This window comes from Corynebacterium sp. HMSC036D02, assembly GCF_001836165.1.
Taxonomy (GTDB): Bacteria; Actinomycetota; Actinomycetes; order Mycobacteriales; family Mycobacteriaceae; genus Corynebacterium.
Window position 1 is genome coordinate 115,344 of sequence record NZ_KV827706.1, and the last position, 46,315, is coordinate 161,658.

Sequence of the window (46,315 nt, forward strand, 5' to 3'; positions counted from 1 at the left end):
GATTACCAACATTGACCCCATCGAGCACGGCCTGCTCTTCGAGCGATTCTTGAACCCGGAGCGTCCGTCCGCACCTGATATCGATATCGACTTCGATGATCGCCGCCGTGGCGAGATGATTACTTACGCCGCCGAGCGGTGGGGCGAGGACAAGGTTGCCCAGGTGATCACCTTCGGCACCGTGAAGACCAAGCAGGCCATTAAGGACTCCGCCAAGGTGCACTTTGGCCAGCCGGGCTTCCAGATGGCGGACCGCATCAACGGCGCCCTCCCGCCCGCCATCATGGCCAAGGACATCCCGCTCGCCGGCATCATGGACCCAGAGCACGAGCGCTACTCTGAGGCGGCCGAGGTCCGGCAGATGATTGAGACTGACCCGGACGTCAGGAAGATCTACGAGACCGCCCGCGGCCTCGAGGGCGTGGTCCGTCAGGCCGGCGTGCATGCCTGCGCGGTGATTATGGCCTCGGTCCGGCTCATGGACCACATCCCGATGTGGAAGCGCCCAGCCGACGGCGCCTACATCACCGGCTGGGACTACCCGGCCTGTGAGGCCATCGGCCTGCTGAAGATGGACTTTTTGGGCCTGCGCAACCTCACCGTGATTGGTGACTGCCTGGAAAACATCAAGAAGAACCGCGGCGAGGAAGTCCACCTAGAAGACCTCCATGCCGACGACCCGAATGCCTCAAAGGTCTATGACCTGCTCTCGCGCGGCGATACTCTGGGCGTGTTCCAGCTGGACTCCGGCGGCATGCAGGAGCTGCTCAAACGCATGAAGCCAACGGGCTTTAAGGACATCGTGGCGTCGCTGGCGCTCTACCGCCCGGGCCCGATGGGTGTGAACGCGCACTGGGATTATGCCGACCGCAAGAACGGCCGCAAGGAAATTACCCCAATTCACCCCGAGCTGGAGGAGCCGCTCAAGGAAATCCTGGATGAGACCTATGGCCTCATTGTGTACCAGGAGCAGATCATGCGTATCTCGCAGAAGGTGGCGAACTACACCGCCGGCGAGGCAGACGGCTTCCGCAAGGCCATGGGTAAGAAGAAGCCGGAAGTGCTGGCCCAGCAATATGACAAGTTCTGGGGCGGCATGAAGGATAACGGCTACTCCAAGGAAGCGATGGACGCTCTGTGGGGCACCATTGAGCCCTTCGCCTCCTACGCGTTCAACAAGTCCCACGCCGCCGGTTATGGTTTGGTGTCCTTCTGGACGGCCTACCTCAAGGCCTACTATGCGCCGGAATACATGGCCGCGCTGCTGACCTCGGTGGGTGACAAGAAGGACAAGTCCGCCATCTACCTGGCTGACTGCCGCCATCTGGGCATCCGCGTGCTCTCCCCAGATGTCAACGAGTCGGTGGAGACCTTCCAGGCCGTGGGCGAGGATATTCGTTTCGGCATGGGCGCTATCCGCAACGTTGGTGGGGAAGTGGTGGATTCCATCGTGAAGACCCGCCGCGAGAAAGGTGCTTTCACATCCTTCTCCGACTACCTGGACAAGATTGAGCTGGCGGCCTGTTCGAAGCGCGTCACCGAATCCCTCATCAAGGCCGGTGCCTTCGATTCCATGGAGCATCCGCGCAAGGGCCTCATGCTCATCCATGAAGACGCCGTCGATTCGGTCCAGACGACTAAGAAGGCGGCCGACAAGGGCCAATTCGATCTCTTCGCTGGCTTCGGCGGTGGCGATGAACAAGGTGACTCTGTCTCCGCCTTCGCCATCGATATCCCAGACGAGAACTGGGACCGCAAGCACGAGCTGGCTTTGGAAAGGGAGATGCTGGGCCTGTATGTGTCCGGCCACCCGCTCGATGGTTTTGAGGAAGCCCTGAACGCGCAGACCGATACACCGATTACGAAGATCCTCAACGGTGAGGTGGGCAACGGCCAAGAGTTGGTGATTGGCGGCATCATTTCGGGTGTTGACAGGCGCTTTTCCAAGCGCGATGGTTCGCCCTGGGCCATTGTGAGCATCGAGGACCACAACGGCGCGCAGGTAGATATCCTCGTGTTCAATCAGGTCTACTCCCTGGTGGCCCCGCAGATTGCAGAAGACAACATCATCCTGGCCAAGGTCCAGGTGAAGATCCGCGATGAGCGCATGTCCCTGTTCTGCTCCGATATTCGCGTTCCTGACTTGGGCCCTGGCAACGGTGCTGGCCTGCCACTGCGGCTGACTATGCGCACGGATCAGTGCACGATGGACAACATCGCACGGCTGAAGCAGGTCCTGGTCAACAACAAGGGCGAGTCGGACGTGTACCTAACGCTTGTCGACGGCGAAGAGTCCACCATGATGGTCCTTGGCGAGCACTTGCGTGTGGAGCGCTCCAGCAACCTCATGGGTGATCTCAAGGCGACGATGGGCGCCGGCATCCTGGGCTGAGACAGCATGCTTCGTTCGGGTGCTGAATAAAAGTACAGAATGAAGCGGGCTGCGCCTCGCCCGTGGGTTACGCTAGACAGCACAGTCTAGTTGAAAGGGAGACCGTTTCCTCATGGTCAATAAGATCCGCACCACCCACGTTGGCTCGCTGCCGCGCACGAAGGAGCTGCTGGAAGCTAACCTCGAGCGCTCCGCAGGCACCATCTCCGATGAGAAGTTCCACGAGATTCTGGAACGCTCGGTCGCAGACGTCGTCAAGCGCCAAGTCGATCTCGGCATCGACATCATCAACGAGGGCGAATACGGCCACATCACCTCCGGCGCCGTGGACTACGGCGCGTGGTGGAACTACTCCTTTACCCGCCTGGGTGGTCTGACCATGACGGACAAGGACCGCTGGGAAATCGGTGACAAGATTCGTTCCGAGCCAGGCAAGATTCGCCTTTCCTCGATGAAGGACCGCCGCGACCGCGCCCTGTTCGCCGAGGCCTATAACGATCCGGATTCGGGTATCTTTACCGGCCGCAAGAAGGTAGCCAACCCGGAGTTCACCGGCCCGGTTACCTACATCGGCCAGGAGCAGGTCGAGGCGGACGTGAAACTGCTTGCCGACGCCCTTCCCGAAGGTACCGAAGGCTTCGTCGCCGCCCTGTCCCCGGGTGCTGCGGCACGTCTGCCTAATAAGTACTACGAGGATGAAACCGACCTTGTTCGTGCTTGCGGTGAGGCGCTCAAGGTGGAGTACAAGGCCATCACCGATGCCGGTCTGACCGTCCAGTTCGATGCTCCGGATCTGGCCGAAGCTTGGGACTCGGTGGTCCCGGAGCCGACGGTCGAGGATTTCCAGGCCTTCCTGCGCGAGCGTATTGAGATTCTCAACGAGTCCATCAAGGACATCCCGCGTGAGCAGACCCGCCTGCACATCTGCTGGGGCTCCTGGCATGGCCCGCACGTGACGGATATTCCTTTCGAGGACATCATTGAAGAGATCCTGCAGGCCAAGGTTGGTGGCTTCTCCTTCGAGGGGGCCTCGCCGCGTCATGCGCACGAGTGGCGCGTGTGGAAGGACCACAAGCTGCCGGAGGGCACTGTGATCTACCCGGGTGTGGTTTCGCACTCCACGAATGCTGTGGAGCATCCGCGCTTGGTGGCGGACCGCATCATCCAGTTTGCTGAATTGGTGGGCCCGGAAAACGTGATTGCATCGACGGACTGCGGCCTCGGCGGCCGTTTGCACCGCCAGATCGCGTGGGCCAAGCTGGAGTCCCTCGTGGAAGGTGCCCAGATTGCCACCGAGGAGCTGTTTTAAGTCTATCCAGCTTGGCTGCGATTGATTCCATCCAATAAAAGGCGGCTGTGACGCAATGTCGCAGCCGCCTTTTTCGTGCAGTGAAAAGTGCTAGTTCACGGTGATACCGTGGCTTTTGAGGAAATCTCGTGGGCCGTCAAGGATAGAAGGGTTAGCCTTAGCGACAAGGACCAACGCGTTGACCCCAGCGGCTACCAAACCAAAAATTGTGGTCAGCCAGGCGACGACTTCCTTGGTTGTGTCACTCGGGCGGGCGGACTGCAACCACTCTGGCATCTTTCCCCAAGCAGCATCTTCCGCAGCTTTCTTTGCTTTTTCGGGGTCCGTCTCTGGAGATGTGCCCTTTTCTGGCGCGGTGTCCTCTTTTGCTTGGGAGGAGTGCGAGACATCGAGGTTACCTACGGACAGCGAGCTACCGTTGGAGTCTGCAGTTGAGTCGTTAGCTGCCGCAAGCGGAGTAGCTAAGGCCATGGTCGTGGCGCATACAGCGACGAGGGAGGCGGAAAGACGCATGATGAGATGTTCTCCTTAGTAAGGCGGTTATGAGAGCTGCATAAAAGGTCCGGCTCGTTACAAGCCCATCTAAATGTAGCAGCCCTCCCCTTAACGACAAAGGTTTTATAGGAACTTCTCCAGTTGCTCGCGCAGCGGTGCCGGGGCAAGGCTGAGAACTGTTTCGCGGACACCCGGGGCATTCAGCAGGCCTACCGCGGCAGCCACAGCGGCGATGACTCCGATGATAGAACCGAGGGCGATGGTCGCGGTGGAGGAGTGGGAGCTCTGACTGCTCTTGTCTTCGTCGTCGTAGTCGCCAGCAGTATCCTCGTCGTCCTCGTCGGCATTGAGCAGGTCCTCAACATTGTAGACGGTGGTGGTTCCGGAGACCTCGTTGCCCACGATGAGCAGGTGCTCGCCGTTGGGGGAGTCTGCCTTGTCGACGAAGGCAAAGCCCTCCGGACCCAAGTCGCCGGCAACAGCGAACTCATCAGTGGAGAAGTCGCGGTTGTTGACATAGGTGACGAAGGAAGCGTTGGCGGGGTCGGTGACGTCGTAGACGAAGATGCAGCCAACGCGCTCTGCGCCGATGAAGGCATATGTACGCTTCCCAACGGTGCCGATGGTCAGGGCCTCTGGCTCTGGGCCCTTGTTATCAGAGCGATCATCGAACGTTGCTTCTTCGTTGTCGGCGTTGTGGTGGAAGATACCCGGCTCGTTGAGCTCGGCGGTGATCTTTTCGAACTCGGCGCCGGAGTCGAAGACAACGTTGCCCTCCGCGTCGTAGATGCTGAAGGAGCGGGAGCCGTAGGCATAGAGCTCGTCGAAGCAGCCCTTCTCTTCGTTCCAGCCTGAGGCGTTGCTCAACTTCAGGTTGCCGGCTTCCTTCTTGTCGGCGAGCTTGTCCAGGTCGACGTCGCCCAGCGCGCCCTCGCACACCTGGCCATCCTCGACCACGTCCTTGAGCTCCACCTCATCGGTGTAGGCGCCGGAGCCGCCGTCCTTTTCCTTGATACCCCACTCGCGGGCATCACCCTCGTTCGCGGTGGCAAAGTAGGTCTGACCACCAGCGGTGAAGGCACCGATGGAATCTGGCATGGACAGGCCCTTGACCGGGATCGTGCGCAGCTCGGCCGCATCATCCTTGTTCGAGGGGTCCAGCGGGACCTGCGAGTGATACGCAATGTGGGCAGGCAGGATCTTCTCCACCGTGGCAGATTCAATCGATGACACCGATGGCGTTGGCCTCCTGCAGTGTCACGAAGGCCTTGTCATCCTGGGAGGTGATGTACTCCGGCTCAAAGTCAATAGAAGGCTTGGAGTCATGGCCAGAGGGGCCGAAAACTCGTACGCCCTCCGGCAGAGGCTGGCCGTCGAAAGCCGTGAATCCAGCGATGCGGGCATCCGCCTGGGTTGGAGCCTCAACAGCCTTCGGCAGCTTGATAACGGAGACGGAGCCTTCCGGGTCCGTGACGTAGTCGGTGCCCTCGGCGTTGAGCTCATTGGAGGGCTCGCCTTCGTTAGCCACCAGCGCGTAGCCACCATCTGCGGTGAGGTGAACGTTATCCGGCAATGCGCCCACCATCACGCGGCCCAATTCGGCGGTATCCAGGTCCGTGGCCGCGGCGTTGAAGAACAGTGCTTCGCCGTCCTCGGTCTTGTCCGCCTGCTGGACGGCGGCCACGGCTAGGCCATCGGGGCGCACGGCTACGGAGTTGATTTCCTTGCCCTCACCAGCAGAGATAGAGTCGATTAAGGTGGGCTTGGCCGGATCGGAAGCGTCGAGGATATCGATTTGACCAGCGTGCGCATTGACCGTAAGGATGCGCTTGGAGTTCGGGTGAAAGGCCACGATCTCCGCGGCCGACTCCGCGTATACACCGGACTCATAGGTGCCAACCGGGGTGAGCTTGAGGCTGGCGTCTGCCGCCGAGTGCTCGATGACGTTGTTCACAATCGCGGCCGAGGAGGCCGGTACGGCCACGCTGAGGCTGGTTGCGGTCGCCACGCAGAGCGCGAGAGAGCGGCGGGAGATAGAGCGAGACATTGAGAAAGACTCCTTGAAGCGAGGCGAAAAAGATTCCGCATCACCGTACGTGCCGCCCATGACACCTTTGGGGAACAGAGCGTTGCGGCCAAGCGAGATCTAGGTAAACGTTCAGTGAATCGGTCGAATGCTAGGTAATACGCGACGAAAGAATGGTGGGGCGCTAAAATGAGCCACCATGACAAGCACCCCGCAAGACTTCGAGCCAATCCACGCCTCTGATATCCAACTGGCCCAATCGCGAATTAGCTCGGAGATTGCCCCGACCCCGTTGCAATACTGCCCGCGACTGTCCCAGGAAACCGGCTATGAGGTGTACTTAAAGCGCGAGGATCTACAAGATGTGCGCTCCTACAAGATCCGCGGAGCCATCTATGGCATGTCAAACCTCAGCGAAGAGCAGCGGACGCAAGGCATCGTTACGGCGTCGGCGGGCAACCACGCCCAGGGTGTGGCTTATGCCTGCCGCACCATGGGAATCCACGGCAAGATCTACGTGCCGGAACCGACCCCGAAACAAAAACGCGACCGCATCCTGGTCCACGGCGGCGACCTCGTGGAACTCGTTGTCACCGGCGCCAATTTCGACGAGGCAGCAGCTGCCGCGCACGCGGATGCAGCGGAGCACGGCGCCTTCTTCATCGAGCCTTTCGATTCGCGCGATACCGTTACCGGCCAGGGAACTGTGGCCGCCGAAATCGTCTCCCAGCTGTCTTCGATCGGTAAATCCCTCGATACCGTGGTGGTCCCCGTGGGCGGTGGCGGCCTCATCTCCGGCATCACCTCCTACCTCGCCGACATGGCCCCGCGCACGGCGGTGGTGGGCATTGAGCCGGCGGGGGCGGCGTCGCTAAGCGCAGCGTTCGCTGCTGGTGAGCCCGTGACCCTGGAGACCGTTGATCCCTTCGTCGATGGTGCTGCCGTCAAGCGCATCGGTGAGCTGCCCTTCCAGATTCTGGAAGCCAACCAGGGCCGCCTGCACCATGACACCGTCTCCGAAGGCGCCGTCTGCACGGAGCAGTTGGCGTTGTACCAAAACGAGGGCATTATCGCCGAGCCCGCCGGCGCGCTGAGCGTGACCGGCCTGCGCACGCTCAACCTGCAGCCGGGTTCAACGGTGGTCTGCGTGATTTCCGGCGGCAACAATGACGTGCTGCGCTACGCCGAAATCATGGAGCGCTCCCTGGTGCACCGTGGACTCAAGCACTACTTCCTGGTGAATTTCCCGCAGGAGCCCGGCCAGCTGCGCCACTTCCTGCAGGATGTTCTTGGCCCGGAAGATGACATTACGCTGTTCGAGTACCTCAAGCGCAATAACCGTGAGACCGGCGCTGCGCTGGTGGGCATCGAATTGGGTAGCGCTGCAGGTATAGACGGACTGCTGGAGCGCATGGAGAAGTCGAAGCTCAATTGCCAGCAACTTAAGCCAGGTACCCCCGAGTATGACTTCCTCGTCGCATAATGCTGGAGAGCTATCAGCGCCCCGTCGCCGGTGACATCGTTGAACACGAGATTGAGATCAAACGTTCGCGGTTTATCACCCTCATTGGCCGCGCCACGAATGAAGAGGAAGCACGCGCGCTTATCGACGCCGCCCGCGACCGCTTCCCCGACGCCCGCCACCACTGCTCGGCGTACATTTACCACGTCGATGGCTCGAATCCAGTGGAGCGATCGTCTGATGACGGCGAGCCTTCCGGCACGGCGGGCAAGCCAATGCTCGATGTTTTGAAGGGCTCCGGACTGCTCGATATTTGCGCGGTCGTGGTGCGCTACTTCGGCGGCATCAAGCTGGGCGCGGGCGGGCTCGTTCACGCCTACGGCGGTGCCGTCAGTGAGACCATGGAGCAAGTTGAGCACGTCACGCGCGCCTTGCGCGAGCTCTATACTGTCGAGGTTTCCCACGCGGAGGCCGGCCGGTTGGAGGCGGAGCTGCGCAACCGCGGTGTGGACATGGTGGATACCGACTACTGCCAGGCAGTGACCTTCACCGTGTCTGTGGAGCCCGGCGGCGAGGAGGAGCTCGCGGCGACGCTCGCCGCGCTGACCCAGGGTGGGGTAGAGCCAAAGGAAGCTGGAACTGCCTGGGTGGAGCTTTAAGGCCGCGGGATTCGGGCCATGTAGAATGAGCCCCATGACTATGCAGCGACGCCCCAACAACCCCATTGAGCAACGCAAGCAAGCCGTGCGTACCCATGCACGCAACGGAGCTATCTGCGTCGTGGGCGGCGTCGCCGGCGGTGTGCTCCTGGGCTGGGCACTTACCAGCTTCTGGACCTGGATGGCCATTGGCCTCATCGTCGCCGTGGTGGGTGGCGTGTACAACTGGGTCAAAATCCAGAAGATCGTGAACGAGAACCACAACCTATAAAAGCTCATGGTGAATCAGCCCGACGGGCGGCCCGTACGTATTGATGCTTGGGTCTGGTCCGTGCGCATGTTCAAGACTCGCTCGGAGGCCGCCACCGCCGTGCGCGCCGGGCACGTCAAACTCAATGGCAACGCCACCAAGCCCGCGCAGCAGGTTGTGCCCGGCGACCGCGTGCGCGTGTGGCGCAACCACCACGAGCATGACCTTGAGGTGCTAGCCACCGTGTCCAAGCGCGTGGGCGCCCCGATTGCGCGCACCTGTTATATCGACCATGCCCCGCCGCCACCGCCGAAAGAGTTTATGCCCTCCGTTCCGGTCCGACCGCGCGGTGCTGGCCGCCCGACGAAGAAAGAACGCCGGCAGATGGAGAAATTCCGCGGTGGATTCCGCTAATTATTCCGGAAGTTCTTTAAGGCCTTCAAGCGCGCGTTCAAGCGGCGCTTGCGGTCTTTGCGGTCACCGGCCTCGGCCGTGGCCTCGATGTGCTGGGGGCCGAATTTGTTGAGCAGCAGGTCGTCGATAAGCCTGACCTGGCCTGGGCGGAAGCGGTAGTGCATGGCGTCGTGCACGTGGGCGATGGCGTCATCGTCGAGCAGCTGCTTGAGCTGGCTCAAGCGTGTGATGCCGTTGTTTTCGAGCAACTCGGCAAGGAAGCGATAATGCTCCGAGCGTGAACGCGGGAAGCGGTTGCCCAGAATAATGGCGAGGACGCCAGGGAGGGTCTCAGCTGTAATTTCTACGTCATCGCCTGCCTCAGAACTGGGGGCTTTGAGTGCGGCGATCTCATCGAATTGCTGGTCCGCCAGCTCAATGAGGCCCGCAGCCAGTGTGAAGAGGCGATCCACCTGTGGGGAAGGCGGGTTCGGGCCCTGCTTGTACCGGATATCGTGCTCAAATTCTGCCCAGGCGTGTTGTAGCACCGTGCGGATTTGAATCTCGAAGGTCCAGCCGATATAAGGCTCAAGTTCCTCCAGCGTGGTGGCGCTGTCCTCGGACACCGTCAGCACCAAATGGTGCGAGCCATACCCAAAACCACCAGAAATCCGTGTTTCCGCCGCCTTATCCACCGAGCGCAGTACGGCAAAGGTTTCTCCCAAAACCTCCAGGGCTTCCGGGATAACTGTGGAGTGGAAGACGGTGATTCGCACGCCCAAAACATCGTGGATATCTTCCCATGGCTTCGGGTACATCAGCTCGCCGTTGTCGCGGCGCTTCTTCGCTTTGGCCTTGAGAGAAGGCCACTGCTTGACGCGGGTTGCTACGCGGTCGAAGATAATGCCGGCGTCGTTAAGCAAGTCCTCGATGGCATCGCGGAAATCCTGCGCCGCGGTGGGGTGCGCGTGTACCCAGGAATGGTACTGGTTGCTCAGGCGGGACATGGATGATTCAGCCATCGTGAAACGTGACTCCTTTCGGCCACGGCGGGGGAAGTTTGGAGGTGTTTTCTATACCTCCAGTGGGAAGCCGTTAGCCAATACTAGTGGTTGCAAGCTCAGCGGTGGTCGATGGCGCGGGCGCAATTCGGCCGCGCGGTAGGCCAGTTCCGTGGCGCGCGGCGGGGAAACGTTGAGCAGCGCGTAGAGAGTGTGTGCATCAGGCACGAGGTAGGTAATGCTCCGAGCCTGGCTAAGCCGCTGCAGATGATTGTTTAGGATAACGAAGGCCTGCGGGTGAGCCAACCACGACGAGACAGCGCAGCGATGCACCCGCACCTCGAGGCCGCTTTCCGCTCTACTGAGTCCGAGCTCAGCAGGCCGGGTAAAGAAACGCAGCCCCTGCTGCGTCAGTGCGCGGCGTTGCAGATTCAGCGCGGCAGTATCCCACGCTTGGCGCACGGTCAACCCCATATCGTCCACAGCGCGCTGGCTCACGCGCTTGGCTTCAGCGCCCGTGCCGTGCACCAAGGACATCGATAGCGTGCGCGATAGCTGGAGGCTAGCAGGTGAATCACCGAAGCCATCATCACAGAGCTTGACTCCGTTGAGCTCTTCGCTCGGGCAGAGCGAGGGGAGCAGGTGGTCGATGCGGAGGGAGGTGGGCAGCGCGATGGTCATGGTGGATTTACTCCAAAAGGTAGGCAAGTGCAGGTTCCTTGCCCTTATTGGACTGCACTTTATGCCCACAGGTTCCCACTAGTTCGGAGAAAACCCACCACGCGCTAGAGCCTTGATGCTTTGCGCCTCCGTGCTCAACAGATACGCAGGTTAGAACGGCGGAGCTTCATCAAGCTGCAGCTCCTCCAACAGCTTGTCCGTCTGCCAGATTGCGATGTCCTGGCCTTTGCCCTGCAGCTCCTCAGCGCGCTTTTCTTTAGAGGTTTTGGTAGCCCACTGGCCCACGACCAGGATGGTGGTCTTCTTCGTGACGTTCTTGCCCACCTGGCCGCCGCGTTCAGCAATCTTGGACCACAAAAGGCCCTTGTCGAAAGGCTCGAAGTCACCGGTGAGGGTGACATTCTGACCAAATAGCGCGCCTTCCGGATCCGCATCAGGATTAGGATCCGGGATGGTGTCCGGAGTAGATACGGATTGCCACGGGGCCGGACCGCGGCGCTCCTTAGCGGCGGAGCTCTTTTTGTTTTTCTTCGAGCCCGAGGCTGTGCCTGCCATGCGCGTCTTGTCGCGGAAATCCGTACCGGCGCCCAAGTCGGCCGCGGAGAGCGGAGCGGTGTTGGCGCGCAGGACCGGGATGATGGACTCCTCGCTCAACGTGCCCAGTGCAAAATCACGGGAGGTGAATAAGTCCTCGATGCTTCCCGAGTAGCCAAAGCGCTGCGCCAGGGCACTGACAATCTCGCCCGCCGCGCGGGCATCGGCTGTGGCCTCGTGATGGCGGAAATCCTCGGCACCGAGGCAGGAGGCGACGGTGGGAAGCTTATGGTTCGCCACGTCGATGACGCCCGCACGGGAGGCATCGCGGGCCAGTGCCAGGGAACACGCTAAGCGAACTTCTGGCACCGGCGCGTCGGCCTTCTTGAGGCCACTGCGCAGGGCCGTGGAATCGAATTGCGCGTTGTGGGCCACCAGCGTGTCCGTGCCGAGGAACTCGAAGAGCTCGGCAGCAGCATCAGCGAAGGGTGAAGCATCAGCAACGTCCTCCGCCGTGATGCCGTGGATGCTGATGTTGACCTCGTCGAAGTGCTCGAGTCCCGGAGGGGGAGTACACAGCCACGTGCGGGACTCGGTTTCTTCGCCGTCGCGGAAGCGGACCGCACCGATCTGGCAGACCGAGCCCCAGTTATCGTTGGCGGTTTCCACATCGACGGCGGTGAAGTCCAGCCCCTGCACGCCGGTGCTGGCAGCCGGTGCTTCCCCGCGCAGCGCTGCCTCAACCGCGCGGGCGAATGCCGCCGCATCTTGACCCGGCGCAAAGCGGATAACCGTGTCCTCACCAGTCCCCGCAGAATCGCTCGTGCCGCGCACTATGACCTGCCCAAACCCGGTTGCCGTCGGTTCCGTGCACTCCACGCCCGTGGCATCAGCCAAGGAGAGAGTCTCGCGAGCTGGGGCGCCAAGGGAAGCGGAAAGCTGGGAGCGGTGGACGGTGAGGGCATCGGTGGTGACATCAATGACGGCACCGTGGGCGGTATAGGACACGGTTTCCTTTCAAGGACGGGGTTGATGGTGGACTGCAGACGGTGGAGTGCAGTCTAGCTATCAGTTGCTGCTGCCGTGGCAGCGGATTGTGCAGAGTCATCGCTGTCGTCGAAAACCGGGGGCTCAGTCTGGCGCAGAATCAGCGTCGTGCGCGGTTGCACCACGATGGACCCTTCGGCCGCGATGAGCTTCTCCTCGTCCGGATAGCCACCGGAATCAGAGGTGTCGACGATGAGCCGCCAACTAGCACCCAGGTCCTTCTTGGGCAGTGTGAACTCGATGTCTTCGTGGTGGGCGTTGAAAATCATGATGAAGGAATCATCCGTAATGCGTTCACCGCGGGCGGTGGTTTCCGTAATCGCGTTACCGTTGAGGTAGACCATGAGGGCCTTGCCGAACTCAAAATCCCAGTCCTGCGGGGTCATGAGTTTGCCGGAGGGCACGAGCCAGGCAATATCGCGGTCCTTCACCTCAGAGCCGAAGGGGCCACCAGCCAAGAAACGCTGGCGGCGGAACACCGGGTGGTTCTTGCGGATGTTGATGAGGCGCTTGGTAAAGCCGTGCATGGCGCTGTTCTTTTCCTGCTTCAGCATCGACCAATCGATCCAGGAAATCTCGTTGTCCTGGCAATACACGTTGTTATTGCCGTTCTGGGTGCGGCCCAGCTCATCACCGTGGCACAACATCGGGGTGCCCTGGGATAGCAGGAGGGTAGTGAGGAAATTGCGGACTTGGCGGCGCCGGAGCTTCTTAATCTCTTCGTCGTCAGTCGGCCCCTCCACGCCATGGTTCCACGAGCGGTTGTGGGACTCACCGTCGCGATTGTCTTCACTGTTCTCGGAATTGTGTTTTTCGTTATAGGACACCAAATCGCGCAGCGTAAAGCCGTCATGGGCGGTGATGAAGTTGATAGACGCGGTGGGGCGGCGGCCGTTATTGGCATAGAGATCGGAGGAGCCGGTCAGGCGTGAGGCAAATTCACCCATGGTCGCCGGCTCCCCGCGCCAGAAATCACGGACGGTATCGCGGTACTTGCCGTTCCACTCGCTCCAGATGGGAGGGAAGTTACCAACTTGGTATCCGTTATGGCCCACGTCCCAAGGTTCGGCGATGAGCTTGACCTTGGAGACCACCGGGTCCTGCTGAACCAAATCGAAGAAGGTAGCCAGCTTGTCGACGTCATCCAGCTCGCGCGCCAGAGTGGAAGCGAGGTCGAAGCGGAAGCCATCCACGCGCATCTCCGTCACCCAGTAACGAAGCGAATCCATAATGAGCTGGAGGGAGTGCGGGTGACGGACATTTAGGGAGTTACCGGTGCCGGTGTAGTCCATGTAGTGCTCGGGATTGTCATCAACCAAGCGGTAGTAGGCGTGGTTATCAATGCCACGGAAGGCGATGGTGGGGCCCATGTGGTTGCCTTCGGCGGTGTGGTTGTAGACCACATCGAGGATGATCTCGATTCCAGCCTCATGGAAGGCACGAACCATGGCCTTGAATTCAGCAACTACCTCGCCGGGCTTCTTAGCGTAGGCATAGTCAGCATGCGGGGCGAAGAACCCGAAGGTGTTATAACCCCAGTAGTTGCGCAGGTCCAGCTGGCGCAGGCGATCATCCTGCAAGAACTGGTGAACCGGCAGCAGCTCGACGGCTGTCACTCCCAAGTCCTTGAAGTAGTTGATGATCGCCGGGTGCGCCATGCCGGCATAGGTGCCGCGAAGCTTCTCCGGCACATCCGGGTGCGTCATCGTCATGCCCTTGACGTGGGCTTCGTAGATAATTGTTTCATTATCCGGGGTATGCGGACGGTTGTCGCCGTGCCACTCGAAGAACGGGTTGATGACCACGGAGAGCATGGTGTGGCCCAAGGAGTCATCCTGGTTGCGGCCGGTGCCGGGTTCCTCTGCGAAGATATCGTAGGAGTACAGCGAGGGATCCCCATCAAAGTCGCCGTCGAAGGCGCGAGCATAAGGATCGACAAGAAGTTTTGAGGGATCGCAGCGCAGACCATGTTCTGGCTCATACGGGCCGTGGATGCGGTATCCGTAGCGCTGCCCGGGGCTGACGTTCGGGAGGTAGGCGTGCCAGACGTGGGCGGTGATCTCGGTTAATTCGATGCGTTCTTCGTTGCCGTCCTGGTCAATGAGGCAGAGCTCAACCTTCTCGGCGATTTCGGAAAAGATAGCAAAATTAGTACCGGCTCCATCAAAGGTGGAGCCGAGAGGGGAGGGGGAACCAGGCCACACCTGGCGAGATAGCGTTAGGTCAGCACGGGTCTCAGTCATGAGGCTTAGCTTAGTCAATTCTGATGTATGTGATCGCTTCGCAGTGACCTTAAGCCGGCGACCATCAGCTCTGCTGCGCGCACCGAGGTGGCGTCTACCGGGGCGGTCTCGGGAGCTGTAGACGCTGTGCTTGGCGACGTCCCTCCTAGCGCCGCCCCACTGAGCTGCTCTCGGGATTGTTCCATGAAAGTGGCGCCCAGCGTGTAGTGGATCAGAGTGCGGGCGGCGACGGCTCTATCCTCCGGCGAGGCATCGGGTGCTTCCTTCTGCAGTGCCTTGGTGAATAGCTTTTCTAAGTCGGCGCTCGCTGAGGATTCGGGGAAGGATGCTCCGGCGATGGCCACTTCAGCTCCATCGCGCCAGCGTTGCAGCTCACTGTGCAGAGAGCTGACCAGCTCCGCCGTGCTTTCCCCGGTGACAGGAGCGAGTATTTCAGCAGTCATGGCCGCGATCAGCGATTGTTTGTTGGCCACGTGCCAGTACAGCGCGCCGGGGGCGACCCCGAGGTTCGTGGCGACTCGGCGCATAGTGACATCAGCAAGGCCGTATTGGGTCAAGAGCTCAAGGGCGGTGGAAACGATAGCGTCGCGAGAAAGGTGCACACGACCAACTCTACGCGGCAAGAGAAACCCCACGTGAGGCTCACAGGAAGCTTCAAGGTGTAGGATATGAATTCTTCAAACAGCCCTTGTTAAGGTTATGTAAGTTGCCCAAGAGCAAACGCCGCGCCCAGCGTGGTTTAACCTATCGCTCTCTATATATTTAGGAGTTTTCCCTTGTCTTTTCTGACACCTGCCAAGAAGTCCCTCATTGCTGTTGCGCTCGTTGCACCGCTTTCCTTGGCTGCTTGTGGTTCCGATGATGAGAATGCAGGCGACACGGCGTCCTCTGCAGCAAAGACCACCACGACTACGAAGTCTAAGGAAAAGACTTCTGAGGAGAAGACTTCTGAGGAGAAGAAGGAGGGTGAGGACAAGAAGGACGGCGAAGAGAATAAGGACGATGCTTCCAAGCCGGAGGGGGAGAAACCCGAGGCTGCTAACCAGACTCTGGCCAACCCCTTCGAAGAAGGCGCGGATCCTTTCCAGAACATGCCCAAGGTCGAACCGGTGCAGGGTGAGGCCGCCAGCCAGGAGGATGTCGACGGTATTAACGCCCTAGTGCGCGGTATGTATGAGCAGCAGACCATGCGTTCCTTCGTGAAGTACCTCCCGGAGCACACCTGCGCGGCTATCCGCAACGATCCGAACTCCGGTCTCGACCAGGTTGACTACAACCAGGTTCCGGATGTTCCGATGAACCAGCTCAAGGACATGATGGCGGCAGCGGGCCAGGATACCTCCCAGATGGATGGCTTTGACTGGTCCAAGACTGGCGTTGAGTCCATCAACGATGTCGTGGTTAACGGTGACGATGCCTCCGCGACCGTGAACGTCAACACCAGCCAGGGCACGGATAGCTCCACCATGCGCTTCAAGCGTGAGAACGGTAACTGGACCTTCTGCGGCTAGAGAGTATCGTGCCTGCACTGCGTGCACCTAGCCTTCGCATACCCCGCGCCGTCGGATTCGGCGCGGGGTTGCTCGCGTTAGCCCTCTTTGGATTTTCCGCTGTTGGCGCTGTATGGGGGCTGTGGCGGCCTATTCTGGAGGGTCATCGAATGGAGGATGGCGGCTATGTTTTGGGCAACGTCGCCGACGTGCAATTCGACTCCTATATCACCTTCGTGCTGATCACAGGATTCCTCGGTATGGCCTTGGGGCTTATCGCCCACCGTTGGGGAGAGCGCTACCGCGGCGTCGGCCTGCTATTATGGGTGGCTCTGGCAGCTTTGGCTGGTGCGGCGTCCTTCTATGTCTTCGGTGGGGCGACAGCCACTGATATTCCAGAAAGTCCCGGGGAGTTTGTGGAGTTTGTCCCGAATTTCTCACCTGGCATTGCCTGGCTCGTAGGGCCATTTATGGCCATGTTTGCCTATTGGTCTGCGCTGTTTTTTGATCCGCCCAGCGTTTGGCACGAAAGCGAAACGGTAGACGATGAGGCGGCGGTCGATGATGCGCTAGGGCCAAGCGACGGGGGAGGAGCCCACCGCATCGCGTGAGATGTCGTCGATCCCGTGGAGGACGTGTTTGATGCCGCGGCCGAGGGCGGTGATCAGTTGGGCGTCGGAAAGCCCGGCGCCCGTCATGATCGCGTAATCAATGCGCACCTGCAGCCCATCAATGTTGGAGTGACAGAAGGCTGAGGCTGAGTGATTGGTCCGGTTCCAGTCATTGCAAATGAGGAAGATTTTGGAGAACTCGCTGCCCGGCAGGTTGGGATCCCAATGGCCTTTGATAATGAGGCTGGGGCCGGAATCGATGGCGAAAGCAAAAAGGACATCATTGATCCAGGCATAGACGGCCTCGTCGGCATCCGATTGGAAGCGCGTTATCCCCAGGGTAGGAAGGATCTCCCCAAGGCGGGCAGTATCCACAGCGGAGACGGGGCCGTCTAGTTCTGTTTGTTCTTCCGGAGTCGTCGGACGGGGCAGAGTGAGGACCGGGAAGTGATCGGCCAGTTCTTCGAGGCAGGCCGCGGCGTTGTGGAGTGCTGGCAGAACCGAAGCGGCAAGCTGGGACGTCGTGGGTTTCTGGTGAACCACGAGGAAGGAATGCCCCCACACTTCTACCTCGGTAGGTGCCGAATAGTTGAGGATGAGGTGCGGCGAGAGGCAGTCATGGTTCCAGTCGTTGACGAATTCACTGAGAGCGGGGATGTCGCCGAAACCTAGAATGCCGTGGTGCGTGGTGTAAAAACGCAGGATTGGTTCGCCCTCGGTGTCCATGAAAGCGCGGGTTTCCCCAAGCGGTGGGTGGGGGAAGAGGAGCTCGTGTGCGGTGACCCGAATGCAATCGAGGCTTTCGCGGTGCGCGAGGTTTTCGACGCGGGCAAGCAGGTTGGAAGGAGACTGGCTGTCCAGGCCATCGGCGCCGTTGCTCATCTCGTCGCCTCCCTTCACCGATTCGGGGTCCCGGAATGTGTTACTAGTGGCACATTCTATAACCCCTACCTGCCAGCTCGCTGGCTTTTCGGTCCAGGTATAGTAATGGGAAGGTATAGAAACCGCTGCATATTATAAAAGGGGTCTGAGCATGCTACGAACCATCGACCTGCGTGGAGAGGAACTAACCACCTCCCGGTTGCGCCGAGTCTTGCCGCGAGGGGGAACGGATGTGTCCTCGGTGATGGGCACCGTCATCCCCATGGTGGAGAAGGTACGCAAGGGTGGTGCGGCGGCGGCCCTCGACTTCGGCGAACAATTCGACGGAATCCGCCCCGCCGCGGTGCGAGTGCCTAAGGAGGAGCTGAAGAAGGCTGCCGAGGAACTGGATTCGAGTGTGCGAGCAGCCATCGAAGAATCTATCGCGCGCGTGCGCGCCGTTCACGCTGATCAGAAGCCGGCTTCACACACGACGACGCTGGCGCCAGGTGCGACGGTCACCGAGGTTTTCCAGCCCATTGAGCGCGTAGGGCTCTATGTTCCGGGCGGCAAGGCGGTGTATCCGTCTTCCGTCATTATGAATGCCGTCCCCGCTCAAGAAGCGGGCGCTGCGGCGATGGTCGTGGCTTCTCCGCCGCAGAAGGAATTCGGCGGCCTGCCGCACCCGACGGTGCTGGCCACGTGCCACATGCTGGGCGTGGATGATGTCTGGGCCGTCGGCGGCGGGCAAGCCATCGCACTTTTGGCTTACGGCGATGATGAACCCATTACGGGTGAAGAAGCGCTGGAGCCTGTCGATATCATCACCGGTCCCGGCAACGTCTTTGTTGCTGCCGCTAAGCGCTCGGTGCAGGGAGTGGTGGGCATTGATGCGGAAGCTGGTCCTACCGAGATCGCCATCCTGGCCGACGAGACCGCTAACCCCGTCTACGTGGCCTATGACCTCATTTCCCAGGCGGAGCACGATCCCATGGCTGCCTCCGTGCTCATCACCGATTCTGAGGACTTTGCCGCTGCGGTGAATGCGGAGGTAGCTCAGCGCTATACCGCCACAGCCAACGCCGAGCGCGCGGCTGAGGCATTGCGTGGAGAACAGTCCGGCATTGTCGTGGTCGACAATCTCGAGGCAGGTATCGCTGTCGCGGACGCCTATGCCGCTGAGCACTTGGAGGTTCACACGAAGAATGCCCGGGCAGTTGCGGAGCGCATCCGCCACGCCGGTGCAATCTTCGTTGGCGATTATTCGCCCGTTCCGCTCGGTGATTACACCGCCGGTTCCAACCACGTTTTGCCTACCTCGGGAACCGCGCGGTTCAGCGCTGGGCTGTCGACGCACACCTTCCTACGCCCAGTCAACCTCATTGAGTATGACCGCGCAGCACTCGGCGAGGTAGCGCAGAATGTCATTGCCTTCGCCACCGCGGAGGCGCTGCCCGCCCATGGTGAAGCAATTGCGGCACGATTCGCTGATGACACCGATACCCAGAAAGAAGAGGCTTAAGCAATGGCTGAGTTGAAGGATCTTCCCCTTCGCGAAGAATTGCGCGGCTCCAGCGCCTATGGAGCCCCGCAGCTGACGGTGACCAACCAGCTCAACACCAACGAGAACCCCTATCCGCCCTCGGAGGCGCTGGTGAAGGACATGGTGGCGGCCGTCGAGAAGCACGCGCGGGAGCTCAACCGCTACCCAGAGCGCGATGCCGTGGAGCTGCGCACGGCACTGGCCGAGTACGTCAGCGAGCAAACCGGGGTGGCTGTCAGCGTGGAGAACGTCTGGGCAGCTAACGGTTCCAATGAGGTTTTGCAGCAGCTGCTTCAGGCCTTTGGCGGGCCGGGGCGTAGCGCGCTGGGATTTACCCCGAGCTATTCCATGCACCCCATCCTGTGCGCGGGCACCCAAACCGAATTCATCTCCTGCTCGCGCGATGCGGATTTCCGGATTGATGAAAAGGAGGCGTTGGAGGCCGTCGCCAAGCACAGCCCCGACGTCGTCTTCATCACCACCCCGAACAACCCCACCGGTGACGTCACCCCGATCGATGTGGTGGAGAAGATCGTGCAGGCCGCGCCGGGCATCGTTATCGTGGACGAGGCTTACATGGAATTCTCGCCCTCGCCGTCAGCAACAACACTGCTGGCGAAGTACCCGACCAAGCTCGTGGTATCGCGCACGATGTCCAAGGCCTTCGACTTCGCCGGCGGGCGCTTGGGTTACTTCGTGGCAGATCCGGCTTTCGTGGAAGCCGTCATGCTCGTTCGTTTGCCCTATCACCTGTCGGTTCTCTCTCAGATCGCGGCCACCGTGGCCCTTGCTCATAAGGAAGAGACCTTGGGAACCGTGGCCAAACTATCGGCGGAGCGGGACCGGGTTGTCGCAGGGCTTAAGGAGCTCGGGTACTACGTGGTGCCGAGCGAATCCAACTTCGTGTCCTTCGGACGCTTTGCCGATCAGCACGCGGTGTGGCAGGGGTTCCTGGACCGTGATGTCCTGATTCGAGATAACGGTGTACCGGGACTTCTGCGCGCCACGATTGGTCTGCCCGAAGAGAATGACGCCTTCCTTTCGGCCGCGGCAGATTTGGCAGATAAAGTAGAGATGACTAACTGAAACGATGATGAATTGAGCCCACATTGTGGGCCCATGACTTGAAGAAGGAGCGTGGAGCAATGAGTGCTGGCGACGCTGTACGTCACAACCATGGCGACCGCATTGGCCGCGCAGAGCGCGTCACTGGGGAGACAAAGATCTCCGTAGAAATAAACCTCGATGGCACCGGCCAGGCGGATATTTCGACGGGGCTGCCGTTCTTTGACCACATGCTTAACGCTGTGTGCACCCACGGCTCCTTCGATCTTCGCGTCCACGCTGAGGGCGATATTGACATCGATGCTCACCACACGGTCGAAGACACTGCTATCGTGCTGGGCCGCGCTTTTCTGGAGGCGTTGGGGGATAAGTCCGGAATCCGCCGTTTCGGGTCCCAGCTGCTGCCCATGGATGAGGCGCTGGTGGAAGCCGTCGTCGATATCTCAGGGCGCCCCTACTTCGTGATGAATGGCGAGCCGGAGAACATGGAGTGGCAGATTATCGGTGGGCACTACGCCACGGTTATCAACCGACACTTCTTCGAAACCTTTGCCACGCACTCGGCGACGACCTTGCACGTCAACGTGCGCTACGGCCGCGATCCGCACCACATCACGGAGGCCGAGTACAAGGCGGTGGCCCGTGCTCTGCGCCAGGCTACTGAGCAGGATCCGCGCGTGAACGGAGTTCCTTCGACGAAGGGAGCGCTCTAAGACTTATGAATGCAATGGTTCTCGTTCTCTTTCTGGTCGCCGGTTTGCTCGTCGGTGGTGCGTGGGCGGCTTACCAGAACGGGTCGGTGCTGATGACCGTGGTCGCGGGTGCACTCGCGGCGGTCTCCGTGGCCGCTGCCTTGGTGTGGTTCCTTGACATCTTCTCAGCAGGATTGGCGGCGAAGTGACGGAAAAGACCCCTCAGAGCGTATGGAAGGTTGCTGGCTTTAGGGAAACCATGATCGCGGTGGTTTCCGCTTTTGGCGCGTGGTCGGTTTTGCTGCCCGTGGTGCCGCTGGCCGTGCTGGATTCCGGCGGTTCCGCGACATTGGCTGGTGCCACGACTGGCGTGTTCATGCTGGCCACAGTACTTACCCAGATGGCAACTCCGATGTTGCTGCGTATCTTTGGCTATCGCCCGATTATGGCAGCCTCGGCGCTGTTGCTGGGGCTGCCGGCGTTGGGGCACATGCTGGGCGACGTCGCCCCGATCGCCCTGGGCTTCTCCGCCCTGCGCGGAATCGGCTTCGGTGCGCTCACGGTGGCGGAGAACGCACTCATCGCGGAAATCACGCCACGGCGCCTTCTGGGCAAGGCCACCGGTATCTTCGGGTTGTTCATCGGAGCGGCGCAAATGGCCTTCTTACCTTTGGGTCTTGCGGTGGCTTCAGCCTTCAACTACAAAACGGTGTATCTTCTGGCCGCTGGCCTTGGCCTACTGGGATTCTTCACGTGCATTCTGGTACCCCAAATCAAGGCAGCTCCAGTGGGCTTGCCGGATCCCACGGACACCACTCCGCGGGCACCAATGTGGAAGCTCGTGCTCGTCCCCGCGCTGGCCCTGACCAGTTTCTCCGTGAGCTACGGCGTGGCCTCCAACTTCATTTCCCCGGCGGTGCGCGAGCTGGACCCTGAGCGCGGCGCTGTCTTGGGCGGTCTCATGCTGTCGGTGATCGGTGGCTCGGCCATGATCGCACGCTATGTGGCCGGTGTGGTGGCGGACCGAGTGGGCCAGCCAGGCACGCTGATGATTCCCGCTCAGGCTTTCTCAGTCTTTGGTGTGGGTCTCATCGCCGCCGTGCTGTGGCAAGAATGGTCGGTATGGCTGCTTGTCTTCGGCACTGTCATCTATGGTGCGGGTTTCGGCATCGTGCAAAACGAGGCCTTGTTGTCGATGTTTGACCGTCTCCCGCGCGAGCGTCTCTCGGAGGGCTCTGCGGTGTGGAATATCTTCTATGACGGTGGAACCGGCCTTGGTTCGACGGTTCTCGGCGCTGTCGTGGCTATGTCCGGATATGATGGCGCCTTCGCCGCCGGCGCTGCCATCATCGCGGTGGGCCTGCTCATGTCCACGGCTGACCGCGCCTTGGGCAAAACCCGTGTGAGCGAGCTGAATGATATTCAGACTCGCCTGCGCATGATTAGAAGGCCGAAGAGGCCCGGAAAGGAAGCACGATGAGCTCACACGACGTAGTAGTCCTAGATTATGGCGCTGGCAATGTTCGGTCGGCAGTGCGCGCGCTGGAGCGGGTTGGTGCCACCGTTACGGTGACCGCAGACCCGAAACTAGCTGTAGAGGCCGATGGCTTGTTGGTACCCGGTGTAGGCGCTTTCGCTGCCTGCATGGAGGGGCTGCGCGCTGCACAGGGGCCGCGAATCATTGGTCAGCGATTGGCTGGTGGTCGCCCGGTTCTGGGGATTTGCGTAGGCATGCAGATTCTCTTTGAGTCCGGCACCGAACACGGCGTGCACACCGAAGGTTGCGGGGAGTGGCCGGGGGAGGTCACTCGCTTGCAGGCGCCCGTCCTCCCGCACATGGGATGGAATACCGTGGAGCTTCCTAGCGGAAGCCGCATGTTTGAAGGCGTGAGCGTAGAGGATCGCTTTTATTTCGTGCATTCCTATGCCGCGCGGAACTGGGAGCTCGAGACCGAAATTACGGAGCCGCCGAAGGTGGCGTGGTCTGAGTACGGCGGTGACCGTTTTGTCGCTGCGGTAGACAATGGCGCATTGTGGGCCACCCAATTTCACCCGGAGAAATCTGGTGACGTTGGTTCGCAGCTGCTGAAGAACTGGATAGGAACGCTTTAAAGAGCCTGCGTGAAAGGTAGACTACCCACCATGAGTTTTACACTGTTGCCCGCGGTTGATGTCGTTGATGGTCAGGCAGTTCGCCTCGATCAAGGAGAGGCCGGAACCGAGAAATCCTATGGCTCGCCGCGTGAGGCTGCCCTGAAGTGGCAGGCTCAGGGGGCGCAGTGGCTGCATGCAGTCGATTTGGACGCTGCTTTCGGCCGCGGATCCAACCATGAACTGCTTGCCGAAATCACCACGAGCGTGGACCTGAACGTGGAGCTGACCGGCGGGATTCGAGATGATGAGACCCTGGCCCGGGCTCTCGCTACCGGTGCGCGCCGCGTCAATATTGGTACCGCGGCCTTGGAGAACCCCGACTGGATTGCCAAGGCCCTGGCAGAACACGGTGACCGTATCGCAGTGGATTTGGCGGTCCGCCTGATAGATGGCGAGTGGCGTACGCGAGGTAACGGCTGGGTATCCGATGGCGGCGACCTTTGGGAGGTCCTCGAACGCCTCGACGCGGCTGGTTGTACTCGCTTTGTAGTAACGGATGTGTCCAAGGACGGTACGTTGCAGGGCCCCAACATTGAGTTGCTGCGTGAGGTCGCGGCCGCCACGGAAGCCAAGGTCACTGCCTCCGGCGGGATTTCTACCCTGGATGATCTACGTGAGTTGGCCCTCTACGAAAATGAAGGAATTGATTCCGCCATCATTGGTAAGGCTCTCTATGAGGAGCGCTTCACGCTGGAGGAGGCCCTCGCTGCCGTCGCAGAGGTGACCCCGCTGCCGGAAGAGGAATACATCGACCCGATCGAGGAGAGGTAGGCCTATGGCCCCGATGACAGGACCTTCAGCGTCGGACCCACGCGAGCTTGTTGCCTTTGCGGAAGCAGCGGTGGACCACGTTGATGATCTCTTTCGCAGGGGCCTCGGTGCAGCGCCCGCGCGTTTCAAGGGCGAAGGGGACTTTGCCACCGAGGTAGATCTGGTCATTGAGCAGCAGCTGCGCCAAACGCTAAGTCAGCTCACTGGCATCCCGGTGCTCGGCGAGGAATACGGGGGAGACCTCCAAGAAACGATCTGGGTCGTGGACCCAGTGGACGGGACCGCGAACTATTCTGCGGGAAATCCGTGCTGTGGAATTCTTGTAGCACTCTTGCACGAAGCAAAGCCCGTCGTCGCAGTTGCAGGTTTTCCGTTGCTGAACCGTCGTGTCGTTGCGGCGCAAGGCATGCCGCTGCGCACCAGCGGCGGCCCCTCGACCGGTTTCGGGGGCGGCGAAGAGGCTCAGGGCTTCGACGAGGCTCGCGGCCACGTGGGCTGTTCCTCACACCTGCCGACCGGCCTGTTCAATGACCTCCGAGAAACCGGGTTGCGTCCCCGCATGACTGGGTCGGTGGGGCTGGACAATGCCTTCGTGGCCCAGGGCGTGTTTGATGGTGCGGTGAATTTCTCGCCGCACCCATGGGATAACGCGGCGGGTGCGCTCATGATCAAGGCCGCCGGTGGCCGCGTGAGCGATCCAGAAGGAAATGAGTGGACCGCCAATTCGAAGGGCTTTGTGGGAGGGACCCCGCAGGTCCATGCCACAATTCTGGATGCCATCGCCCGAAATCCTCGTGGGGAGCGCTAGGCTTCGGCACTAGACCCCAGCGTTGGAATTGGGCGCTGAAACCGGACGTAGTTTTTAGTATTCGGCAGTTTCCATACGGACTGCCTCTCATCTGACCTTTAGTTTTAGGAGGATGGTCACCATGGCACTTGCCGTGCGCGTGATCCCGTGTCTTGACGTTGATAATGGCCGCGTGGTCAAAGGCGTGAACTTCGAAAACCTGCGTGATGCCGGTGACCCAGTGGAGTTGGCTGCCCGCTATGGACAGGTGGGTGCTGATGAGCTGACCTTCCTCGACGTCTCCGCATCAAAGGATGGTCGCGGCACCATGCTCGATGTGGTGCGCCGTACGGCCGATCAAGTTTTCATCCCGCTGACCGTTGGTGGTGGCGTCAGGTCGGTGGATGATGTCCGTGAGCTGCTCCGCGCCGGCGCGGACAAGGTCTCGGTAAATTCCTCTGCTATCGCGCGCCCGGAGTTGCTGCGCGAACTGGCAGATGTCTTTGGTTCCCAGTGCATTGTGCTTTCGGTGGATGCTCGCCGCGCAGCAGATTTTCCCAGTGGCTTTGAGGTCACCACGCATGGCGGAACGCGCTCGGCGGGACTCGACGCCGTGGAGTGGGCCAAGCGCGGTGAGGAATTGGGGGTTGGTGAGATTCTGCTGAACTCCATGGATGGGGACGGCACCAAGGCGGGCTTCGACATCGAACTGATTGAGGCGGTGCGTGCGGCGGTGTCCGTGCCGATCATCGCTTCTGGCGGAGCGGGTAAGGCCGAGCATTTCCCACCGGCCGTTGATGCCGGAGCAGATGCCGTGCTTGCGGCCAGCATCTTCCACTTCGGTGAGGTAGAGATCTCTGAGGTTAAGGAAGCGCTCGCGGCAGCAGGGAAGGAGGTTCGCCAGTGAAGGAACACAATGAAAGCAGCGGACACGGAAGCACTGATTCAGAGGCCGTAGGGGACTATGAGCTGAGTGAAGAGATTGCTCAGCAGCTTAAGCGCAACGAGGCGGGCTTGGTTCCGGCCATTGTGCAATCGGAGCGCGGAGAAGTGCTCATGCTGGCCTGGATGGATGATCATGCCTTGGCCTATACGTTGGCGACGCGTCGTGGAACCTATTATTCACGCTCACGCCGCGAATATTGGATTAAGGGCCTGACGTCCGGCAATACCCAAGAGGTGGTGGGTGCGCGTTTAGACTGCGATGGAGACACCGTCTTGCTGACCGTGCGTCAGCACGGCGGCGCGTGCCATACCGGGGACCGCACGTGCTTCGATGCACGCAATCTCTTCGGAGAGGAGAACAATGGCTAAGCGCACTGAAACAAAGCGCAGTGGAGCTAAACGCATCGGACCAGTGTTGATGTTCGTTGGCGCCATCCTGTTGTGGCTGTCTTCCCGCATGACGTGGGTGTCGGCGGCGGTCGAAGACGATAAGGCCGGTTCGAGTGTTGCGGAATTATCTGGTTCCTTGTGGTCTCTTGAGCTCATTGCGCTCAGCGTCGTGGTGCTCGCTGGCGGTGTGGCAGCCTTTGCGCTGCGGCGCACGGGCCGTCGAATTGTCTCTGTCCTCACCGCACTCGCCGCGGCGGCTGCCGGATGGCGCCCGGTTGCGCTGTTGACTGCCGGCCCCGAGGCGGAGCGTGCTCAAGAGTTGCTGCAGGGAGGAACGAACGATACCTCCGTGGATTCCGCAACCATTTCGGATTGGGCCACTGTTCTCACCGCTGATGCATCGACCGCTGGCCCCGTGCTGGCTATCGTCGGTGCGGCGCTCGCCCTCTTCGGCGCGGTCATGGTGGCGAGCAATCCGGGGGCTGATAAGCCCCGTTCCACCAAATATGAAACCCCGGCGGTACGCCAGGAACGCCTGCAGGAAGATCTTGAAACCTCCCAGGACTCCGGCCGTGTGATGTGGGATGCCCTGGACGCCGATATTGACCCTACCGATCCCCGGTCTACCTAGGCATGGCAGCCACGTGAGCCGTGGCTACATTTCCTGCTTTAGAGAGTGGTCTTAGCGCGGAATCGGGTGCCCCAGATTTCTTGTTAGAGGCAAGGGCGCGCTAGCCTAAGTGTGATCTCAAACGCCCTTGTTTCTTTCTTTGAGTTTCCTTCGGGGAAGGGAGGTGCTCCATGCCTACCCCGATTGCCGTCGATCATCTTGTGGCCGGCGTACTAGCTGATGTAGCCGCACGGGAGGCGCGCGTCCCTTTCAAGGAAGTTAAAGCGCGGTCTCGAGACATGGACGCGCCGCGCGATACCGCCCAGGCCTTACTGCGCTCGGGGTGTTCTATCATCACCGAAATCAAGCGCGCCGTGCCTTATGGGGGAGAAATCGTCCACCTAGACGGGCCGCACTCCGTCGGGACCCTGGCACGAAAGCTGGAGGAAGCAGGCGTGCACGTCATGGCCTGCCAGACAGACAGGCGCCGCTTTCATGGCTCCCTGGAGGACATGCGTGTTGCCCGCGCTGCGATCGACATTCCTATGCTGTGCCGTGACACCATTGTTGATCCCTATCAGATTCATGAAGCGCGGTGTTATGGGGCGGATGCGATTCCCTTACAGGTGGAGTTGCTTGATCAGGCTCGCCTCGAGTCGCTCCTCGACCGCGTAGAGTCCCTCGGGATGACAGCCATCCTGGAAGTACGCACGTGCGCTGAGGTGGATCGCGTTATCAAAGCAGGGGGTACTGTTGTGGCGATCAATGCGTGGTCTTTGGCCTCCGATGCACTTAATCGGGAGGCCTTTTCTACTATTTCACCGGGTCTTCCTGAGAGCATTACACGTATTGCCGTGGGCGGCGTTAATAGTCCGCGTAACGTGCTGTCCTATGCCTCGCAGGGAGCCGATGCCATTCTCGTCGGTGAGTCCATCATGGCGGCCCAGGACCCGATGGCTTTGGCCCGCTCCTTAGTGGCTGCCGGCCAGCATCCGGCGTGCCCTTCGCGCAGAAGCTAGGCGCGTTGTAGCGGCCGTCTTTTTCAGGCACACTATTTCCCGTGCAGATTTACTACCTCGCCAACATTCCCTCTCCGCCTCAAGGCGTGTGGCATCTCGGCCCAGTTCCTATTCGTGCGTATGCCATGTGCATTATCGTCGGCATCCTCGTCGCGCTGTGGATGACTCTGCGCCGCTATACTGCCCGGGGTGGAAACCCGGATGTGGTCTGGGATGCTGCCTTGGTGGTGATCCCGGCCGGCATCATTGGCGGCCGCCTCTATCACGTGATTACGGATAATGATAAGTACTTCTGTTCCACGTGTGATCCTCTCGACGCACTGAAAATCACCAACGGCGGACTGGGTATTTGGGGCGCAGTGGCTCTTGGCGCGGTCGCCGTGTGGCTCATGTTCAAAGTCAAGGGCATCCCTTTGGGGCCGTTTGCGGATGCCGTCGCCCCCGGACTCATATTGGCGCAGGCTATCGGCCGACTAGGCAATTGGTTCAACCAGGAACTCTATGGTCGTGAGACCACCGTCCCGTGGGCACTTGACATTTATTATCGCGTGAATGAAAGCGGTGAATACGCGCCGATCAGTGGCCGCTCGACCGGGGAAGTAATCACTTCGGTGCATCCGACATTCCTCTATGAGCTGCTGTGGAACGTGGCGGTGTGCGTGTTCCTGCTGTGGGCCCACAAGGCATTCAAGCTCGGCCATGGTCGTGTGTTTGCGCTGTATGTCGCCGGATATACAGCGGGGCGCTTCGTTGTAGAAAACATGCGTGCTGACGATGCCACGCTCATCTTTGGCCTGCGTGTCAATGTCATCGTATCGGTGGTCTGCTTTGTTGTAGCACTCATCGTGTATTTCCGGTTGCCGCGAGGCCAGGAAACGCCAGAAGAGGTGGACCCGGCCCGTGCCGCCGACGTCGGTGACAGCGTCGGAGCCGCTGACTCACAAAGGTGACAGTCGCAGCGCCTAGCGACAGATTTAGGCGCTGAGATTTCGGGAAGTAGCCGGGATCACACAATGTTCTAAGACGACTTGACCGAGAGTCTCGAGCTTCGGGCGCAAGGACATAAAATGCCCAGATGTGCCCGGTTATTCCCGGTTGTTGCCGAATCGGAAGGGGCTGCAACAGTCGCCGGGGAAGCCTGATTCAAGGGCCAAAACATGGTGTGAGCTTCATTCGTGGTGGCCAAGACCAGCAAAGCGGGGTAGTTTGGGAACCGTTAGAAACTCCCGATGTGAATAAGGCACTCCATGTTGGATAGAAGAACCAAAATTGTTTGTACGTTGGGTCCTGCTGTAGCAAGCAAGGAAGGAATCCTTGGCCTCGTTGAAGCAGGCATGAACGTGGCGCGTCTCAACATGTCCCACGGCGAGCATGCGGACCACGAGGCGAACTACCGCTGGGTCCGTGAGGCTACCGATGAGACCGGCCACGCAGTCGGCGTCCTGGCGGACCTCCAGGGACCGAAGATCCGTCTGGGTCGCTTCGTCAACGGTGAAGAGATGTGGAAGGACGGCGAAATCGTCCGCATCACCGTCGAAGACGTAGAAGGCACGCACGACCGCGTGTCCACCACCTACAAGAACCTGGCGAAGGACGCGAAGCCGGGTGACCGCCTGCTGATCGACGACGGCAAGGTCGCCGTCGTCTGCAAGGAAGTCGACGGCAATGACGTTGTTTGTGAGGTCACCGAGGGCGGACCGGTCTCCAACAACAAGGGCGTGTCCTTGCCTGGCATGGACATCTCTGTGCCGGCGTTGTCGGAGAAGGACATTGCTGACCTTCGCTTCGCATTGAAGCTCGGCGTGGACATGGTTGCCCTGTCCTTCGTTCGTTCTCCTGCGGACGTGGACAAAGTCCACGAAATCATGGATGAGGAAGGCCGCCGCGTCCCGGTTATCGCGAAGCTCGAGAAGCCGGAGGCAGTCGATGCCCTCGAATCCATCGTTTTGGCTTTCGATGCCATCATGATTGCGCGCGGTGACCTCGGCGTCGAGGTACCGCTGGAGCAGGTTCCGCTGTTCCAGAAGCGCGCTATCCAGATCGCGCGTGAGAATGCCAAGCCGGTGATCGTGGCAACGCAGATGCTCGATTCCATGATCTCCAACCTGCGCCCGACTCGCGCGGAGGCCTCCGACGTGGCTAACGCAGTGCTCGATGGTGCTGATGCCGTTATGCTCTCCGGTGAGACCTCCGTCGGCATCGACCCACAGAATGTTGTCCGCACGATGTCCCGCATCGTGACGAACGCTGAGCAGGGCGGCCAGGTTCCTCCGCTGACGCACGTGCCGCGCACTAAGCGTGGCGTCGTCTCTTACTCCGCGCGCGATATTGCCGAGCGCCTTAATGCGAAGGCCATCGTCGCCTTCACCACCTCCGGCGACACCGCGAAGCGCGTGGCTCGCTTGCACTCCCCGCTGCCGCTCCTTGCCTTCACCCCGCACCCGGCGGTGCGCTCGCAGCTGGCGTTGACCTGGGGCGCAGAGACCTTCTTGAGTGATTCGGTCGAGTCCACCGATGACATGATGGCCGCCATTGATGAGGCTCTGCTGGGAATGGATAAGTACAAGGAAGGCGACATGATCGTCGTCATCGCCGGTACCCCTCCCGGAATCTCTGGTAACACCAATATGATTCAGGTCCACGAGCTGGGCCAGACTCTGCGAGATAAGTAAAACTGTCGCAGAAAAGCAACGCCGCCTCACCCACGGTTGCTTCCTTACCCACTAAGTGGGAAGGAGGAACGGTGGTGAGGCGGCGCTTTGTTTTGTGGAAAGCCCGTCTAGGGGTTAACAGGCACTAGTACGTCTATTAACCCCTGTCCGTCTAGACGTTGGAAATGGGGGTTGGGGCCAGCTTCCACACCTCGTTGGCATAGTCAGCGATAGTGCGGTCAGAGGAGAAGCGCCCGGAATAGCAGATGTTGAGCCAGGCCTTCTTAGCCCATGCCAGCTCGTCGGCGTCATAGTCAGCCGCCATGCGGTCACGGGTCTCGCGATAGTCGGCGAAATCTCCCAGGACGTAGTAGGTGTCCTGAGCGTTTTCGCCGAAGCCGTCGAGCAGCGAGGAACGAAGATCACCAAACATGCCTGCATTCTCCGACCCCAGCGTGCCATCGGTGAAGGCATCGAGGACACGCGCCAAGCCCGGAACCGTGTTGTAGAGCTCGCTCGGGTTGTACTCGGCGCGCAGCTGAGGGATGTCTTCGTTGCGGGCGCCGAAGATGTAGGCGTTGTCTTCGCCCACTGCCTCGACGATCTCTACGTTGGCGCCGTCCATCGTGCCCAAGGTCAGGGCACCGTTCATCATGAACTTCATGTTGGAGGTACCGGAGGCTTCCTTGCCTGCCACGGAGATCTGCTCGGAGACATCAGCAGCCGGGATGATGTGCTCAGCAGGGGAGACGTTGTAGTTCTCAACGAAGACTACGTTGAGCACGTCCTTGGTAGCCGGGTCGCTATTGACTAGGTCACCGATGGTGTTGATGAGTTTGATGATGGCCTTCGCGCGGACATAGCCCGGCGCAGCCTTCGCACCAAAGATGAAGGTCCGCTTCGGAACGGTTTCGCCGTCGACCTTGATGCGGAAGTACAGGTCCAAGATGTAAAGCGCATTCATCAGCTGGCGCTTGTACTCGTGCAGGCGCTTGATCTGGACGTCGAAAATGGAATCCGGATCCACGACCGAGCCCTGGTGTGCGTCAATCCATGCGGCGAAATCTTGCTTGTTGGCGCGCTTGATGTTGATGAGTTGGCGCAGCACCTTCTCATCCTCAGCCAGAGGAGCCAGCTTGGCCAGCTCGGTCAGATCGGTGACCCAGGCATCGGAGCCAGCTTGTTCTGTGAGCAGGTCGGACAGGCGCGGGTTGCACATGCGCAGCCAACGACGCGGGGTCACGCCGTTGGTCTTGTTATTGAACTTCTCCGGCCACAGCTCGTGCCACTCGGAGAGCGTGTCCGCCTTGATGATTTCGGTGTGCAGGGCGGCGACGCCATTGATCGAGTACGCGGCATAGCAAGCGATCCACGCCATGTGGACGTGCCCGTCGGATACCGGAGCCATGTAGTCGATGCGCCCTTGATCCAGGCCGCGCTGGGCCATGTCTTCGCGGAAGCGGCGGTCGATCTCTTCCACCAGCTCCCAAATGCGCCAGAACAGCTTCTGGAAGATGGATACTTCCCAGCTCTCCAAAGCCTCAGCCAGCACCGTGTGGTTGGTGTAGGCAAAAGTCTCGGTGACAACCTTCCAGGCTTCATCCCAGCCCATCCCGTGTTCGTCGAGAAGCAGGCGGAGCAATTCTGGGATGGCCAGCACCGGGTGGGTGTCGTTGAGCTGGATGCAGTTGTACTCGGCGAAGCCGGTGAGGTCCTCGCCGTGGTGCTCGATGTAGTTATCGATCATCTGCTGCAGCGAGGCCGAGACGAAGAAGTACTGCTGGCGAACGCGCAGAACCTTGCCTTCGTAGGTGGTGTCGTTGGGGTAGAGCACGCGGCAAATATCCATGACGCGCTCGCGCTCCACGATGGCCTCGGTGAAGCGCTGCGAGTTGAATGCATCGTAATCGAATTCATCGATAGGCTCGGACTTCCACAGGCGCAGCGTACCTACGTTGTCGGTGCCGTATCCGGTAATCGGCATGTCATAGGGGATAGCGCGTACGTCCATGTCATCGAAGTGGACCAAGCGCTGCTCGGAGGCACGGCGAATGATGAAGTCGTAGCCATTTTCCATCCAGGCATCCGGTTCCTCGCGCTGGAAACCGTTGTCGAAGGACTGGCGGAAGAGGCCGTAGCGGTAGAGCAGGCCGTAGCCCGTGACCGGGTAGTTCTGGGTGACAGCGGAATCGAGGAAGCAGGCGGCGAGGCGGCCCAAGCCGCCGTTGCCTAGCGCGGCATCGTGCTCGGCTTCGAGGACATCAGCCAACTCGTGGCCTGCGGCCTTGGCAGCGGCGCGGGCTTCGTCGACGAGGCCGACGTTGGTGAGGTTGTTGAGCAGGGCGCGTCCCTGGAGGAACTCAGCAGAGAAGTAGTGCTGCTGGCGGGCGGCGGAGTAGGCGGTGCGGGTGGTCTCCCAGTTGTCAGCAATCTGCTCCATTACTGAAGAAGACAAGCCGGACCAGAACTTGCGGTTGGTCGCGGCAGAGGGGGAGACACCAGCAGCGGCGCGGACGTGTCCGGGAACTGCGGTTTGAAAATCGGAGTGCTGGGCTTGACTCATAAGAATCCCTTCACCTTAGGCATAAAAATGCGGAAAAATACCAATACCCAAGCTTAACCAGTTCCGCATTCAGCTGCAGGCGAGAGCACTGCCAGCCACCGTGCGTTAATCATCACGCACGGCGAAAACGTTGTGCAGGGAAGGTTAGCGCCCCAGAAAAGACAGGACGGCTGCAGCCCCGGCGCGGGTGGCCGAGCGCATGGTGGGCTCATAATCCGGCAGGAAAGTGGATTGGTGGTTAACCGGCGGGTTGTCCAGGAGGTTGTCCGGCGTGGAGCCGATGAACCAGAAGCTATAAGGCACGTCCCAGGCTTGTGGGAGATAACAGAAATCCTCGGAGACGGTGGACGGGGTGGCGCTGACGGAGAGATCAGCAAAGACCGCGTCGAAGGCCGAGCGAACGGTCTCATGAGTGGAAGCGTCATTATCGGTGACTTCGCCGTGGGCAAAATACTCGAAGGTGGGCTCTGCTGGGCATCCTGAGGCTTCGCACTCGGCGCGCACCATACGCTCGAGGGAGGCGTAGACGCGCTGCGCCAACTCCGGCTTGTAATAGCGGGTGTTGAGCACGAGTTCGGCGCTGCCTGGAATGATGTTGTTTTTATCGCCCGAATGCAGCTCGCCTACCGAGATGACGAAGAAATCATGGGGTGGAACTTCGCGGCCGACGATGGCCTGCAGGCGCGTGACCACCATGGCGGCCACGTAGGAAGGATCGATGGCCTCGTGTGGCATGGAGGCGTGCGCTGAGCGCCCCGTAATGCGGATGCGGAGGGAATCGCAGCCGGCCAGGATGGGGCCGGCGGTGGACTGCACCTGGCCGGCGGGGCCCGGCATGACGTGTTGGCCAAAGCAGACATCGGGTGTGGGAACGCGCTCGGTAAGCCCGTCCGCAATCATGTATTTGGCGCCCATGGATGACTCCTCCGCGGGTTGGAAGAGTGCCAGGAAGGTGCCGTGCCAGGCGTCGCGGTGGGCGTCAAGAATCGCGCACGCGCCGAGTAATGCCGTGGTGTGCACATCGTGCCCGCAGGCATGCATCGCGCCATTGGTGGCGGCGAAGGGGACGCCGGTTTCCTCGGCCACGGGGAGGGCATCAAAATCCGCCCGCATCAGCGCGGTCGGGCCGTCCCCATTACGGAAGATAGCGACGATGCCGTGGCCGCCGATTCCGGTGATGAGCTCGCACTCGTACTTGTCTAGTTGTTCCAGAATCCGCCCGGCGGTGCGTTCCTCTTGGTGGGACAGCTCTGGGTGGGCGTGCATGTCTTCATAGAAGGCGCGTTGCCAGCTGAGATCGACGGAATCTTCGAGGAGGAGCGAGCTCAGCCGGGAAAGTGTGGGATCTGCCATAGTTACTGCCCTTCAAGTTTGGGTAGGGTTACCTACATGCCATTGATTCACTTTGATGTTCTGGTGCCGGATGCGCAAGCCGAGCGCGTGGCCGAAATCTTTAGCGCTGCTACCCACAAGCTGGTGGATAACAGCTCCTTAGTTTCTGCTGAGGTTACTCGTGTGCCTGATCCTGCACTCCCGGAGGGGCTGGAAGAACAGCTGCGCCAGACTTATCGCGATGAGCATGAAGAGCGTGATTTAGAGGACGCCAACGTCTACCGCTATGCCATCGATGTTGATGGTGTGAAGGGCTCCGTCAATCAGCTGACCATGGTCCTCGCGCGCTTGTTGACGCCCCATTCGGTTCTACCGAAGGATCACGTGTTGTTGGAGGATGAGCTCGCCCACGAGCGTCCAGCTATTTTCCCGTGGGCGGTGCAGGTGACCCCGTAGTTCTGCTGAGAGCTATAGCCCGCAGAGAGCTTTAGCTCTGCAGAACGTTGCGGACGAGGCGTTCGGCCGCGTTGCTTAAGTGCTGGGCGACGTCCCCCTCTTCCTCCCCATCGAGTTCTTCCAGTAGCGTGCCCTGCGGTGCCGGTGCGGTTGCGGAGCCGGCGATGATGCCCAGGGTAGGCAGGCTAGTCATGTCCGCCAGTGTGCCCACCACCTTTCCGGTAAGCGATTGTTCGTCGAAGCGCCCTTCTCCGGTAAGGATGAGGTCCGCCTCGGCGATACGCGCGGGCAGGTCGAGTGCTTCGGCTACATACTGGCCGCCCGGCACGATGCGGCAGTGCTCCGCCGTACCCCACAGCGTGCGCGAAAGCCAGCTCAGGGCGATGGGAATGCCGCCCGCGGCGCCGAAGAATTCCGCCTGTGAGTCGGTCTCCGTGACTTCGCAGAGTCGCAGCATCGCGCCCGCCAGTAGCGCTACTTGTTCGCCTTCAGCACCTTTTTGTGGGCCGTACATCGTCGCGGCTTGGACGGGCACGGCGCGAGTATCGGTGACCAAGGTGTAGTCCAGCATGGCCGCCTTCATATTGAGCTGTGCGGTGTCAATATGGTCGAGGTTGACCAAAGGTGCACCGCCTTTGGGTAGGGCGTATCCGCGGGCGTCGTGGGCGGCGGCGCCGAATGCGGCGAGGATGCCGAGACCACCGTCGATGCTGGCGCTGCCGCCGAGGCCGAGAACGATGTGCTTGGCGCCGCGCGCTTCGGCGTCGGCTACCAGCACGCCCGTTCCATAGGAATCCGCATGGAGTGGATCAAGGGCGTCGGCGACGGCAGGAAGGCCAGTTGCGGCGGCGACGTCGATGAAGGCGGTGTCGCCAACGAGCTGGTAGCTTGCCTCGGTCAGGCGCCCGATGGCATCGGTGGTAGGCAGCGTAATGGTCTGACCCGCCGTGCCGTGGTGATGAACAGCGGCGCTGGCGAGCACCTCCGCGGTGCCTTCGCCGCCATCGGCCATGGGCAGGGTCGTTACCTTCGCCGAGTCGGCGTGGGGCGAGGAGCTGAGAGCGCGCCGCGCGCCCAATGCAATGGCGGCGGCAGCTTCGGCTGCAGTGGCGGTGCCTTTAAAGGAGTCGGGGGCAACAAGAATGTGCATGCCCATGAGTATATGGCAGAGATGTGAGAAAAAATTTTCGCACTCTGACCAGCCGTTAAAGTGCTCACTAGTACGCCCGTCTTGCAATTTAGGTCGATTGATAGAAAACTATCGCTTGTTCAATGGATGACGCACCGACCGCAAGGAACGGTGCCCAATGAAAGGATTGCCATGTCCATCGACCAGCAAATCTCCGATTACTACAGCAAGCTTCTCAAGCGTAATGCGGGCGAACCGGAATTCCACCAGGCGCTCGCTGAGGTACTCGACTCACTGAAGATCGTCCTCAATAAGGACCCCCACTACGCTGATTACGGCCTGGTCGAGCGGCTGTGCGAGCCTGAGCGCCAGCTCATCTTCCGCGTCCCGTGGGTGGATGACAACGGCCAGATTCAGGTCAACCGCGGCTTCCGCGTGCAATTCAACTCGGCCCTCGGCCCGTACAAGGGTGGCCTGCGTTTCCACCCGAGCGTGAACCTGGGCATCATCAAGTTCCTCGGTTTCGAGCAGATCTTTAAGAACTCGCTGACCGGCCTGCCTATCGGTGGCGGCAAGGGCGGCTCTGACTTCGACCCGAAGGGCAAGTCCGAAGCCGAGGTCATGCGCTTTTGCCAGTCCTTCATGACGGAGCTGCACAACCACATCGGCGAGTACCGCGATGTGCCGGCCGGCGATATCGGCGTGGGCGGCCGCGAAATCGGATTCCTGTTTGGCCAGTACCGCCGCTTAGAAAACAAGCACGAGTCCGGGGTCCTTACGGGCAAGGGGCTGACCTGGGGTGGCTCCCTCGTGCGCACTGAGGCCACCGGTTACGGCCTGGTATATCTGACCTCGGAGATGATGAAGACCCACGGCGAGTCCTTCGACGGCGCAAAGGTCATTGTTTCCGGCTCCGGCAATGTTGCCATCTACGCCGCCGAGAAGGTTCAGCAGCTCGGCGGAACCGTCGTGGCGATGTCCGATTCCTCCGGCTACATCACGACGCCGAACGGCGTGGACCTAGAGCTGCTCAAGGACATCAAGGAAGTTCGCCGCGAGCGCATTTCCACCTACGCCGGCGAGGCGGGCGCGGGAGTGGAGTACCACGAGGGCGGCAACGTGTGGGAGGTCAGCGCCGATGTTGCCCTGCCGTGCGCGACCCAGAACGAACTCGACGGCGATGACGCCAAGCTCCTGGTGAAAAACCACATCCGCTACGTCGCTGAGGGTGCAAACATGCCGTGTACCCCGGAAGCCGCGCACTACTTCGGGGGGAGCGGAATCGCCTTCGCGCCGGGCAAGGCCGCGAATGCGGGCGGTGTGGCGACCTCCGCGCTGGAGATGCAGCAGAACGCATCCCGCGACTCCTGGTCCTTCGAGTACACCGACCAGCGCCTGCATGAGATCATGTCCAATATCTTCCGCAACATCGACAAGACCTCCAAGGAATACGGCTTGGAAGGTGACTACGTGGCGGGCGCCAACATTGCCGGCTTCAAGAAGGTGGCCGACGCCATGCTGGCCCAAGGCGTAATCTAGCCGTTTCCTTATCCCTGTATATCCCTGTATCCGCGCTTAACCTCCTCGCTTGCCGGGGAGTTTTTCGCCATTTCTTCCCGCGTGGGATACGTCGCAGTGCGCGTGCGCTTGGATAGGCTGGTGCCATGTACCGCGTATTTGAGTCCCTCGATGAACTTGTTCGCAACCTGGAACAGGCCTATGCCGTTCCTATGACCTCCAACTGCATGGTTCCGCGCCACGAAATGCTGGCGCTTCTCGACGATCTCCGTAACGCCCTCCCCGTTGAAATGGATGACGCCCAGGACGTCCTAGACAAGCAGGACGAGATCCTCCAGGGTGCTGAGGAGCGCGCGGAGCAGATTATTTCTGAGGCCACCGCCGAGGCCGATGACACCGTTGCCCGTGCGCGTGAGGACTCAGACGCAATGCTTGCCGACGCCCAACACCGCGCCACCACCTTGGTAGCCCAGGCGGAAGACGAGGCCACCAACCTCGTGGACAATGCGCGTTCCGACGCCGAGCGCACCCGCGCCCAGGCGGATGAGGAGTACCAGCGCGCCGTCGCAGCAGGCCAAGCCGAGCAGGACCGCTTGGTCTCCGAATCCGAGGTTGTGCGCCGTGCCGACGACGAGGCGCACCGCATTGTGGAGACCGCGCACTCTGAGTCCAACCGTCTGCGCACCGAGTGTGATGAATTCGTTGACGCCAAGCTCGGGGAATTCGAGACCACTTTGTCTGACCTCCTGCGCACCGTGAATAACGATCGCTCCGCTCTGCGCCGAGGTGCGGGTGTGCGTTCCCGTGGGGAATCGCGCGGCGAGGGACGAGGCGCTGCGCGCGAGACCCGGGAACCGGCACGCCGGGCGCCGCGTGCGCCCCGCGACTACTAGAGGGGATTAAGACTCAGCCGCTCCGCGCGGTGGATCCGGGCGGCCTCCTTGGCTGGCATGGTGCTCAAGGCGGCCGCAAGACCGGCGGATACTAAACCCGGCAGCGCATAGAGCACCCACATGATGCCGAAATCCGTTCCCGGGGTGTGGGGTTCTGAGATGGGGCCCCAGGCGGCGTCGGCAAGCAGCAGCGCCACATCGACTGCGCCAACGGTCAGCATCATCAGGCCAATCCCCATGCCCGCGGCGGAAAAAGATTCCCGTGCGCGCCAGGCGATGAGCGCAGCAAAAAGCGAGAACAAGGCCGAAGATAGGATCAGGATCGGCTCAAAGTGCAGGGGTAGGAAGTACACCGCCCCGACCATTAAACCGGCGAGCGTGCTGGCGAGGGCCACGCGATGCAAGGAATAGCCGGCGTTGCCGAAGATACTGGGGCGGTGTCGCGTGAAAACGTGGCGGCACGCCACTCCCGCGAGGGCTAGCGCCACAGCGGGGGCGAGGCACTGCAAGGGGTAGCTGAGCGCGAGCTCGCGTGCCGTGGCGCTCAGGGACGCCGTATCGGTAGCGGTGTAGCTCATGGGGCTTTAGGCTAAAAGCCTCAAGCACAAGAATCGAGCTTTTAGGCCAAGTGCTTAAGTGCCTATGACCCAGCATTCAGGTCTTTGCCAGTCTAGGGCGCGCGGGCCAGCACAGGGTAAGCTGGTGGGCGCTATGAAATCACCATTGAAGTTCGACGTGACGGAATTGCTCCGCAGCCAAGGAACCGACGCGCTGCCTGAGCACCGCGTGCAGACCGGACCCGCGCCAGAGCGCATCGGCGTGGAAATGATCGGCATCCCGGAAGGTACTGAAGTTAAGGTGGATGCCACCTTGACCCCGTTGGGCTCCGGCGTGTTGGTGGACGCTGATGTCACCGGCACCCTCAGCGGCGAATGTGCCCGTTGCCTGGCAGAGCTGCACCCGGAACTGGATCTCCACGTATCCCAGGTGTTTTCCGCAGATGAATCCTTCGTCAGCGGGGATGAGGCCGAGGAGGAGGATCGCGGTTCCGGTGATGAGGTGCCCGAGATTAAGGATGGAATCCTCGACCTCCTACAGACCGTGATCGATGAGGCAGGTTTATCTCTTCCTTTTGCGCCAACGTGCGAGGAGGGGTGTGATGTGGACGCTCCTGATGGAGTGACCACGGGGGTCTCTGGGGAAGAAGAGCGCGTGGATCCGCGTTGGTCTGGGCTGGAGAAATTCCTATGAGCAAGAAGAAGAAACTCACCGGTGAACAGGCACTAGCCGCGGCATTCGCGGAGGTAGATCACGCCCCGCTGCTGAAGGCGCTCGGCGTGGAGATCAGCGATGAGCTGCTGTGCTTGGCGCTGACCCACCGCTCTTTTGCCAATGAGAACGGGCACCTGCCCAATAACGAGCGCCTCGAGTTCCTTGGGGATGCCGTCTTGGGCTTGTCCATCGCGGCCAAGCTTTATGACAAATACCCTTCGCGCCCCGAGTCGGATATTTCCAAGATGCGCGCCTCCATCGTGTCGCGCTACGGCCTGTCCGACGTCGCCCGCGAGATCGGCGTGGGCGAGCACGTCCTGTTGGGCAAGGGCGAGCAATCTACTGGCGGCCGCGATAAGGATTCCATCTTGGCTGATACCACCGAGGCCATCCTGGGGGCTATCTACCGCCAGCATGGTTTTGAGGTTGCCCGCGGGGTGGTGCTGAGGCTCTTCGCTGCCAAGATTGATAACGCCGTGGTGTCTGGCCGCCATATGGACTGGAAGACCACCTTGCAGGAGCTGTGCGCGGAGCTGAAGGCAGCGATGCCGGTCTACTCGGCCACTTCGACGGGTCCTGAGCATGATCAGACCTTTAATGCCGTGGCCACCGTGGCCGGTTTGACCGTGGGCAGGGGAACAGGCCATAACAAGAAGCTCGCCGAGCAGCAGGCAGCGGAAGAAGCATGCCAAGCGTTGCGCGAGACGCCATTGCTGGTGCAGGGCACCGCCGGCAAAGAGAGCTAAACTACGAGGATTCGATGCCAGAACTCCCCGAAGTTGAGTCCGTCCGCCGCGGACTCGAGCCCTATGTTGTGGGGCGCACTTTCGCTGCAGTAGAGGTTCTCCACCCGCGCGCTAACCGGGGCCAAGAAGCCCCGCTGTCCGCGCTGCTGGTGGGCAGGAAGATTTCCGCGGTGGCGCGCCGCGGCAAGTTCATGTGGTTGGAGTTCGCCGACGAGGACCACGACGACCCAGCTCGCGATGTGCTCTTCATCCACCTCGGCATGTCGGGGCAGGTGCGGATCGGTGAGGTGGATTCGCCTCATGTGCGCATCGCCGCCGTGCTTGATGACGCCACCCGTCTCAGCTTCGTGGACCAGCGCACTTTCGGCTATTGGCGTCTCGGGCCGTGGCTGAGCATGGCGCATATTGCTCCGGATCCTCTCGAAGCAGACTTCGATCTGACCGCGGCTGGGCGGCGCTTGCGCGCGAAACGCACAGCAGTAAAGGTGGCTTTGCTCGACCAAACGGTGCTCAGTGGGGTGGGCAATATCTATGCCGATGAGGCGCTGTGGGCGGCCCAGATTTCTCCGCTGAAGAAGACTAATGCTCTGCGGCAGCGCGATGCCGTCGCTGTGATTTCCGCGGCCGCCGATGTCATGCGCGCCGCGCTCGCCGTTGGCGGCACCAGCTTTGATGCGTTGTACGTCAACGTCAACGGCGAATCCGGATATTTTGACCGTTCCCTGCACGTCTATGGGAGGGGTGGTCAATCCTGCGATCGTTGCGGCGAAGAAATCCTGAAAACCGTGCTAGGCGGGCGTGGGACCCACTACTGCCCGTCCTGTCAGCGCCGCGGAGAGGGGAGGCAGCCCGCAGCCAACTAGGACGATTCTGGTGTGAGTTATTAATGTGTAACGCATGCAAGAAATCTTCAGCACCGTGATTGGTGTCATTAACGACAGCCTGTGGTCCTATGTTCTGCCATGGCTGCTTATCGCTGCTGGCCTTTACTTCGGTATCCGCACCGCTTTGGTGCAGGTCCGCATGGTGCCGGATATGTTCAAAGCGGTCGTCGAAAAGCCCAAGGGGGTCGGTGTCGATGAGGACGCCGATTACGGCGGTATTTCTGCCTTCAAAGCGTTCACCATCTCGGCGGCGTCGCGTGTGGGCACCGGCAACGTCGCGGGCGTGGCCGTAGCAATTTCTGTGGGCGGGCCCGGCGCGGTGTTCTGGATGTGGCTCATCGCCATCCTGGGTGGCGCAACTGCGTTCGTGGAGTCCACGCTGGCCCAGCTGTGGAAGGTCCGCGAGGGGGATACCTACCGCGGCGGCCCGGCCTACTACATGTCCCGCGGTCTGGGCTGGAAGCCCTTGGCAACCATTTTCTCCGTCGCCATCGCCATCACTTTTGGTTGGTTCTACAACGCTTTCCAGACCAACGCTATCTCTGATTCCTTGGCGGCCTCCTTCGGACAGGAGTCCGGTGCCTTCAAGGCTGGCGTGGGTATTGCCGTCGTCGCCGTAGCTGGCCTCATCATTATCGGTGGCGTTCAGCGCATCGCCTCGATGACCCAGTTCATCGTGCCGTTTATGGCCGGTGCGTACCTCATCATGGGCTTCATCGTGGTGGTCTTGAACTTTGACAAGGTGCCGGACATGTTCGTCTCCATCGTCGGCTCTGCCTTTGGCTTCCGTGAGGCTGCTGGCGCGACACTGGGTATGGCCATGCTGAAGGGCATCCAGCGCGGCCTGTTCTCCAACGAGGCTGGCGAAGGCTCGGCGCCGAACGCGGCAGCAACGGCGACGGTCTCCCACCCCGTGAAGCAGGGCCTTGTGCAGACCCTCGGCGTGTACTTCGACACCCTGGTGGTGTGTACGATTACCGCCTTCATCATTTTGCTGGGTACTGATTTCGAAAGCTTTGGCTCCGACGCAATTGAGGGAGTGACCCTGACCCAGAACGCGCTGTCCAATGTGGTCGGCGAGTGGGGCATCCACTTCGTCACGTTCATCCTGTTCTTCTTGGCATTCTCCTCGATTCTGGGCAACTACTACCTTGCCGAGTCCAACGTGGAGTACCTCTCCGGGAAGAAGTGGGTGCTGTGGACCTTCCGCCTCATCGTGTTGGCTTTCGTCTTCTACGGTGCGGTGGCCCCGCTGGGCACCGTGTTCGACCTGGCGGATACGGGTGCCGCCATCATGGTGCTGCTCAACGTGTGCGCCATCGTGCCGCTGTGCGGCGTGGCCATCAAGCTGCTGAAGAACTACAACGAGCAGCGCCGTAAGGGCCTGGATCCCGTCTTCCACCGTGATATGCTGCCGGAACTGCAGAACGTTGAGTGCTGGGATGGCACGGATCCGGTAACCCGCCGCAGCGTGGAGGACCGCCGCCGTCTCGATCACGAATTCGACTTGAGCGACCGCACAAACCTGAGGGAGTACTAGATGGCAGGCACAGCATCAGCCTCTGCGGGACATGAACGCCTCACAGCTTTCGTACTTGGCCACGTCCAAGGCGTGGGCTTTCGCTGGTGGACGCGCTCCCGTGCTCTCGAACTAGGACTGGCAGGACACGCGACGAACCTGCAGGATGGCCGCGTCCAGGTGGTTGCTGAAGGCCCGCGTGCTGATTGCGAGAAGCTGCTGGCCTTGCTGCGTGAAGAACCGTCGACCACCCACCGTCCAGGCGTGGTGAACGCCGTGGTGGAGCAGTGGACCGCCCCGCGCGGTGAGTCGGGGTTCATCGAGCGCTAAACTTATTCGAATGCACCTCAAATCGCTCACGCTCAAAGGATTCAAGTCCTTCGCGTCCGCGACGAACCTGAAATTCGAGCCCGGTATCTGCGCCGTGGTCGGCCCGAATGGCTCGGGTAAATCTAACGTCGTCGACGCACTGGCGTGGGTCATGGGTGAAGGCAGCGCCAAGACGCTGCGCGGCGGCAAGATGCAGGACGTCATTTTTGCCGGCGCCGGGGACCGCAAGGCCCTCGGCCGCGCTGAGGTCACGCTGACGATTGACAATTCCGATGGTGCCTTGCCCATCGAGTATTCAGAGGTCTCCGTCACCCGCCGCATGTACCGGGATGGCGCGAGCGAATATGAGATTAATGGGGCGAAGGCGCGCCTCATGGATATCCAAGAGCTGCTTTCTGATTCCGGCATTGGCCGTGAGATGCACATCATCGTGGGCCAGGGAAAACTGGCGGAGATCCTGGAGTCCCGACCAGAAGATCGTCGCGCCTATATTGAGGAAGCCGCGGGCGTGCTTAAGCACCGCCGCCGTAAGGAAAAGGCGCAGCGCAAGCTCACGGGCATGCAAGCCAACCTGGACCGCCTGCAAGACCTGACCGATGAGTTGGGTAAGCAGCTCAAGCCGCTGGCACGCCAAGCGGAGGCCGCCCAACGTGCAGCCACTGTGCAAGCGGATCTGCGCGATGCCCGCCTGCGTTTGGCAGGTGACCGCGTGGTCAGGCTGCGTGCCACCTTTGAGGATGCGGAGAAGCACGCGGTGGTGCTCGCCGAACAGGTCGAGGAAGTAACGGCTCAGCTGGAAGAGGCGACCGAAATCCAGCTCAAGGTAGAGGCCGAGTTGGGGGATGTCACGCCGCGCGCGGAGGCCGCGCAGAAATTGTGGTTCGAGCTATCGACGCTGAGCGAACGCATCTCTGCCACGCAGCGTATTGCGGCCGAGCGTGCCAGCAACGTCGGATCCCAGGTGACCTATGCCGGCCAGGATCCGGAGGAGCTGGAGGCACGCGCCCGGCGTGCCGACGAGGAGCACCACGAGCTGCTGGCCGCGGCCGAAGAAGCAGCGGAGCGCTTGGAATCGATCCGGGAGGAAGTGGCTGAGCGCCGGGAAGCCTTCGAGGCCGCGGACAAGGAACATATGGCGCAGCTGCGCGCCATTGCGGATCGTCGCGAAGGCGTGGTCCGCCTCATCGCGGCCGAGGAAAACCTGGCGGGCCAGGTAAGCTCCGCGGAATCCGAGTTGGCGCGCCAGGAAGAAACCCTGGCGAACACGAAGGCGCGCACCAGGGGAGCGCAGGTGGAGGCCGATGAGGTAGCGGACAAACTAGAGCACCTGGCTGCCGAGCGTGAGCCGCTGGAAGAAGCGCACGTACGCGCGGCCAGCGAGTCCGCCGCGGCCGATAAACGCTTGGAGCAGCTGCGCGATGCCCAGCGGGAGCGCGAGCGTACCGTGTACAGCCTGCGAGCCCGGATCGATACGCTGGGCCAGACTGCTCCGGAAGCGCTCGAGCTGGGGGAGGGGTTTAAACCTCTCGCGGAGTTCATCTCTACGCGTTATGAAACGGCCGTCGCGGCGGCACTCGGCTCCTTCGCGGAGGCGCAGGCCGGTGCGGTGAGCATGGACATCGTGGGTGAACTCGCTGAGGCGAGCCGCACTCCGCTGATCGACGTCTCCACGGAACCTACTGGTTCAGCCTGGCGCCTTGATGCGGACCTGCCTTCCGGTGCTAGCTGGTTGCTCGACCAGATGGTCTTGGTCCCGGAAGTATCGGCGGCGGTGACGCGGCTGCTCTCCGACGTCGTTTTGGTGGATGACTATGCCGCGGCCCGCGAGCTCATTGCTGAGGATCCGCGCCTGCGGGCCGTCACCGCCGAGGGCTTGCTGGTTGGTGAAGGCTGGGTCGAGGCCGGAACTGGTGCCGTCTCCACGGTCGAGGTGAGCGGCCAGATTGCAGAAGCCGAGCAACAGCTGGAAACCGCCACCCACGAGCTGGAGGAGCTATCAGGCACGCTGGAAGGAGCGAAGCTAGCCGCCGATGATGCCCGGGTAGGCGCGGCGAGCGCTAAGGCCGCGTTGCGCGAGCATGATCACGAGCTTGAGGCGTGGAAGCGCGACCACCAGCGCTTGCTCAAGCAGTATGAGGCGAACAAGGCGGAGCACGAAAAGGCTGCCGCTCGCGCCACGGACATCGAGGTGCAGTTGGCCCGCCTGCGCGAAGAACTCGCGGAGGCTCGTGACCGCTTGTCGCGCGTGGACGCTGCTGAGCAAGCGGATGAACCTTCCTCGGTGGAACGCGATGCAGCCTCGGCCGCCCTTGAACAGGTCAAGGCCATGGAGGTAGAGGCTCAACTGGCGGCCCGCAGCGCGGAGGAAAAGGTAGGCCAGGCAGCCGGCAAGGGAGAGGCCCTGCGGCGCCAAGCCCAACACGAGCGCCAGGCCAAGGCCCGCCACGATCAAGCGATGGCCCGCCGGCAGGCACAGGCGCGGTTGGCGGGGGCCGTCAACAAGCATGCCCAGGACCTCGCCGCCCGCACTACCCAGGCACTCGAGCGCGCAGCTGAAAAACGCGATGAGCTAGTGACCCAGCGCGGCGTGCTGCAGGGGCGTGCGCAGTCGGCGAAGCAGGCGGTCTCCGCTACCCGCCAGCAGCTCGATCGCCTGACCGATTCCGCGCACAACTCGGAGATTGCCCGCAGCCAGGCACAGGTGCGCGTGGATGAGGCCGAGGGCAAAATCGTGGAACAACTCGGCATTGCTATCCCGGACTTGCTCAAGGACTACACCCCGGGCGAGGACTTCGATCGCTCCGCCGAGACCAAGCGGTTGAAGCAGGCCGAGAAGGACCTCAACTCCTTGGGCAAGGTCAACCCGCTGGCCTTGGAGGAGTATAAGGCGCTCGAGGAGCGCTATAGCTTCCTGTCCACGCAATTAGATGACGTGATTCAGGCCCGCAAGGATCTGACTGGCGTTATCGAAGACGTGGATGCGCAAATCTTGCAGCTGTTCACGGACGCCTGGCATGACGTGGAAGCGGAGTTTCCCAAGGTTTTCCAGACGCTGTTCCCAGGAGGCGAGGGTCGCCTCATCCTCACGGAGCCGGACGACATGCTGGCTACCGGCATCGAGGTGGAGGCCCGCCCACCGGGTAAGAAAGTCAAACGATTGTCGCTGCTCTCGGGCGGTGAGAAGTCCCTGACTGCACTGGCCATGCTCGTGGCGATTTTCCGCGCGCGCCCCTCACCGTTCTACGTCATGGATGAGGTGGAAGCCGCGCTTGACGACGTCAACCTGCGCCGCCTCATTGCACTTTTCGAGGAACTGCGTAAGGATTCTCAGCTCATCGTCATTACCCACCAGAAACCGACGATGGACGTGGCCAACGTTCTTTACGGCGTGACGATGCGCGGCGATGGCGTAACGCGCGTGATTTCGCAGCGCATGTCCCGCGCCGGTGAGGCACCGGGCACGGCTCAAGCCGCCGAGGATGCCACGCGCCTTGGAGTGGACGCTCCGCGCTAACGGCGGGCATCGTCTGTGCGTCTCCATCGACATGCTGGAGGCAACTGTCAAAAGGCATCAGTCATAAGGCGTTTTCAC

General features: G+C 61.0%; 42 protein-coding genes and 1 pseudogene (1 of these 43 running past the window's edge). 31 read left to right on the forward strand and 12 right to left on the reverse strand.

What is annotated here, in order from left to right:
- Together dnaE and HMPREF2743_RS11310 are read left to right on the forward strand one after the other, a co-directional pair.
- Positions 1–2,392, forward strand: partial view of a DNA polymerase III subunit alpha gene (dnaE, locus tag HMPREF2743_RS11305; RefSeq protein WP_070818859.1) — the 3' portion only. The gene continues 1,184 nt to the left of window position 1, outside the view; 2,392 of the gene's 3,576 nt are visible here — the last part of the coding sequence; its start codon lies beyond the left edge, outside the window; its stop codon occupies positions 2,390–2,392.
- Between the two features lie 112 nt (positions 2,393–2,504).
- Positions 2,505–3,701 (forward strand): cobalamin-independent methionine synthase II family protein, encoded by a 1,197-nt coding sequence (locus HMPREF2743_RS11310; RefSeq protein ID WP_070526783.1) that lies wholly within the window; start codon positions 2,505–2,507, stop codon positions 3,699–3,701.
- A gap of 90 nt (positions 3,702–3,791) precedes the next feature.
- Here HMPREF2743_RS11310 and HMPREF2743_RS11315 read toward each other — a convergent pair whose 3' ends face one another.
- Together HMPREF2743_RS11315 and HMPREF2743_RS11320 are read right to left on the reverse strand one after the other, a co-directional pair.
- Positions 3,792–4,214, reverse strand: a complete 423-nt coding sequence (locus HMPREF2743_RS11315) for a hypothetical protein (RefSeq protein ID WP_070526786.1) — start codon at positions 4,212–4,214, stop codon at positions 3,792–3,794.
- A 105-nt stretch (positions 4,215–4,319) separates the two neighbouring features.
- Positions 4,320–6,243, reverse strand: a pseudogene (locus tag HMPREF2743_RS11320) (choice-of-anchor I family protein).
- A 178-nt stretch (positions 6,244–6,421) separates the two neighbouring features.
- Between HMPREF2743_RS11320 and ilvA the strand changes: the two are divergent.
- The 4 genes from ilvA to HMPREF2743_RS11340 are packed head-to-tail and all read left to right on the forward strand — an operon-like array spanning position 6,422 to position 9,007.
- Positions 6,422–7,705 (forward strand): threonine ammonia-lyase IlvA, encoded by a 1,284-nt coding sequence (gene ilvA, locus HMPREF2743_RS11325; protein ID WP_070818820.1) that lies wholly within the window; start codon positions 6,422–6,424, stop codon positions 7,703–7,705.
- The gene (locus tag HMPREF2743_RS11330) at positions 7,705–8,343 is read left to right on the forward strand and encodes a YigZ family protein (RefSeq protein ID WP_070526791.1); all 639 of its coding nucleotides are present in this window, start codon (positions 7,705–7,707) and stop codon (positions 8,341–8,343) included. Before ilvA ends, HMPREF2743_RS11330 begins: the two co-directional genes overlap by 1 nt.
- A 34-nt stretch (positions 8,344–8,377) precedes the next feature.
- A complete protein-coding gene (locus HMPREF2743_RS11335) occupies positions 8,378–8,614 on the forward strand; it encodes a hypothetical protein (RefSeq protein WP_070526793.1) in 237 nt (78 codons plus the stop codon).
- Between the two features lie 6 nt (positions 8,615–8,620).
- Complete coding sequence (locus tag HMPREF2743_RS11340) at positions 8,621–9,007, forward strand: RNA-binding S4 domain-containing protein (RefSeq protein ID WP_010190494.1); 387 nt, start codon at positions 8,621–8,623, stop codon at positions 9,005–9,007.
- On the opposite strand, the gene HMPREF2743_RS11345 is transcribed toward HMPREF2743_RS11340, so the two are convergent.
- From HMPREF2743_RS11345 to HMPREF2743_RS11365, 5 genes are all read right to left on the reverse strand, one after another.
- Positions 9,004–10,008 (reverse strand): GTP pyrophosphokinase, encoded by a 1,005-nt coding sequence (locus HMPREF2743_RS11345; RefSeq protein WP_070526795.1) that lies wholly within the window; start codon positions 10,006–10,008, stop codon positions 9,004–9,006. The two genes, HMPREF2743_RS11340 and HMPREF2743_RS11345, sit on opposite strands and share 4 nt — an antisense overlap.
- Before the next feature lie 51 nt (positions 10,009–10,059).
- The gene (locus tag HMPREF2743_RS11350; RefSeq protein WP_246818706.1) at positions 10,060–10,695 is read right to left on the reverse strand and encodes a hypothetical protein; all 636 of its coding nucleotides are present in this window, start codon (positions 10,693–10,695) and stop codon (positions 10,060–10,062) included.
- A gap of 123 nt (positions 10,696–10,818) precedes the next feature.
- Complete coding sequence (locus HMPREF2743_RS11355) at positions 10,819–12,210, reverse strand: 3'-5' exonuclease (protein WP_070743588.1); 1,392 nt, start codon at positions 12,208–12,210, stop codon at positions 10,819–10,821.
- Positions 12,211–12,263: 53 nt separating this feature from the next.
- Positions 12,264–14,492: a glycogen debranching protein GlgX gene (gene glgX, locus HMPREF2743_RS11360; protein ID WP_070526803.1), complete on the reverse strand. Its 2,229-nt coding sequence runs from the start codon at positions 14,490–14,492 to the stop codon at positions 12,264–12,266.
- A 14-nt stretch (positions 14,493–14,506) separates the two neighbouring features.
- A complete protein-coding gene (locus tag HMPREF2743_RS11365) occupies positions 14,507–15,094 on the reverse strand; it encodes a TetR family transcriptional regulator (protein ID WP_070526807.1) in 588 nt (195 codons plus the stop codon).
- Positions 15,095–15,268: 174 nt separating this feature from the next.
- Between HMPREF2743_RS11365 and HMPREF2743_RS11370 the strand changes: the two genes are divergently transcribed.
- The gene (locus HMPREF2743_RS11370; protein WP_070526810.1) at positions 15,269–16,003 is read left to right on the forward strand and encodes a hypothetical protein; all 735 of its coding nucleotides are present in this window, start codon (positions 15,269–15,271) and stop codon (positions 16,001–16,003) included.
- A 149-nt stretch (positions 16,004–16,152) separates the two neighbouring features.
- Positions 16,153–16,593, forward strand: a complete 441-nt coding sequence (locus HMPREF2743_RS11375; protein ID WP_070818821.1) for a hypothetical protein — start codon at positions 16,153–16,155, stop codon at positions 16,591–16,593.
- Here HMPREF2743_RS11375 and HMPREF2743_RS11380 read toward each other — a convergent pair.
- Entirely contained in the window at positions 16,552–17,475 is a 924-nt protein-coding gene (locus HMPREF2743_RS11380; RefSeq protein ID WP_070526816.1) for a YbjN domain-containing protein, read from the reverse strand. The two genes, HMPREF2743_RS11375 and HMPREF2743_RS11380, sit on opposite strands and share 42 nt — an antisense overlap.
- Before the next feature lie 151 nt (positions 17,476–17,626).
- Between HMPREF2743_RS11380 and hisD the strand changes: the two genes are divergently transcribed.
- The 14 genes from hisD (at position 17,627) to pyk (ending at position 30,102) form a co-directional block, all read left to right on the forward strand.
- Positions 17,627–18,976, forward strand: coding sequence for a histidinol dehydrogenase (gene hisD, locus HMPREF2743_RS11385; RefSeq protein WP_070526819.1), 1,350 nt, complete (start codon positions 17,627–17,629; stop codon positions 18,974–18,976).
- Between the two features lie 3 nt (positions 18,977–18,979).
- On the forward strand, positions 18,980–20,083 hold the full coding sequence (locus HMPREF2743_RS11390) for a histidinol-phosphate transaminase (RefSeq protein ID WP_070743578.1): 1,104 nt from the start codon (positions 18,980–18,982) through the stop codon (positions 20,081–20,083).
- A gap of 59 nt (positions 20,084–20,142) precedes the next feature.
- On the forward strand, positions 20,143–20,775 hold the full coding sequence (gene hisB, locus HMPREF2743_RS11395) for an imidazoleglycerol-phosphate dehydratase HisB (protein ID WP_070743575.1): 633 nt from the start codon (positions 20,143–20,145) through the stop codon (positions 20,773–20,775).
- Positions 20,776–20,780: 5 nt separating this feature from the next.
- Positions 20,781–20,963 carry a hypothetical protein gene (locus HMPREF2743_RS11400; protein ID WP_070526828.1) on the forward strand — a complete coding sequence of 61 codons (183 nt, stop codon included), beginning with the start codon at positions 20,781–20,783 and terminating at the stop codon, positions 20,961–20,963.
- A 50-nt stretch (positions 20,964–21,013) separates the two neighbouring features.
- Positions 21,014–22,234: an MFS transporter gene (locus HMPREF2743_RS11405; protein ID WP_070743572.1), complete on the forward strand. Its 1,221-nt coding sequence runs from the start codon at positions 21,014–21,016 to the stop codon at positions 22,232–22,234.
- Complete coding sequence (gene hisH, locus HMPREF2743_RS11410) at positions 22,231–22,866, forward strand: imidazole glycerol phosphate synthase subunit HisH (protein WP_070526835.1); 636 nt, start codon at positions 22,231–22,233, stop codon at positions 22,864–22,866. Before HMPREF2743_RS11405 ends, hisH begins: the two co-directional genes overlap by 4 nt.
- Positions 22,867–22,896: 30 nt before the next feature.
- Positions 22,897–23,679 carry a bifunctional 1-(5-phosphoribosyl)-5-((5-phosphoribosylamino)methylideneamino)imidazole-4-carboxamide isomerase/phosphoribosylanthranilate isomerase PriA gene (priA, locus tag HMPREF2743_RS11415; RefSeq protein ID WP_070526838.1) on the forward strand — a complete coding sequence of 261 codons (783 nt, stop codon included), beginning with the start codon at positions 22,897–22,899 and terminating at the stop codon, positions 23,677–23,679.
- A gap of 4 nt (positions 23,680–23,683) precedes the next feature.
- A complete protein-coding gene (locus HMPREF2743_RS11420; RefSeq protein ID WP_070818822.1) occupies positions 23,684–24,487 on the forward strand; it encodes an inositol monophosphatase family protein in 804 nt (267 codons plus the stop codon).
- 121 nt (positions 24,488–24,608) lie between these two features.
- Positions 24,609–25,373: an imidazole glycerol phosphate synthase subunit HisF gene (gene hisF / locus HMPREF2743_RS11425; RefSeq protein WP_010190470.1), complete on the forward strand. Its 765-nt coding sequence runs from the start codon at positions 24,609–24,611 to the stop codon at positions 25,371–25,373.
- Positions 25,370–25,780, forward strand: coding sequence for a phosphoribosyl-AMP cyclohydrolase (gene hisI, locus HMPREF2743_RS11430; protein ID WP_070526845.1), 411 nt, complete (start codon positions 25,370–25,372; stop codon positions 25,778–25,780). Before hisF ends, hisI begins: the two co-directional genes overlap by 4 nt.
- The gene (locus HMPREF2743_RS11435) at positions 25,773–26,432 is read left to right on the forward strand and encodes a TIGR02234 family membrane protein (RefSeq protein ID WP_070526848.1); all 660 of its coding nucleotides are present in this window, start codon (positions 25,773–25,775) and stop codon (positions 26,430–26,432) included. The genes hisI and HMPREF2743_RS11435 overlap by 8 nt, the downstream gene beginning before the upstream one ends.
- A 170-nt stretch (positions 26,433–26,602) precedes the next feature.
- Positions 26,603–27,430 carry an indole-3-glycerol phosphate synthase TrpC gene (locus HMPREF2743_RS11440; protein WP_070526851.1) on the forward strand — a complete coding sequence of 276 codons (828 nt, stop codon included), beginning with the start codon at positions 26,603–26,605 and terminating at the stop codon, positions 27,428–27,430.
- 41 nt (positions 27,431–27,471) lie between these two features.
- On the forward strand, positions 27,472–28,380 hold the full coding sequence (gene lgt, locus HMPREF2743_RS11445) for a prolipoprotein diacylglyceryl transferase (protein ID WP_070818823.1): 909 nt from the start codon (positions 27,472–27,474) through the stop codon (positions 28,378–28,380).
- A 300-nt stretch (positions 28,381–28,680) separates the two neighbouring features.
- A complete protein-coding gene (gene pyk, locus HMPREF2743_RS11450) occupies positions 28,681–30,102 on the forward strand; it encodes a pyruvate kinase (protein WP_070527582.1) in 1,422 nt (473 codons plus the stop codon).
- 151 nt (positions 30,103–30,253) lie between these two features.
- Here pyk and HMPREF2743_RS11455 read toward each other — a convergent pair whose 3' ends face one another.
- Positions 30,254–32,644, reverse strand: coding sequence for a glycogen/starch/alpha-glucan phosphorylase (locus HMPREF2743_RS11455; RefSeq protein WP_070743560.1), 2,391 nt, complete (start codon positions 32,642–32,644; stop codon positions 30,254–30,256).
- Between the two features lie 144 nt (positions 32,645–32,788).
- Positions 32,789–33,997 (reverse strand): amidohydrolase, encoded by a 1,209-nt coding sequence (locus HMPREF2743_RS11460; protein ID WP_070526860.1) that lies wholly within the window; start codon positions 33,995–33,997, stop codon positions 32,789–32,791.
- Between the two features lie 36 nt (positions 33,998–34,033).
- On the opposite strand from HMPREF2743_RS11460, the gene HMPREF2743_RS11465 reads away from it, so the two are divergent.
- Positions 34,034–34,432 (forward strand): hypothetical protein, encoded by a 399-nt coding sequence (locus tag HMPREF2743_RS11465; RefSeq protein ID WP_070526862.1) that lies wholly within the window; start codon positions 34,034–34,036, stop codon positions 34,430–34,432.
- A 31-nt stretch (positions 34,433–34,463) separates the two neighbouring features.
- Here HMPREF2743_RS11465 and HMPREF2743_RS11470 read toward each other — a convergent pair whose 3' ends face one another.
- Positions 34,464–35,582, reverse strand: a complete 1,119-nt coding sequence (locus HMPREF2743_RS11470) for a glycerate kinase (protein ID WP_070527585.1) — start codon at positions 35,580–35,582, stop codon at positions 34,464–34,466.
- Positions 35,583–35,753: 171 nt separating this feature from the next.
- On the opposite strand from HMPREF2743_RS11470, the gene gdhA reads away from it, so the two are divergent.
- Both gdhA and HMPREF2743_RS11480 read left to right on the forward strand, forming a co-directional pair.
- Positions 35,754–37,100 carry an NADP-specific glutamate dehydrogenase gene (gene gdhA / locus HMPREF2743_RS11475; RefSeq protein ID WP_070818824.1) on the forward strand — a complete coding sequence of 449 codons (1,347 nt, stop codon included), beginning with the start codon at positions 35,754–35,756 and terminating at the stop codon, positions 37,098–37,100.
- Between the two features lie 125 nt (positions 37,101–37,225).
- Positions 37,226–37,972, forward strand: coding sequence for a DivIVA domain-containing protein (locus tag HMPREF2743_RS11480; RefSeq protein WP_070526869.1), 747 nt, complete (start codon positions 37,226–37,228; stop codon positions 37,970–37,972).
- Here the strand turns inward: HMPREF2743_RS11480 and HMPREF2743_RS11485 are convergent.
- Entirely contained in the window at positions 37,969–38,550 is a 582-nt protein-coding gene (locus HMPREF2743_RS11485; RefSeq protein WP_070743557.1) for a hypothetical protein, read from the reverse strand. The genes HMPREF2743_RS11480 and HMPREF2743_RS11485 overlap by 4 nt on opposite strands.
- 133 nt (positions 38,551–38,683) lie before the next feature.
- Between HMPREF2743_RS11485 and HMPREF2743_RS11490 the strand changes: the two genes are divergently transcribed.
- The 6 genes from HMPREF2743_RS11490 to smc are packed head-to-tail and all read left to right on the forward strand — an operon-like array spanning position 38,684 to position 46,237.
- Positions 38,684–39,223, forward strand: coding sequence for a YceD family protein (locus tag HMPREF2743_RS11490; protein WP_070526876.1), 540 nt, complete (start codon positions 38,684–38,686; stop codon positions 39,221–39,223).
- Entirely contained in the window at positions 39,220–39,990 is a 771-nt protein-coding gene (gene rnc / locus HMPREF2743_RS11495) for a ribonuclease III (protein ID WP_070526879.1), read from the forward strand. Before HMPREF2743_RS11490 ends, rnc begins: the two co-directional genes overlap by 4 nt.
- A 14-nt stretch (positions 39,991–40,004) precedes the next feature.
- Positions 40,005–40,853 carry a bifunctional DNA-formamidopyrimidine glycosylase/DNA-(apurinic or apyrimidinic site) lyase gene (gene mutM, locus HMPREF2743_RS11500; RefSeq protein ID WP_070818825.1) on the forward strand — a complete coding sequence of 283 codons (849 nt, stop codon included), beginning with the start codon at positions 40,005–40,007 and terminating at the stop codon, positions 40,851–40,853.
- Positions 40,854–40,887: 34 nt separating this feature from the next.
- Positions 40,888–42,414 carry an alanine/glycine:cation symporter family protein gene (locus tag HMPREF2743_RS11505; protein ID WP_070818826.1) on the forward strand — a complete coding sequence of 509 codons (1,527 nt, stop codon included), beginning with the start codon at positions 40,888–40,890 and terminating at the stop codon, positions 42,412–42,414.
- Entirely contained in the window at positions 42,415–42,723 is a 309-nt protein-coding gene (locus HMPREF2743_RS11510; RefSeq protein WP_070526888.1) for an acylphosphatase, read from the forward strand.
- Positions 42,724–42,733: 10 nt separating this feature from the next.
- Positions 42,734–46,237: a chromosome segregation protein SMC gene (gene smc / locus HMPREF2743_RS11515; RefSeq protein WP_070818827.1), complete on the forward strand. Its 3,504-nt coding sequence runs from the start codon at positions 42,734–42,736 to the stop codon at positions 46,235–46,237.
- The last annotated feature ends 78 nt before the right edge of the window (positions 46,238–46,315 follow it).

Coding starts and splice junctions, on each gene's coding strand:
- HMPREF2743_RS11310 (WP_070526783.1), top strand. CDS start 2,505: ATGGTCAATAAGATCCGCACCACCCACGTTGGCTCGCTGCCGCGCACG.
- HMPREF2743_RS11315 (WP_070526786.1), bottom strand. CDS start 4,214: ATGCGTCTTTCCGCCTCCCTCGTCGCTGTATGCGCCACGACCATGGCC.
- ilvA (WP_070818820.1), top strand. CDS start 6,422: ATGACAAGCACCCCGCAAGACTTCGAGCCAATCCACGCCTCTGATATC.
- HMPREF2743_RS11330 (WP_070526791.1), top strand. CDS start 7,705: ATGCTGGAGAGCTATCAGCGCCCCGTCGCCGGTGACATCGTTGAACAC.
- HMPREF2743_RS11335 (WP_070526793.1), top strand. CDS start 8,378: ATGACTATGCAGCGACGCCCCAACAACCCCATTGAGCAACGCAAGCAA.
- HMPREF2743_RS11340 (WP_010190494.1), top strand. CDS start 8,621: ATGGTGAATCAGCCCGACGGGCGGCCCGTACGTATTGATGCTTGGGTC.
- HMPREF2743_RS11345 (WP_070526795.1), bottom strand. CDS start 10,008: ATGGCTGAATCATCCATGTCCCGCCTGAGCAACCAGTACCATTCCTGG.
- glgX (WP_070526803.1), bottom strand. CDS start 14,492: ATGACTGAGACCCGTGCTGACCTAACGCTATCTCGCCAGGTGTGGCCT.
- HMPREF2743_RS11375 (WP_070818821.1), top strand. CDS start 16,153: ATGGAGGATGGCGGCTATGTTTTGGGCAACGTCGCCGACGTGCAATTC.
- HMPREF2743_RS11380 (WP_070526816.1), bottom strand. CDS start 17,475: ATGAGCAACGGCGCCGATGGCCTGGACAGCCAGTCTCCTTCCAACCTG.
- hisD (WP_070526819.1), top strand. CDS start 17,627: ATGCTACGAACCATCGACCTGCGTGGAGAGGAACTAACCACCTCCCGG.
- HMPREF2743_RS11390 (WP_070743578.1), top strand. CDS start 18,980: ATGGCTGAGTTGAAGGATCTTCCCCTTCGCGAAGAATTGCGCGGCTCC.
- hisB (WP_070743575.1), top strand. CDS start 20,143: ATGAGTGCTGGCGACGCTGTACGTCACAACCATGGCGACCGCATTGGC.
- HMPREF2743_RS11400 (WP_070526828.1), top strand. CDS start 20,781: ATGAATGCAATGGTTCTCGTTCTCTTTCTGGTCGCCGGTTTGCTCGTC.
- HMPREF2743_RS11405 (WP_070743572.1), top strand. CDS start 21,014: ATGATCGCGGTGGTTTCCGCTTTTGGCGCGTGGTCGGTTTTGCTGCCC.
- hisH (WP_070526835.1), top strand. CDS start 22,231: ATGAGCTCACACGACGTAGTAGTCCTAGATTATGGCGCTGGCAATGTT.
- priA (WP_070526838.1), top strand. CDS start 22,897: ATGAGTTTTACACTGTTGCCCGCGGTTGATGTCGTTGATGGTCAGGCA.
- HMPREF2743_RS11420 (WP_070818822.1), top strand. CDS start 23,684: ATGGCCCCGATGACAGGACCTTCAGCGTCGGACCCACGCGAGCTTGTT.
- hisF (WP_010190470.1), top strand. CDS start 24,609: ATGGCACTTGCCGTGCGCGTGATCCCGTGTCTTGACGTTGATAATGGC.
- HMPREF2743_RS11435 (WP_070526848.1), top strand. CDS start 25,773: ATGGCTAAGCGCACTGAAACAAAGCGCAGTGGAGCTAAACGCATCGGA.
- HMPREF2743_RS11440 (WP_070526851.1), top strand. CDS start 26,603: ATGCCTACCCCGATTGCCGTCGATCATCTTGTGGCCGGCGTACTAGCT.
- HMPREF2743_RS11455 (WP_070743560.1), bottom strand. CDS start 32,644: ATGAGTCAAGCCCAGCACTCCGATTTTCAAACCGCAGTTCCCGGACAC.
- HMPREF2743_RS11460 (WP_070526860.1), bottom strand. CDS start 33,997: ATGGCAGATCCCACACTTTCCCGGCTGAGCTCGCTCCTCCTCGAAGAT.
- HMPREF2743_RS11465 (WP_070526862.1), top strand. CDS start 34,034: ATGCCATTGATTCACTTTGATGTTCTGGTGCCGGATGCGCAAGCCGAG.
- HMPREF2743_RS11470 (WP_070527585.1), bottom strand. CDS start 35,582: ATGCACATTCTTGTTGCCCCCGACTCCTTTAAAGGCACCGCCACTGCA.
- gdhA (WP_070818824.1), top strand. CDS start 35,754: ATGTCCATCGACCAGCAAATCTCCGATTACTACAGCAAGCTTCTCAAG.
- HMPREF2743_RS11480 (WP_070526869.1), top strand. CDS start 37,226: ATGTACCGCGTATTTGAGTCCCTCGATGAACTTGTTCGCAACCTGGAA.
- HMPREF2743_RS11485 (WP_070743557.1), bottom strand. CDS start 38,550: ATGAGCTACACCGCTACCGATACGGCGTCCCTGAGCGCCACGGCACGC.
- HMPREF2743_RS11490 (WP_070526876.1), top strand. CDS start 38,684: ATGAAATCACCATTGAAGTTCGACGTGACGGAATTGCTCCGCAGCCAA.
- rnc (WP_070526879.1), top strand. CDS start 39,220: ATGAGCAAGAAGAAGAAACTCACCGGTGAACAGGCACTAGCCGCGGCA.
- mutM (WP_070818825.1), top strand. CDS start 40,005: ATGCCAGAACTCCCCGAAGTTGAGTCCGTCCGCCGCGGACTCGAGCCC.
- HMPREF2743_RS11505 (WP_070818826.1), top strand. CDS start 40,888: ATGCAAGAAATCTTCAGCACCGTGATTGGTGTCATTAACGACAGCCTG.
- HMPREF2743_RS11510 (WP_070526888.1), top strand. CDS start 42,415: ATGGCAGGCACAGCATCAGCCTCTGCGGGACATGAACGCCTCACAGCT.
- smc (WP_070818827.1), top strand. CDS start 42,734: ATGCACCTCAAATCGCTCACGCTCAAAGGATTCAAGTCCTTCGCGTCC.